The organism is Trichocoleus sp. FACHB-591 (assembly GCF_014695845.1).
Taxonomy (GTDB): Bacteria; Cyanobacteriota; Cyanobacteriia; order FACHB-46; family FACHB-46; genus Trichocoleus.
In genome coordinates, this window is record NZ_JACJPA010000018.1 from 57672 (window position 1) to 115342 (window position 57671).

The 57671-nt window shown below is 47.5% G+C and carries 44 protein-coding genes, 2 tRNA genes, 1 pseudogene and 1 riboswitch (2 of these 48 cut by a window edge); of the genes and pseudogenes, 22 read left to right on the plus strand and 25 right to left on the minus strand.

From position 1 onward, the window contains the following. From H6F90_RS02425 to surE, 3 genes are all read right to left on the minus strand, one after another. Positions 1-337, minus strand: the beginning of a protein-coding gene (locus tag H6F90_RS02425; RefSeq protein ID WP_190549912.1) for an NAD-dependent epimerase/dehydratase family protein. Its footprint begins 596 nt before the window's first position; the window shows 337 of its 933 coding nt (coding positions 1-337); it begins with the start codon at positions 335-337; the stop codon falls past the left edge of the window. Between the two features lie 178 nt (positions 338-515). Beyond that, a complete protein-coding gene (locus tag H6F90_RS02430) occupies positions 516-668 on the minus strand; it encodes a hypothetical protein (protein WP_190440076.1) in 153 nt (50 codons plus the stop codon). A gap of 145 nt (positions 669-813) precedes the next feature. Next, a complete protein-coding gene (gene surE / locus H6F90_RS02435; RefSeq protein WP_190549913.1) occupies positions 814-1491 on the minus strand; it encodes a 5'/3'-nucleotidase SurE in 678 nt (225 codons plus the stop codon). Between the two features lie 136 nt (positions 1492-1627). Between surE and H6F90_RS02440 the strand changes: the two genes are divergently transcribed. Further along, positions 1628-2815 carry a HAMP domain-containing sensor histidine kinase gene (locus tag H6F90_RS02440; protein ID WP_190549914.1) on the plus strand — a complete coding sequence of 396 codons (1188 nt, stop codon included), beginning with the start codon at positions 1628-1630 and terminating at the stop codon, positions 2813-2815. Between the two features lie 80 nt (positions 2816-2895). On the opposite strand, the gene H6F90_RS02445 is transcribed toward H6F90_RS02440, so the two are convergent. Both H6F90_RS02445 and H6F90_RS02450 read right to left on the minus strand, forming a co-directional pair. Next, entirely contained in the window at positions 2896-3309 is a 414-nt protein-coding gene (locus H6F90_RS02445) for a response regulator transcription factor (RefSeq protein WP_190549915.1), read from the minus strand. A gap of 698 nt (positions 3310-4007) precedes the next feature. Then, complete coding sequence (locus tag H6F90_RS02450; RefSeq protein WP_190440066.1) at positions 4008-4250, minus strand: KGG domain-containing protein; 243 nt, start codon at positions 4248-4250, stop codon at positions 4008-4010. Between the two features lie 540 nt (positions 4251-4790). On the opposite strand from H6F90_RS02450, the gene psb32 reads away from it, so the two are divergent. Further along, entirely contained in the window at positions 4791-5447 is a 657-nt protein-coding gene (gene psb32, locus H6F90_RS02455) for a photosystem II repair protein Psb32 (RefSeq protein WP_242024294.1), read from the plus strand. Between the two features lie 177 nt (positions 5448-5624). On the opposite strand, the gene H6F90_RS02460 is transcribed toward psb32, so the two are convergent. Beyond that, positions 5625-6008, minus strand: coding sequence for a DUF4346 domain-containing protein (locus H6F90_RS02460; protein ID WP_190549917.1), 384 nt, complete (start codon positions 6006-6008; stop codon positions 5625-5627). 110 nt (positions 6009-6118) lie between these two features. Next, a complete protein-coding gene (locus H6F90_RS02465) occupies positions 6119-6721 on the minus strand; it encodes a methyltransferase domain-containing protein (RefSeq protein ID WP_190549918.1) in 603 nt (200 codons plus the stop codon). A gap of 42 nt (positions 6722-6763) precedes the next feature. On the opposite strand from H6F90_RS02465, the gene H6F90_RS02470 reads away from it, so the two are divergent. The 4 genes from H6F90_RS02470 (at position 6764) to H6F90_RS02485 (ending at position 17494) form a co-directional block, all read left to right on the plus strand. Next, positions 6764-7456 carry a RibD family protein gene (locus H6F90_RS02470; RefSeq protein ID WP_190549919.1) on the plus strand — a complete coding sequence of 231 codons (693 nt, stop codon included), beginning with the start codon at positions 6764-6766 and terminating at the stop codon, positions 7454-7456. A gap of 26 nt (positions 7457-7482) precedes the next feature. After that, positions 7483-8712 carry a GNAT family N-acetyltransferase gene (locus H6F90_RS02475; RefSeq protein WP_370587926.1) on the plus strand — a complete coding sequence of 410 codons (1230 nt, stop codon included), beginning with the start codon at positions 7483-7485 and terminating at the stop codon, positions 8710-8712. Positions 8713-9046: 334 nt separating this feature from the next. Next, positions 9047-15091 (plus strand): hybrid sensor histidine kinase/response regulator, encoded by a 6045-nt coding sequence (locus H6F90_RS02480; protein WP_190549923.1) that lies wholly within the window; start codon positions 9047-9049, stop codon positions 15089-15091. A gap of 12 nt (positions 15092-15103) precedes the next feature. Beyond that, positions 15104-17494, plus strand: a complete 2391-nt coding sequence (locus tag H6F90_RS02485; protein ID WP_190549924.1) for a response regulator — start codon at positions 15104-15106, stop codon at positions 17492-17494. 101 nt (positions 17495-17595) lie between these two features. Here H6F90_RS02485 and H6F90_RS02490 read toward each other — a convergent pair. From H6F90_RS02490 to H6F90_RS02500, 3 genes are all read right to left on the minus strand, one after another. Continuing rightward, positions 17596-17668, minus strand: a tRNA-Ala gene (locus H6F90_RS02490). A 67-nt stretch (positions 17669-17735) separates the two neighbouring features. Next, positions 17736-18461, minus strand: coding sequence for an HAD family phosphatase (locus H6F90_RS02495; RefSeq protein WP_190549926.1), 726 nt, complete (start codon positions 18459-18461; stop codon positions 17736-17738). Between the two features lie 7 nt (positions 18462-18468). Next, the gene (locus tag H6F90_RS02500; RefSeq protein ID WP_190549928.1) at positions 18469-19365 is read right to left on the minus strand and encodes a class I SAM-dependent methyltransferase; all 897 of its coding nucleotides are present in this window, start codon (positions 19363-19365) and stop codon (positions 18469-18471) included. A gap of 326 nt (positions 19366-19691) precedes the next feature. On the opposite strand from H6F90_RS02500, the gene H6F90_RS02505 reads away from it, so the two are divergent. From H6F90_RS02505 to glgX, 3 genes are all read left to right on the plus strand, one after another. After that, the gene (locus tag H6F90_RS02505) at positions 19692-21323 is read left to right on the plus strand and encodes an ATP-binding protein (RefSeq protein ID WP_190549930.1); all 1632 of its coding nucleotides are present in this window, start codon (positions 19692-19694) and stop codon (positions 21321-21323) included. 18 nt (positions 21324-21341) lie between these two features. Then, entirely contained in the window at positions 21342-22439 is a 1098-nt protein-coding gene (locus tag H6F90_RS02510) for a response regulator (RefSeq protein ID WP_190549932.1), read from the plus strand. 679 nt (positions 22440-23118) lie between these two features. Next, positions 23119-25248: a glycogen debranching protein GlgX gene (gene glgX / locus H6F90_RS02515; protein ID WP_190549934.1), complete on the plus strand. Its 2130-nt coding sequence runs from the start codon at positions 23119-23121 to the stop codon at positions 25246-25248. A gap of 118 nt (positions 25249-25366) precedes the next feature. On the opposite strand, the gene H6F90_RS02520 is transcribed toward glgX, so the two are convergent. Beyond that, positions 25367-27466 (minus strand): tetratricopeptide repeat protein, encoded by a 2100-nt coding sequence (locus H6F90_RS02520; RefSeq protein WP_190549936.1) that lies wholly within the window; start codon positions 27464-27466, stop codon positions 25367-25369. A 126-nt stretch (positions 27467-27592) separates the two neighbouring features. Here H6F90_RS02520 and H6F90_RS02525 point away from each other — a divergent pair, with 126 nt between their 5' ends. Next, on the plus strand, positions 27593-28309 hold the full coding sequence (locus H6F90_RS02525; protein WP_190549938.1) for a hypothetical protein: 717 nt from the start codon (positions 27593-27595) through the stop codon (positions 28307-28309). 23 nt (positions 28310-28332) lie between these two features. Here H6F90_RS02525 and H6F90_RS02530 read toward each other — a convergent pair whose 3' ends face one another. Both H6F90_RS02530 and H6F90_RS02535 read right to left on the minus strand, forming a co-directional pair. After that, on the minus strand, positions 28333-29832 hold the full coding sequence (locus H6F90_RS02530; protein ID WP_190549940.1) for a Rieske 2Fe-2S domain-containing protein: 1500 nt from the start codon (positions 29830-29832) through the stop codon (positions 28333-28335). Positions 29833-30045: 213 nt separating this feature from the next. Next, on the minus strand, positions 30046-30912 hold the full coding sequence (locus tag H6F90_RS02535; RefSeq protein WP_190549942.1) for an MBL fold metallo-hydrolase: 867 nt from the start codon (positions 30910-30912) through the stop codon (positions 30046-30048). A 535-nt stretch (positions 30913-31447) separates the two neighbouring features. Here H6F90_RS02535 and hflX point away from each other — a divergent pair. Continuing rightward, positions 31448-33130: a GTPase HflX gene (hflX, locus tag H6F90_RS02540; RefSeq protein ID WP_370587927.1), complete on the plus strand. Its 1683-nt coding sequence runs from the start codon at positions 31448-31450 to the stop codon at positions 33128-33130. A 68-nt stretch (positions 33131-33198) separates the two neighbouring features. Here hflX and H6F90_RS02545 read toward each other — a convergent pair whose 3' ends face one another. After that, positions 33199-33477: a hypothetical protein gene (locus tag H6F90_RS02545; RefSeq protein ID WP_190549944.1), complete on the minus strand. Its 279-nt coding sequence runs from the start codon at positions 33475-33477 to the stop codon at positions 33199-33201. 161 nt (positions 33478-33638) lie between these two features. Further along, a complete protein-coding gene (locus tag H6F90_RS02550; protein WP_190549946.1) occupies positions 33639-34016 on the minus strand; it encodes a DUF6464 family protein in 378 nt (125 codons plus the stop codon). Positions 34017-34143: 127 nt separating this feature from the next. Between H6F90_RS02550 and H6F90_RS02555 the strand changes: the two genes are divergently transcribed. The 9 genes and pseudogenes from H6F90_RS02555 to H6F90_RS02590 all read left to right on the plus strand — a co-directional run bounded on the left by H6F90_RS02555 (position 34144) and on the right by H6F90_RS02590 (position 40847). Further along, positions 34144-35985, plus strand: coding sequence for an ABC transporter ATP-binding protein (locus tag H6F90_RS02555; RefSeq protein ID WP_190549948.1), 1842 nt, complete (start codon positions 34144-34146; stop codon positions 35983-35985). Between the two features lie 75 nt (positions 35986-36060). Further along, complete coding sequence (locus H6F90_RS02560) at positions 36061-36501, plus strand: hypothetical protein (RefSeq protein WP_190439996.1); 441 nt, start codon at positions 36061-36063, stop codon at positions 36499-36501. A gap of 92 nt (positions 36502-36593) precedes the next feature. Beyond that, positions 36594-37364, plus strand: coding sequence for a hypothetical protein (locus tag H6F90_RS02565; RefSeq protein WP_190549950.1), 771 nt, complete (start codon positions 36594-36596; stop codon positions 37362-37364). Between the two features lie 613 nt (positions 37365-37977). Then, the gene (locus tag H6F90_RS29955; RefSeq protein WP_199295669.1) at positions 37978-38235 is read left to right on the plus strand and encodes a hypothetical protein; all 258 of its coding nucleotides are present in this window, start codon (positions 37978-37980) and stop codon (positions 38233-38235) included. 20 nt (positions 38236-38255) lie between these two features. After that, positions 38256-38759, plus strand: a complete 504-nt coding sequence (locus tag H6F90_RS29960; protein ID WP_199295670.1) for an AraC family transcriptional regulator — start codon at positions 38256-38258, stop codon at positions 38757-38759. A 68-nt stretch (positions 38760-38827) separates the two neighbouring features. After that, positions 38828-39106, plus strand: a pseudogene (gene petD / locus H6F90_RS02575) (cytochrome b6-f complex subunit IV); the annotation flags it as partial. Positions 39107-39195: 89 nt separating this feature from the next. Further along, complete coding sequence (locus H6F90_RS02580) at positions 39196-39654, plus strand: HAD family acid phosphatase (protein WP_190549952.1); 459 nt, start codon at positions 39196-39198, stop codon at positions 39652-39654. A 140-nt stretch (positions 39655-39794) separates the two neighbouring features. Further along, positions 39795-40574 carry an EcsC family protein gene (locus H6F90_RS02585; protein WP_242024295.1) on the plus strand — a complete coding sequence of 260 codons (780 nt, stop codon included), beginning with the start codon at positions 39795-39797 and terminating at the stop codon, positions 40572-40574. 48 nt (positions 40575-40622) lie between these two features. Continuing rightward, a complete protein-coding gene (locus H6F90_RS02590; protein WP_190549954.1) occupies positions 40623-40847 on the plus strand; it encodes a hypothetical protein in 225 nt (74 codons plus the stop codon). Between the two features lie 55 nt (positions 40848-40902). Here the strand turns inward: H6F90_RS02590 and H6F90_RS02595 are convergent, their stop codons facing one another. The 6 genes from H6F90_RS02595 to H6F90_RS02620 form a co-directional block, all read right to left on the minus strand. Next, on the minus strand, positions 40903-42027 hold the full coding sequence (locus H6F90_RS02595; RefSeq protein ID WP_190549956.1) for a serpin family protein: 1125 nt from the start codon (positions 42025-42027) through the stop codon (positions 40903-40905). Positions 42028-42106: 79 nt separating this feature from the next. Further along, positions 42107-43087 carry a pentapeptide repeat-containing protein gene (locus H6F90_RS02600; protein ID WP_190549958.1) on the minus strand — a complete coding sequence of 327 codons (981 nt, stop codon included), beginning with the start codon at positions 43085-43087 and terminating at the stop codon, positions 42107-42109. Between the two features lie 166 nt (positions 43088-43253). Continuing rightward, complete coding sequence (locus H6F90_RS02605; protein ID WP_370587929.1) at positions 43254-44777, minus strand: FAD-dependent oxidoreductase; 1524 nt, start codon at positions 44775-44777, stop codon at positions 43254-43256. Between the two features lie 128 nt (positions 44778-44905). Further along, positions 44906-46168 carry a cytosine deaminase gene (gene codA / locus H6F90_RS02610; RefSeq protein ID WP_190549960.1) on the minus strand — a complete coding sequence of 421 codons (1263 nt, stop codon included), beginning with the start codon at positions 46166-46168 and terminating at the stop codon, positions 44906-44908. Positions 46169-46285: 117 nt separating this feature from the next. Then, on the minus strand, positions 46286-46744 hold the full coding sequence (locus tag H6F90_RS02615) for a DUF4278 domain-containing protein (RefSeq protein ID WP_190549963.1): 459 nt from the start codon (positions 46742-46744) through the stop codon (positions 46286-46288). A 35-nt stretch (positions 46745-46779) separates the two neighbouring features. Next, a riboswitch (Glutamine riboswitch) is annotated at positions 46780-46867 on the minus strand. A 102-nt stretch (positions 46868-46969) separates the two neighbouring features. After that, a complete protein-coding gene (locus tag H6F90_RS02620) occupies positions 46970-48064 on the minus strand; it encodes a RuBisCO accumulation factor 1 (protein ID WP_190549965.1) in 1095 nt (364 codons plus the stop codon). A gap of 200 nt (positions 48065-48264) precedes the next feature. Between H6F90_RS02620 and H6F90_RS02625 the strand changes: the two genes are divergently transcribed. Continuing rightward, positions 48265-48337, plus strand: a tRNA-Ala gene (locus H6F90_RS02625). 1026 nt (positions 48338-49363) lie between these two features. On the opposite strand, the gene cas12k is transcribed toward H6F90_RS02625, so the two are convergent. Next, the gene (gene cas12k, locus H6F90_RS02630) at positions 49364-51619 is read right to left on the minus strand and encodes a type V CRISPR-associated protein Cas12k (RefSeq protein WP_190549967.1); all 2256 of its coding nucleotides are present in this window, start codon (positions 51617-51619) and stop codon (positions 49364-49366) included. Positions 51620-52107: 488 nt separating this feature from the next. Between cas12k and H6F90_RS02635 the strand changes: the two genes are divergently transcribed. Further along, entirely contained in the window at positions 52108-53277 is a 1170-nt protein-coding gene (locus H6F90_RS02635) for a hypothetical protein (RefSeq protein ID WP_190549968.1), read from the plus strand. 26 nt (positions 53278-53303) lie between these two features. Here the strand turns inward: H6F90_RS02635 and H6F90_RS02640 are convergent, their stop codons facing one another. From H6F90_RS02640 to H6F90_RS02650, 3 genes are all read right to left on the minus strand, one after another. After that, on the minus strand, positions 53304-53678 hold the full coding sequence (locus H6F90_RS02640; RefSeq protein ID WP_190549970.1) for a hypothetical protein: 375 nt from the start codon (positions 53676-53678) through the stop codon (positions 53304-53306). A 384-nt stretch (positions 53679-54062) separates the two neighbouring features. Beyond that, complete coding sequence (locus H6F90_RS02645) at positions 54063-56300, minus strand: matrixin family metalloprotease (RefSeq protein WP_190549973.1); 2238 nt, start codon at positions 56298-56300, stop codon at positions 54063-54065. A 401-nt stretch (positions 56301-56701) separates the two neighbouring features. Continuing rightward, positions 56702-57671: the end of a phospholipase D-like domain-containing protein gene (locus tag H6F90_RS02650; RefSeq protein ID WP_190549975.1), read on the minus strand. 1052 nt of this gene lie beyond the right edge of the window; only the last 970 of its 2022 coding nucleotides appear in the window; its start codon lies beyond the right edge, outside the window; it ends in the stop codon at positions 56702-56704.

The window sequence follows — 57671 nt, forward strand, 5'->3', positions numbered from 1 at the left end:
CTCCTTCCACATGCGGCATCTGATCCGATTTCAGGTACACTCCCGCAGAACTCATGTAGACAAAATGTTGTACTTTGTCTCGGAACAGATCCGCTAACGGTTGAGTGTCGCTCAACTCTCGACCGTTGTTATCAAAGATGGCATCAAACGTCTCTGCGGCTAATTTATCTTTGAGTTGAGCAGGGTCTGTGCGATCGCCCTGAATTTGCTGCACACCCGCCACCGGAGCAGGTTTATTTCCCCGATTAAACAAAACTACTTCGTGCCCTTGCTCAACCAAAAATCGGGTCAGGTAAACCCCAACAAATCGGGTGCCACCCATAATCAGAATTCGCATACCCAAACTTCCTCACAACCCAGCTTTATTATCTCAGGACGTGAGAGGGAAGAGGTAAAAGTTAGGAGTCAGAAGCTAGGAGCCAGAAATCAAAAGTTAGTAAATAATAGTGAGGATTCAGGCTCAGGGCAATCACCGTGGAAAAGCGATCGCCCTGAGCCTGAATTTATAGCCTGCTCTATGCGTTTTGGAGTCTGCCTGTTTCAACCAGGCGATCGAGGGCAGCTTTGACATCTTGTTGGGGGTAATTGAGCTGGTAGGCAATCATTACGACACTCCAAACAGGACGCCGCCGGACTACATCAAAGACGCTTTGCTCTAAGTTAGTCATTGGAATTTCTCCTCTGCAAAACTTTGGGCTATCATTCTCCCTACGTTACCTTTGATGAGGCATTCAAAACTCCGTCAATGAGCGCAAATTTTGTCACCCAAAAAGCCTGATCACCAAGGTTAATCTACCTTAAGGAAGGAATAGGTCATAGATGGAGCTGCGTCACGGCAATTTTGCCAGAGAAACAGACATCGACATCACTACCTAGAGTGCGATCGCGTTTGGAATATTCTCCTTTGTAAATTAGGGAGTCTCCCTCAACAGCATAATCAATGGGTAGCGGTTGCTTACAGGAGCCGCAAAAAACCACTTCTGGATCAGGATCGTTAGGTTCTAAGTGAGGCAGATTGACATTCCAAAAGCTGCCGAGTTCTAGGGGGCGATCGCGCAGCTGGGTTAAAACCTGAGCAGTCCAACGAGCGGCTGTATCCCAATCCACATTACGTCGTCCTTTGCGGTAGTGAGATATAGCCACGCCTGGAATTCCATGTAATGCAGCTTCGCGCACGGCTGCTACGGTTCCAGAAATATATACATCTGCGCCCAAGTTGCCTCCAGCGTTGATCCCAGACAGGACAAATTGGACTTTGGGAAAGAGATGGCTGATCGCGACACGGACACAATCGGCAGGAGTGCCTCCGATCGCATACTCGGCGGGCGAGCGCTGCTCAATATGAATGGGAATGGTAGTTGTGACCCGATGCCCACAACCAGACCATTCTAGTTTGGGAGCGACCACGACCCCTATACCATTCACAGCTTTTTGCAAAGCTCGAATTCCAGGGGCATCAATACCATCATCATTGGTGAGAATTAGGGTCATACTGGGTTACTTGCTGAATCAGTGCAGACACAAAGGGAGCTCGCCTTATTCTAAGAGGGCGATCGCGTGATTAATCAAGCAGCTGCTCAATTAGAATGATGCTAGAGCCTGCTCCATCCTTTGAATCTGAGGCACGATGGATTTTAGTCAAGCCCTAGCTGCAAAACGAGACATCATTGTACAAACCTGGATTGAGACAGTTCGCCAGGATTTACAGATTCCGGCGGTTGACGATCTACCGCGATCGGCAATTCGGGATCATCTTCCTGATGTGCTTGTAGGCATGGTTAGCATTCTCTCCCAGACTCAAGATAATGATATTCAATCCATTGTTGAGAGAAGTTTAGAGCATGGGGTCTTACGGGCGGCTCAAGGTTTTGCACCCAATGAAATTGCTCGTGAGTATCACCTTCTACGTCGGGTCATCTTTGCTACTCTGGAAACCGATTTTCTCAAAGGAACGGTGTCGGACGTAATACGGGCATATAGCTTAATTGACACCATGATTGACGAAGCGATTACCCAGTGCTTCAACAGTTATGTGGAAGAGCGCTTGTGTGAGTTGCACCAACTCCAAAGCCAAGCAGAACTTACAAACCAGGAACTCACTCGCTTAGTGAAAGCGAATCAAGACAATCTATCCCAACTAGCTCATGAGCTAAAAAACCCCCTCAATTCCATTATTGGCTACTCAGAGTTGATGTTGCGAGCGTCTCGCAAGGTGCCAGAGACACGAGACACCACGCCCCATGTAGAGCATATTGAAACTGTCGTTCGTAATGGTAGACAGCTACTGCGACTGATCAATGATGCCCTCGAGATTTCCCGCTATGAGGCAGGCAAAATGGAGCTGCATCCAGAACCCACTGAAGTACGTTCTGTGATTAAGGATGTGGTGGAGATGCTCAGGCCTTTGGCAGATACCAAAGCTCTAGAGCTTGTGGTTGATTGCGATCGCGCCCCTGCAACGGTGTATACAGATTCTCTACGCTTACAGCAAATTGTTACCAATCTCCTGAGTAATGCAATTCGCTACACCAAATCAGGCACGATTCGGCTCTCCTGTGAGACTTTAGGCGATCGCCAATGGTTGTTGGCAGTTAAAGACACCGGAATCGGAATTACCCCAGAAGAGCAGTCATTGGTTTTTGATCCCTTTTACCGCGCTGAGAACAACGAGGTGCATGTGCCAGATAGTACTGGATTAGGCTTAGCGATCGTCTCCCAACTCGTCAATCTCATGCAAGGAAAAATTGAGCTGAAGTCTCAGCTGGGAGTAGGCTCTAGCTTTACAGTGACTTTGCCTCTAAAAATTCAAGCTTAGGGAGCATAAGGTCTATATTTAAGAATTGCTTTTTCCATGGAGCGCAAAAAAGCAACTCTCTACTAACCCTCGAAAAGTGGCTACTGCGAAGGACTCATTGTGTCTTTCAAACGTAAAAACGCATTAATCCTAGCCATTAACTCGTCATAGTCAATCGGTTTGCGGATGAAGTCATTGGCTCCCAAGTCTAATCCTGCCGGAGCACTGGCACTCTCAGACGCGGTAATCAAAATCACTGGGATGAACGGTAAGCTTTTATTTTGCCGGATGCGCCGGGTTAGTTCATAACCATCCATACCAGGCATCATGGCATCGATCAGGGCTAAGGCAGGAGGTGACGCTTCTAAAAGAGCTAGAGCAGATTTACCATTTCTGGCACTATCAACTTCAAATCCTTCTTCAATCAAAATTGCTTCTAAAAGAGACAAATTATCGGGCATGTCATCAACAATTAAAATGCGTTTGGCTGGGGGGTGAGCTTGAGTAGGAGACATAAAACTATTTTTTAGGTGGAGGTGTTATGGCCCTTCATATTAGTGATTGAAGGGTTAACTTACCTCCGTCTTAAGGTGATCCCAACTACTAAACACCTCAAACCAAAACCATTTTAGGCCGACACCAGATCTGTAGCGATCGCCCTCAGTTGACCTCGCTTGGCCCTTCATTCCAGCTACTCAGCTCGCTAAGGATAGAGAGGTAAGCTTAAACCTGAGGTAACTCGAAAGCTTAAGAAAGAGGATGCTGAAGGTATAGTTTCCAGCTCCCCTGCTCCTAGCCCTAGACTCAGCAAACCAGTGATGACCGCTGCTAGCAAGAGTTTTTCTGCCATTGCAGTAGCCCCTCAGCTCAATTTCATATCTTAAAGATACTCCTTTAAGTCGATGACAGAAATCCTCCAAGTAAATGACCCAACTGGGTGAGTCGAGAGCATTGAAGCGATCGCGCCTAACGAAACAAAAAAACACCCACCTTCTATGCCAAATTTAGGCCCAATGAATAGTTTTTTCTACTAAAAATAGCAGCCATTCGTTATAGAAATATTTGTAGGCAGGGAGCAGAGATGGAGAGCGATCGCCAGCAAAATTAGACTGCGATGAACCATAACTAATAAATTAGAGTTTTCTAACTATAAAAGCCCCAGTAATTCCCAGGGCTTTTATAGTTAGAACTTCAACAGATGCATGCTTCAAGCCTAACGGTTTTTATGGCTGTTCCGACCGCCTTCACGCCCAATTTCCGCCATGTGATCGCGGTCTTGGCTGACTGTTTCGCCACCTTTGCGCCCAGCTTCTCTAGCTTCTTCAGGGCTAAACTCATGAGCAGTGCCTTTCTCGTGTGCAGCCTTGCCACCCATGCTAGCAATCTCACGTTGCTTGCTTTCGTCCATGGAGGCAAAACCCTGTTTCCCTTTCTCTTCCTTCTTTTTATTTGCCATAGAAAGACTCCTTGCTTCAGCGACTATTAAACTTTGTTGAAACCCAAAATCATTACAAGTGATTCACTTGTTGTCTCTAGCCTAAAAAAACAGATGTACCGCTTCCTCCGACTAAGGATTGATAATTAAGAATTAAAAGAGAAAATTTTTCCTTCTAATGACGGAGAGCCATAATCTAGCCCTTTAGACATAGAATTTAGCGTAAATCTAGCTCATTCAAGGTTATAGTAGCCAAGCATGAAAAGCTCACAGAATAAATGTAGTAGCAGTTCTTAATAGATTTTTTAATCAAGAACTTCCAGAAATTTTGATTAAAAAGTTGCGATCGCTCTTGCTCCTCCAAATCGCTAATTTTCTGATTCACTCGCTCACGGATTCCGTCTGCATTCTTTAATCTCTGTAACAATTGTTCATAATTCGTCTAAGCGGTGTATCGTGAAAACATTGGTTTAGAGATACGTGCGTATGAGACACTTCCTCATTAACATTCGCTGTTGGAGTGGTTTGCTTCAACGCCTGGTCCTATGCCTAGCGGTAGTTATGTTGGCTGTGCAGTTGGTGGCCTCACCTGCTAGTGCCACTGGAATTTATGAGATGCCTAGCTCGCCGCCACAAACGCTGCTTTTGGACCAAGCTGATGTCATCAGTCGCCTCAACGAAGGCAAAATTACTAAAGAATTAGAAGATTTATCGCAGCAAACTGGGAACGAAGTTCATTTGGTCGTGATCCGTCGCCTTGACTACGATGAAAGCCCAGAAGGGTTTACCAATAAGCTGTTTGAGAAGTGGTTTCCTACCCCTGAGGCCCAAGCCAAGCAAACTCTTTTGGTGCTAGATAAAGTGACGAATCAGGCGGCAATCCGCACGGGTGACCAGGTAAAAGCGGTGATGTCGGATGCGATCGCGACTAGTGTGGCCCAGGAAACATTGCTGGTGCCGTTGGTGCAGGGTGACAACTATAACCAGGCGTTTTTGGATGTGAGCGATCGCTTGGTAGCGGTGCTTTCGGGTCGGCCTGATCCGGGTCCACCTCAAGTTGTGGACAATGTACGGGTGGAAGGAACATTCGCCACGGCGGAGAAAACCGAGCAGGAGCGAGGCAATTCTTTGGTTTGGGTGGTTGGTTTGTTGGTTGCTGCCACCGTGATTCCAATGGCGACTTACTATTTCTACTTATTTTTACAGTCTCGGGCATAGAACCGAGCCTTGGGGGCACTCGCCCCCAAACCCCCGCTGAGGGACGGTTGCGTTCCCCAGACCCCCTCCAAACGAGCCTAGCTGTTAGCGTTTCGAGTTCTTGGGTTGCTACTTCTTAATCTCTGGCTCCTAGTTCCTGGCTTCTAATTCCTCACCTTTCACTCCCTTCATCCTTCTCTAGTCCTGCACATATTCCTCTCCGGAGAGCATGGCGGTTTCAGCTCGGACGAATTCTCGGCCTAGGTAGGCGGCGTGATCGAGCTTGGTGACGAGGCTGGGTTCTTTGGACTCAAAGAGTTGGATGCAGAGTTCTTTGGCACTTCTGGCACTGTAGATTTTGGTGTGAGTGCGTTCTACTTTTCCCCGAACTGGGATGACTTCGCCTGTTTCTGGATCAACGGCTAACCCGCGATCGTTGATGGTGTTGGTGTAGTGCTTGGCGCAAATTTGGTTGGTTTCGCGATCGATGTAGATGATGAAGTAGCCGCCTGGATCGAGGTCGATATAGCGGTTGGATAATTTGTTGTCGAGGACGGTAACTGCTTCAACAATTGGATTCATGGGAATGCGATCTCTGGACAATTTCTCTGCACGTTGATTGTGACCTTGACTACATTCTACGAAGAGAGCAGCTCTCCTGCGAGTTGAGTTGTAAATGCTGGGTCTATCTTTCAATCCTGGCGCTGGAATCGGCCTAAGTGCTCTTCTCCTTGACGCTCTGGGATTGAGTTGGCGACAGGGGCTAGCTCTAGAATTTGGAAACTAGGTCGAAAATACTGCTGAATCTGGACGGGTGTGATGCCGAAGGGAGGGCCATCTGGACGGTTGTGGGTGAAGAACAGCGCTAGAAGTTGTCCTTGTGCTTTAAGCAAGGTGTGGACGAGTTGCACGTAGTCAGGTCGCTGTTCTGGGGCGATCGCGCAAAAGCAGGTATGCTCAAGCACGTAGTCAAAACTACCAGGAAATTCGGTGGCTAAATCAAAAATATTGCGCTGGAGGAACTGGGCTGGGTTCTGACTAGTTTGAGCTAGGACGGTGGCGGCAGCGATCGCGGCTGGCGCGAAGTCAAACCCCATCACTTCAAAACCATGAGCCGCAAATAAGAGCGCATCATACCCTCGTCCACAACCAAGTACGGCAGTTCGGCCTGGTTTAGGAGCAGGAGATGAGTTTAGCAACTTGGCAAATGGTGGTGCAGCTTGTCCAATATCCCAACGGTCTGTACCTTCGCGATACCGTTGCTGCCAATAATCTGCTTCTTGAACTGACACCATAAGTATGATTCTCTTCAACCTTACCTAGTTTAAACAAACTCTATGGTTGACTCGGCTTTGGCTCGACCCCATACGACAGTTGTGTTGGCAATGAGCGCAGATGGCAAAATTGCCGATGTAAGGCGATCGCCCGCTCGGTTTGGTTCTGCTGCAGACAAAGCTCATTTGGAAAAACAAGTGGCTCAAGCAGATGCAGTACTGTTTGGGGCGGGTACGTTGCGTGCTTATGGCACGACGCTGCGGGTATCTCATCCAGAACTCCTAGAGATGCGATCGCAGCAAGGCAAACCCGCCCAACCTGTACAAATAGTTTGCTCTCGCTCTGGTGAATTTGACCCCAACCTGCGCTTCTTTGCTCAACCTGTACCCCGCTGGTTGCTCACGATTACGCTTGGGGCGAAGGCTTGGCAGGAGAGAGCTGAATTCGAGCGCATTCTGGTGGCTGAGGCACCTGAGCAAACCTTGGACTGGAAGCAAGCTTTTCAGCAATTAACCACGTTAGGAATTCGGCGTTTAGCGGTGCTGGGAGGTGGCGAGTTAGTTGGTTCCTTGATGGCTCTGGATTTGATTGATGAACTGTGGTTGACGGTTTGCCCTCTAATTCTGGGTGGAGCGATCGCGCCTAGCCCAGTGCAAGGTTTAGGTTTTTCGGCAGAATCAGCGCCCCGCTTAGAATTGCTCTCGGCGGACACTAACGGCCCCGAAGTTTTTCTCCACTATCGCCTGCAACGCTGAAAAGATTGAATTACGCTAGAGAGCGGATGGCCCTAACTCCAGCAATCATGGTCGAACAACTCCAGCCCCGGTATTCCCTCGCTTGGATCAACAAAGTTTCTGAAGTGCCCCAGGCTGAATGGGACGCATTAGCCATGCCCTTGAACACTCCATTTTTTGAGTGGGACTGGCTCAACAACATGGAAACTTCGGGCAGCGCTACCGCCAAAGCGGGATGGTTGCCGAATCACCTCACCGTTTGGCGCGATCGCCACCTGATCGCTGCTGCTCCGCTCTACATCAAGGGCCACAGCTACGGCGAGTTTGTCTTCGACCAGCAGTGGGCCGATTTAGCCCAGCGCTTAGGCATCAGTTATTACCCCAAACTTCTAGGGATGTCGCCCTTCACCCCTGCTGAAGGCTATCGCTTTCTGATTGCCCCTGGCGAGGATGAAGACGAAATCGTGGAAATGATGCTGGATGAGATCGATCACTTCTGCGATCGCAACCGCATCTCCGGTTGTCATTTTCTCTATGTCGATCCGGAATGGCGACCTGTTTTAGAACGTCACGGCTTCACCCCTTGGCTGCACCATAGCTTCATCTGGAGCAACCTCGGCTTCCAAAGCTTTGATGACTACCTCAATGTTTTTAATGCCAACCAGCGCCGCAACATCAAGCGAGAACGCAAAGCTGTTGAGAAAGCAGGTCTGACGCTGAAAACGTTTACTGGAGATGACATCCCCAACTCCCTATTCCCACTGATGTATACCTACTATGCCGATACCTGCGACAAATTCGGCTGGTGGGGTAGCAAATATCTAACCCGGCGGTTCTTTGAGCAACTCCAGCCCCACTACCGTCACCGAGTCGTTTTCGTCGCTGCCTACAGTGAACAAGAACCCCACCAACCGATGGGCATGTCATTCTGTCTCACCAAAGGCGATCGGCTCTATGGACGCTACTGGGGCAGTCAGCAAGACATCGACTGTCTTCATTTCGATGCCTGCTACTACAGCCCAATTGAATGGGCGATCGCCCATGGTATTCAAACTTTCGACCCTGGCGCGGGTGGTCGTCACAAAAAACGCCGAGGCTTCCCTGCCACGCCCAACCATAGCCTGCACCGTTTCTACGACAAGCGCCTCAGCCAAATCCTGCGATCGTACATCCGGGAAGTGAATGAGCTAGAGCAGCAGGAAATGGATGGCATCAACGAAGCCCTTCCTTTCAAGCAAGCCAATGCCAATTTAGATCAAACAGATGGTGTCCTTTAAAGAATTATTTGTCAGAAAGTGTTTGTAAAAGAGCGTCAAGCAATGCTTGATTCCCATCTCCGCCAATTCTTAGTTAATGGTCGTAGCATCAGCCGGATCATGAACACATAACTAGAACTTTGGTAATCCTTTCGTAGAGCTCTAATACTCACAACAGCACCGCAGGGCCGCTTCGACAATAGTCTTTAAATCCTGTCATCTATTCTAGAGATAGACGTGATCATAAGGCTGCTAACTTTGTCGTGTCCAATCGCTCATTCAGTAACTCTTTCAAGAATTAGCCTAGATAACAGTCGAGCACTGAGCACCTACCCGTATTACCACAAAAAAGAAAATGAGTTCTACGATCGCTGGCTACAACTTGCTCGAAGTTCTCTATGAAGGGGCTACAACCTGCGTTTATCGAGCTAGAAGGGCATCTCTAAGTGAGCTGGGATCAACAGTCATTATCAAAACACTGAAAGCTGAATATCCAACGGTGAATCAGCTTAATCAGTTGAAGCATGAATATCAAATTCTGCAAGACTTGGAAATTGAAGAAATTGTTAAGCCTTTAGCATTAGAAAATTACGGCAATGGGCTAGCTCTAATTCTGTCTGATTTTGACGGAGAATCATTAGCAAAAGCGATCGCCACTCGACCTTTTGAGTTAAACAATTTTCTACAAACTGCGATTCATTTAGCTGCAATTTTGGCGCAGTTGCATCAACAAAATATTGTTCACAAAGATATTAAGCCTTACAACATTCTGGTGAACTCAGCAACGGGTGAAGTCAGGCTAATTGATTTTGGGATTGCTACCCGTCTATCCAGAGAAAATTCAGCGATTAGCAGCATTAATGGTTTGGAAGGAACGCTTTCCTATATGTCTCCCGAACAAACTGGGAGAATGAACCGCTCGATCGACTACCGCACTGACTTTTACTCTCTAGGCGTTACTTTTTACGAGATGCTGACTGGGCAGTTGCCGTTTCTAGGAACCGACGCGCTAGAAATCATTCACTGTCACATTGCCAAAACGCCCGTTCCACCTCATCTGGTCAATTCGGAAATTCCAGAAGCACTGTCTAACATTGTCATGAAGTTGCTGGCTAAGACGGCAGAGGAGCGTTATCAAAGTGCGTTGGGACTGAAAGCTGACTTGGAGCTGTGTTTGGAGATGCTGCAAACTGGCACAATTTCTCCTTTTCAGGTGGGAGAGTTCGATTTATTTAGCCAGTTTTCGATTCCAGAGAAGCTGTATGGGCGCGATCGCGAAGTTAGTTTATTGATGAGTACGTTCGCTCGCGTAGCGTGTCCGCAGGACAATCACGTCAATGCTGGCAAAACGGCAGCTTTGCTAGTGACGGGCTACTCTGGCATTGGTAAATCCTCGTTAGTCAATGAAGTTCACAAACCGATCGTTAGCGCGAGAGGATATTTCATCTCTGGCAAATTTGACCAGTTCCAGCGCAATGTCCCTTACTCTGCCCTCATCAGCGCCTTTCAGTCACTGGTAAAACAACTTCTGACGGGAAGCGAAACCCAACTAGCACAATGGAAGACTAAACTTCTAGCCGCTTTGGGTAACAATGCCTCAGTCATGATTGATGTGGTTCCGGATGTGGAGCGGATTATTGGCAAGCAATCTCCTGCTCCAGAGTTAGCGCCTACGGAAGCCCAAAACCGATTTAATCTAGTTTTCCAAAACTTTATCCGGGTGTTCTGTTCACCAGAGCATCCTTTAATTCTATTTCTCGATGATTTGCAATGGGCTGATGCCGCCACGCTGAAGCTGCTAGATGTAATCTTGACTGATGCAGAAATAGGCTATTTGTTTTTAATTGGAGCTTATCGAGATAACGAAGTGAGTTTGAGCCATCCCTTGACGATCGCTCTAGAGGCACTACGCGCTAAAGCCGTTGTCATTCATGAAATTACTCTGGCTCCCTTGGCTCTCGCAGATATTAGCCATCTGATTGCGGATACATTGCATAGTGATATCACGTCTGTCCTACCATTGGCTGAATTAGTGATTCGTAAAACATCGGGCAATCCCTTCTTTGTTAATCAATTTCTCAAAACGCTGTATCAGGAAGGTTTGTTGATCTTCAATGCTTCACCAAAGGTCAGCAAACCTTGTTGGCAGTGGGATATTACCCAAATCGAGTCGCTTGACATTACCGATAACGTAGTCGAATTGATGATTCAGAAACTGCGAAAACTACCTGAATCGACTCAAGAGGTGTTGCAGTTAGCGGCATGTGTGGGCAACTGCTTTGACTTGCAAACACTAGCAATTATCTATAAGCGATCACCAGTTGATACCTATCAGGATCTAGAATCGGCGATCGCAGAAGGATTAGTATTACCCGCCTCTGAGTTAACCCTTCCCCCAGATCTCACAGATACATATCTAACCAGCCTAGAATCTAGGTTTCTCCATGATCGGGTGCAGCAGGCGGCCTATGCCCTAATTGAGGATAGTTCTAAGCAAGCGACTCACTGGCAAATTGGTCGTTTACTTTGGCGAAACATATCCCCAGAAACATTATCAGAAAAGATATTTGAAATTGTCGATCACCTCAATTTAGGCATTGAGCTAGTTACAGATGAGGCGGAACAAATTGAGATTACCAAACTTAATTTAATTGCTGGCCAGAAAGCTAAAGCAGCAACGGCCTATGCAGCGGCGATCGCGTATTTGCAATTTGGGCTGAAGTTGTTAGCAGAAGATAGCTGGAACCATCAATACGATCTGACATTATCCCTACATACTGAAGCAGCAGAGGCCGCATTTCTGAGCGGTAACTTTGAAGAAATGCAGAGATTGGCTGCGATCGTGCAAAACTGCGCCAAAACGTTGTTGGACAGCGTCAAAGTGTACGAAGTCCAGATTCAAGCTGATATGGGGCAGCAACAGCTACTAGCAGCACTGAATGCAGGATTGCGGGTCTTAAAGCAGCTGGGGATCGAGTTTCCTGACGTGCCAAATCCAGCGGATATTGGGCAGGCTTTAGGAGAAACTGCCGCAATTTTGAGCGGAACGCCAACTGAGGCATTAATTGATCTCCCTGCAATGAGCGATCTTCATCAACTCGCTGCGATCAGGATTTTGTCCAGTATCTTTTCTGCTTGCTATTCTGGCATGCCCTCACTGGTGCCTCTGACCGTATGCAAACAGGTCAATTTATCTGTGCAATACGGCAACGCTGCTGTATCTCCCTTTGCCTATGCTGTCTACAGTCTGCTGCTTTGTGGAGCGGTAGGAGAGATTGAGCGGGGCTATGAGTTTGGTCAATTAGCGTTACGGCTCGTGCCGAAGTTGAATGCCAAAGAAATCGCAGCCAAGACTTGCCATTTGGTCTATGCTGGCGTTCAACACTGGAAAGACCATGTCCGGACTACGTTAGAACCATTTCTGTCAACCTTCTCTAGTGGGCTGGACACTGGAGATTTAGAATATGCTGGCTACGCCGTGATGGTGTGGAGTCATTACTCGTTTCTTGCGGGTCAGCCACTCATACAGCTCGAACGAGAAATAGTCACCTACACAGATGCGCTCCATAGCATCAGCCAGGAAACGGCGCTGAACAATACAAAGATCTGTTGGCAAGCCGTCTTAAATCTGATGGGAAACAGCCAAAATTTATGCCAGTTAGAGGGGGAAGCTTACGACGAAGTCAAAATGCTGCCATTGCATCAGCAAACCAACAATCAACTGGCAATTCACTACTTATACTTGCACAAACTTGTGCTTTGTTATGGATTTGAAAATTACCGAGAAGCCCTGGAGCATATCCCTCATATAGAAAGTTCTTTCGGGGCATCTACAGGCCAGCTCACGGTTGTAGTCTTCTACTTCTATGATTCCTTAGTACGACTAGCTATCTATTCTGAAGTTTCACAGATTGAGCAACAAGATATTCTTGAACGCATCCAAACCAATCAAGAAAAACTGCAAAGCTGGGCGCATCATGCCCCCATGAATCATTTACACAAATACTATTTAGTAGAGGCAGAACGGCATCGCGTTTTAGGCGAAAAAACAGAAGCAATGGAACTATATGACAAAGCCATTACTGCGGCCAAAGAAAATGAGTACATCAATGAAGAAGCTCTGGCTGATGAACTGGCTGCTAAGTTCTATTTAGCCTGGGGTAGAGACGCGATCGCCCAACTCTACTTTCAAAAAGCGCACTACGCCTATCAAATCTGGGGTGCTCAAGCTAAGGTGGAGCATTTAGAAGAAAAATATCCTCAATTTTTTACTAAAGCTGCCGCTAAAAGTGGCACACACACAACCAGCCCTCAAAGGACAACCAATCATCCTGGAACGGATCACAACCTGGATTTGGCCACGGTCATGAAAGCTGCACAAGCGCTTTCGGGTGAGATCGTTTTTAGTAAACTACTAACAACGTTGATGCAAATTTTGCTGGAAAATGCGGGTGCAGAAACAGGGATACTCATTTTAGAGAAAGATGCACAACTCTTTATTGAAGCGACTGGGCAGGCAAAGCAAAATGAGGTTATTGTTCAGCAATCGATCGCAGTAGAAACCAGCCAGCAAATCCCGTTATCCATCATCAATTATGTCCGACAAACTCAGGAGAATGTAGTTCTAAACGATGCAACTCGTGAGGGAATCTTCACCAGCGATCGCTACATTATAGATAACCAGCCAAAATCTGTTTTGGGTGCGCCCATCGTGCACCAAGGCAAGCTAATTGGCATTCTTTACCTAGAAAACAATTTAACCACAGGTGCTTTTACAGCCGAACGAGTTAAGGTTTTACAGCTTTTATCCTCACAGGCCGCGATCGCCATTGAAAATGCTCGTCTTTATCAAGATTTAGCCCTTGCAAACGCTGACTTAAAGCAATCCCATGAACAGTTAGAGAATTACAGCAGAACGTTAGAAGCAAAAGTTGAAGAACGGACGGTACAGCTACGCCAAGAGGCGCGCGATCGCCAAAGGGCAGAGGAAATTGCTCAGTCTGCCAACCAGGCTAAAAGTGAGTTTTTGGCCAACATGAGCCATGAACTGCGGACCCCGCTGAATGGCATTTTGGGATATACCCAGATTTTTCAAAAAGACCGAGAATTATCCCAACAGCAACAGAATCGCATTGCCATCATTCATCAATGTGGAGAGCACCTCCTCAACCTGATCAACGATGTTTTAGATCTATCTAAAATTGAAGCTCGCAAGATGGAACTGTATCCGAGGGAGTTTCATTTTGATGAGTTTTTACATAGCATTGCTGAGATTTGCAGAATTAAAGCTGAGCAAAAAGGGATTACGTTAAGCTACCAAACTTTATCTCCGCTCCCTAAAGTGATTCGAGCCGATGACAAGCGCTTGCGTCAAGTCTTGCTGAATCTGCTGGGCAACGCGGTTAAATTCACCGAAACTGGAGCGATCGCTTTTAAGGTGGGTTATCACGAGCAGAAAATTCGCTTTCAAATTGTAGACTCTGGCATTGGCATTGCCTCAGATGAACTAGAGGAGATTTTTCAGCCGTTTCAACAGGTCGGTGAAAACAGCCGCAAAACCGAAGGAACCGGATTAGGACTGGCGATCAGCGGTCAACTGGTAGAGATGATGGGCGGCAAGCTTCAGGTCCAGAGTACGTTGGGGGTAGGCAGCACCTTCTGGTTTGATCTAGAGCTACCAGAAACTCAGGCACCAATAGAGGCTACGACTACCTCAAAGGGAGCGATCGCTGGGATCAAAGGCGACAAACGGAAAATTTTAGTGGTAGACGACAAACCCACAAACCGCGCTATCCTCGTCAATCTCTTGGAACCGCTTGGATTTGAGATGTTAGAGGCGGTGGATGGTGAAGATGGACTGAATAAGGCGCAATCGTTTCAGCCCGATGCTATCTTGATTGACTTGGTGATGCCAAATTTGGATGGTTTTGAGGCAACCCGACGCCTGAGGTCAATGCCAGTCCTGCAAGGCACGATCGTGATTGCAGTTTCGGCTAGCGTTTTTGAATTCGATCAGCAACAGAGCCTCAAGGTTGGCTGCAACGATTTTCTACCGAAACCTATTCGAGAAGACGCGTTACTCCAGAAATTACAAGAACACTTGAAACTAGAATGGATTTACGAAAATGCCAACGAAACTGGGGCACCCTGGAAACAGGATCAGCCAGAAAATAACTTCATAATGTCCTCCTTAGCTGCGGCTGACTTCCCCACTCCGCCCGCTGAAGAACTGGCTATTTTCCTAGATTTAGTCATGCGAGGAGATTTACGAGCCATTGCCCGACGAGCGACCCAATTAGAAGAGTCAGACCCACAGTTGAGGCCGTTTACCACCCACTTGAAACAGTTAGCTAAAGAATTTAAGGGGCGGCAGATTTTGGAATTTTTAAACCAATTTTAATAAGAGGTATTCATGAATACAGGCATAACTGAAGAAGATGTCATTCTAATTGTGGACGATATGCCCACAAATTTAGATGTGCTGCTCGACTTACTAGAGGCGGCGGGTTTCAAAGTAGTGATCGCAGAAGACGGAGAGAGAGCGATCGCTCTGGCAGAGTACGCGCCTCCTGATCTGATTTTGCTCGACGTTCTCATGCCTGGAATCGATGGCTTTGAAACCTGCCGCCGCTTGAAGGCAAACCCCGCTACCCAAGAGATCCCAGTCATTTTTCTCACGGCAGTTAGCGATAACGTAGATAAAGTTAAAGGCTTAAATCTGGGCGCAGTTGATTACATCACGAAACCGCTGCATCATGAAGAAGTTTTGGCCCGAGTCAATACTCATGTGCGGCTGCAAAACCTCACCAAGCGCTTAACAGCACAAAATGAGCGACTAGAGAAGGAGATTCAACAACGCCAACACCTGGAGGTAGAACATGAGCAAGCATTTAGAGCCTTACAGCGCAGTGAAGCTCGATTTAGATATCTGATCGAATCCAATGTGATTGGCGTAATTTTTAGCAAGCTAGACGGCAGTATTACAGACGCAAATGCTGCCTTTTTGCAAATGGTAGGGTACGATCGCGCTGACTTAGAAGCGGATAATATCAATTGGCAAGTGCTCACCCCTCCAGAATATAACCATTTCAGTCAAGTCGCAGTGGCAGAACTCGCCAGTTCGGGAGCGTTTAACGCCTTTGAGAAGGAGTACTTCCATAAAGATGGCTACCGGATTCCAGTCATGGTCGGTGGCGCTTTGCTAGATGAATCTCAAGAGGCGATCGTGACTTTTGTGTTAGACCTGACACAACATAAGCAAGCAGCAGATAAAATCCGGGAACAGGCGGCTCTGCTCAACATCACCACGGATGCCATTCTCGTCCGAGATTTAGATAACAAAATTCAGTATTGGAACAAGGGCGCAGAGCAGGTCTACGGTTGGAGTGCGGAAGAGGCGATCGCCCAAGACGCGAATCAGCTATTGTATCCCCCAGACTCGCTCGATCAACTCGAAAGTGCTCAAAGCAGTTTAAGAGCATCTGGCACCTGGCAAGGTGAATTGTACCAAGTCGATCGCCAAGGTCAAGAAATCATTGTGGCGAGCCGCTGGACCTTAATGCATGATGCCCAAGGAGAACCGCAATCGATCTTGACCGTCAATACCAACATCACGGAAAAGAAACAGCTCGAAAGTCAGTTTCTGCGAACCCAACGGCTGGAAAGTTTGGGAACCCTGGCGGGTGGCATTGCTCATGATCTCAACAACATTCTGACCCCCGTTCTCAGCACAGCCCAATTGTTACAGTTCAAGTTTCCCCATGCCGATCAGCAGAGTCAGCATTTATTTGAAATTATTGAAACGAATACCAGACGGGGAGCGGCTCTGGTGAAGCAAGTGCTGCAATTTGCGCGTGGGGTCGAGGGTAAACAGGCGATCGTGCAAGTGAAACATTTGATCCATGAAGTGAAGCAGATTGCTGAAAAGACATTTCCTAAATCCATTGAGCTGCTCATCGACGTGGAACCAGGGCTTGGGCTGGTGTCTGGTGATGCCACGCACCTGCACCAAGTGCTCATGAACCTGGTCGTCAACGCTCGTGATGCCATGCCTCACGGCGGTACACTCACTATTTCTGCCAAAAACCTGTTTGTAGACGAACCCTATGCCCGCCTGCATCTGGATGCCTCGGTGGGCTCCTACATTGGACTGATTGTGAGAGACACCGGAACTGGCATGTCACCGGACACTGTAGATAGAATTTTTGAACCTTTTTTTACTACTAAAGAGCTGGGCAAAGGCACAGGATTAGGGCTTTCTACGGTGAGGGGCATTGTTAAAAGTCATAGGGGATTCATAGATGTGTCTAGCAAGGTGGGTCAAGGAACTGAGTTCAAAGTATTCTTGCCAGCAGTAGAAGCATCTGTTCCCATTCAAGTAGAGCCTGCTAATCCAGCCAATGGCAACGCTGAATGGATTCTGGTGGTCGATGATGAAACAAAGATTTTAGAAACAACCAAAATGGCGCTGGAAGCTTATAACTATCATGTGCTAACAGCCCACGATGGCATTGAAGCGATTTCACTCTGCGCTCGCCACAAACACCAGATTGCTGTCGCCCTAGTCGATATGATGATGCCATCGATGGATGGCCCCACCACCATTCAAACGCTGCAAAAAATTAATCCGCAGATTAAAGCGATCGCCGTCAGTGGTTTTGTCTCTAACGACAAATTGCAGGGGGCAAACGGCATCCAGAACTTTCTTGCCAAGCCCTACACCATTCAAGAGCTGCTACAAACGCTACAGGCTGTCCTCAGACAGCCCACCGAGAAACAAATGCAATATAATTTTATCGACTAACATTAATTCTTTAAACAGGAATTTTGAGGGGGTCAATTGCCTGCTAGAGGCTGAAATCCCCAAAACTCGTGAAATTGGACATTAATTCTTTAAAAGACAAATGGAGAATAGGGGATTCGAACCCCTGACCTCTGCGGTGCGATCGCAGCACTCTACCAACTGAGCTAATTCCCCAATAGCGCTCGGATATTATAACAAGAAACTTAAACAAGCTCTAGAGAGATTGCTGATGAAATCGGGGTTAGAGAGATGCGGCTTGACTCAAGTTTGGTTGAGCATACAATTCTTGCACTCGGTCCAGCTCTAAGTCAGATAGGTAGTCTACAGCCCAGTTGGCTTGCCGTTGCATCATATGAAACGGATAAGTATTAGCGACTCCTACAACAGACATTCCCGCTCGCTTCGCCGCCTGAATTCCTGCGGGAGTATCCTCGATCGCGAGACATTCAGAGGGTTGCAGATCCAGCTCCGGATATTGTTGATTGAGCCGATCCACGGCTAAAAGATAACCGTCGGGTTCGGGTTTGCTTGCCGTAATCTCATCACCTGCCACGATCGCGCTGAAGTATGGAGCCAGTTGGCTCTTCTGCAAAACCAACTCGATTTCAGCCTGTAAGGCTCCACTGACAACCGCAAGTTTGAGTTGCGCTGCTCGCAGGTTAAACATCAAGTCGGCTAAGCCTGGATAAAGCGGCAGTTTTTCTAGGGTTTCTAGGTGGCGTTGGTAGGCACGAGCTTTGCGAACCATTAAGTCCATTAAATACGGTTCTGTGACGACTCGGCCTCGACTGTTTAACAGCTCACTTAAACAAGCGCGATCGCTGCGTCCTAAGCAGACACGACTAAACTCTCCAGGGCCGAGCCGTAGATTTTCCTCAATCAGCAGTTGCTCAATCAGCTGCTCGTGAACTGCCTCATCGTTGATGATGACACCATTAAAATCAAATAGAACCGCCTTTAAAACCATACTTAGCTTACTCAAATGCGGGAGCTGGAAACCCTGCGTCAGGGACAGCAGAGTCATCAATCCTAACAGAGTTGGGATGGGGTCTAGCAGATTCAGGATCGTGCCCCGGAAGCGGCTTAATTCCCCAAGTGATTTGGTGTATCCACCACAGCTCTTGAGTTTGTACCGCACCAAACCCCGCCGCCCCCATCCAGGCATCCACACTTCCAGTGGCATAAGCTTGCATATAGGGTTCTTCAAAGATTTGAGTCAACCATTCAGTTTGCCGCAAGGTGTTTTGGCTGCCATCCAGAATCAGAACTTCTGCGCCAGGTTTGAGGAGCCGAGCCGCTTCCTGCAAAATGGCTCGTGAAATGGTCGGCGGAGTTTCATGAAACAGCAGAGAAGCGGTGACTAAATCAAAAGAGCCATCTAGCAAGCCTGTTTGCTCAGCGTTGGCATGAATAAACTTGATATTTAGCCCAGCCTGCTGCGCTTTATAGTCGGCCATGACTAGCATGTAGGGCGAAAAATCCAAGCCAATGACTTCAGCTTCTGGAAATGCTTGTTTGAGCAATAAAGTCGTTGAGCCTGTCCCACAACCTAAATCTAATATGCGTCTGGGTTTGCCTTGCACAGTGGCGATCGCCGCTTGCCGAATTAAGGTTTCGTTGGGCAGCAAGACATACTGAGTGATCGGGTCATAAGAGACCGCCGCCCGAGGATTTAAGTAGCCTTTTTCAACCCCATGAAAATTTTGAGTGCTGTAGTAAGCAGGATAAACCAGGGTGGGGTTGCGGAAGCGATCGCTTTCTGTTTCCCAATCGATGCTGCGATAAAACTGCTCTAAGCCGTCACGATCAATAAACAACTGTAGAACAGGCGACAAAAATCGCTCAAAAATTGTATCCTTCCGAACTGCCATAGGAAGCTACCTAATAGGGTTCTTGCCAGCCGCCACAACCAAAAGGTAGGACCGCCTTAGTAACATTCTACTTTTATGAAGTTTAATGAATTAACTCGCGTCATGCCACCGCTCACATCTCAACTTCTTACCAAGTGAGCAATAAACCTAACTCAGCCATAGCCCAGAACTGCTAAGGATGCCTCTAGGGAGCGATCCTGAAAAAAGCCTATTTTTGCTACGGTCTTGACGGTGCAGTTAGAGTGCGCCCCCAAACAGCACTACTAGACAGCAATTGGGCACTCTCTAACAAATGTGCAAGCTCCTAAAATTCCCAAGAACTAGCCATGCCTGCCCTCTTACCTGCCAACGAAGCAGAAAGGTTTGAAAGTCTGCTTCAGTACGCCATCCTAGATACTGAGGCTGAGGAATCCTTTGATGAACTCTGTCGCTTGGCTGCCTACATTTGTCAAACTCCTATCGCCTTGATCAGCCTGTCTGACAGTAACCGTCAATGGTTCAAAGCGAAGGTTGGTTTAGATGCTACAGAAGTCCCACGAGACGTTGCCTTTTGTAGCCATGCTGTTTTGCAATACGACATGTTTGTGGTGCCTGATACCCTCGCTGACGAACGCTTCGCCACCAATCCGCTGGTAGTCGCTGATCCTCATATCCGATTTTATGCTGGCTCTCCTTTGCTCACTGCCAAGGGACATGCCTTAGGCACTCTCTGCACCCTCGATCGCGTACCTAGGCAACTCAGCCCAGAGCAGTTGACAGCACTGCAATCGTTGGGCAATCAAGTCATGAGGCAACTGGAATTACGGCGCAATTTGGGGGCTTTAGCTCGAATTACACGCAAACGGCAAGAGGCAGAAGCGGCTCTATGGCAAAGTCGAGAGCAACTCCGAAATTTGGTTGAGCAAATCAATGATTGGGTTTGGGAAGCGGATATTAAGGCTGTTTTTTCTTACGTTAGTCCCAAAGTTTCTGCCATTTTAGGTTACGAACCCAATGAGGTGATTGGCAAAACCCTGGACCAGTTTATGCTTGAGGACGAAGCCAAGCGCTACACAACCTTAATCAGTTATTTCACAGCTCAACAAACGCCCTTTACTCAGCTAGAAACCACTCTAGTCCACAAAAATGGTCGGCTTGTGGTTTGCGAGAGTAGTGCTTCCCCAATCTTTGGTCAGCAAAGCCAATTGGAAGGTTACCGGGGTGTGACTCGCGACATTACCGAACGCAAGCAAGCAGAACAACAAATTCGTAAAGCCCTGACGAAAGAAAAAGAACTAAGTGAACTTAAATCCCGCTTTATTAACACAGCCTCGCACGAATTTCGGACCCCACTCACTACCATCTTGGCCTCTGCTGAAGGCTTAGAACACTACAGCCATAAATGGTCTGATGAAAAAAAGCTGACTTATCTCCACCGCATTCAATCAACGGTGCACCATCTCAGTGGGCTTTTAAATGATGTTTTACTGATTGGCAAATCTACCGCAGGCAAGCTGGAGTATCAGCCAACGCCTCTAGATTTAGAAAAATTTTGCTATGAATTGGTGGAGGAAGTTCAGCTCAGTAGTCCTAATCACTTGATCAACTTCGTCAGTGATGGTTTGTGTCATTCAGCCTGTATGGATGAGAAGTTAGTGCGGCACATCTTGCTCAACTTGCTATCAAACGCAGTTAAATATTCTCCCACAGGAGGTCAAGTCAATTTTCAGCTTTCTTGCCAAGATAGAATGGCTGCTTTCCAAGTTCAAGACTCAGGAATAGGAATTCCCCAGCAAGACCAAAAATGTTTGTTTGAATCTTTTCACCGAGCCACAAACGTAGGCAATATTCCAGGAACTGGCTTAGGGCTATCCATCGTCAAGCAAGCTGTAGAAACGCACAGGGGCACTGTTTCGGTTAATAGTACGGTTGGGCTAGGTACCACATTTACAGTGCTGCTACCACTTACTAAAGAGTAATAAAAAGGATAACAAACTATGAAAAAGATTTTAGTAATTGAAGATGAGCGAGATGTGCGAGATGTCATTCTGGACATCTTGGATGCAGAAGAATTTGATGCACTTGGAGCAGAAAATGGTTTAGTCGGAGTGCAATTGGCCCAAGAAAAAGCCCCGGATCTGATCATTTGTGATGTGATGATGCCTGAACTGGATGGATTGGGTGTTTTGGCGGCATTGCGAAAGCACCCTGAAACAGCAGCGATCCCATTTGTGTTTTTGACGGCTAAAGCTAGTAAAGATGATTTTCGCCAAGGGATGGAACTGGGGGCCGATGATTATCTGACCAAGCCGTTCACACGATCGCAACTTCTCAAGACGATCTCTACTCGCCTGGAAAAGCAAGCAGTGGTAGATGAGAGAGTGCAGCAAAAACTTGAGGATGTACGTAGCACGATTACTCTAGCTCTACCTCATGAATTAATTACTCCTTTGAATGCGATCGCAGGCTTGTCGAGTGTGTTAATGAACGAGTGCAGCTTGATGGAGCAAGCTGAAATTGTGGAGGTGGCAGAAGACATTCACAACTCCACGCAAACTCTGCATCGGTTGGTGCAAAACTTTCTTTTATATGCTCAGTTGGAGCTATTAGTTAAAAGTCCAGAACGAATCAAGGCTCTCCGTAAAGGCATCACTCATTCTGTCAGTATGCTAGTTAGCGATTGGGTGACGCAAAAGGCCCAAGAGATGAATCGAGCCACTGATTTACAGTTAGAGCTGAAGGACGCAGTGGTTCAGGTTCCACAAGCCAAACTGAAAAAAATAGTAGATGAACTGGTTGACAATGCTTGTAAGTTCTCGCCCTCAGGGACTCCCATACGAATTCTTAGTAGATGCAATGAGCATACATTTATTCTCTATGTAATTGATCAGGGTCGAGGGATGACTCCAGAACAAATTGAGAATGTTGGTGCTTACGTACAGTTTGAGCGCAAACTGTATGAGCAACAAGGTTCAGGGCTAGGGCTAGCCATTGCCAAACGCCTAGCAGAATTGCAGGGTGGAGAACTGGGGATCGAGAGTATTCCCGGTAAGCAAACGACTGTGCGAGTCGTTCTACCTTTGGCACAAGACTAGGGCCAGTGTCTAGGCAACTTTTCGATAGATAACAGCCAAAGTCGGGGTCCTTCCTTAGCTAGACGATATTTAATCCCCTACTTGACTACAGTAAAAGAACTAAAACTAGTAACCTTTTTTACTGAAATATTAAGCGTTTTATGATTACCCAAGATATTATTCTACTATTGCAAACCACGGCCACCCACTTACTTCATCAGCGCTCCGAAATAAGCTGCTCAAACCTCCCCTGCCATTGTGATCACCCAGGGCAAAAACTTCGGTGTGAGGAATGCCCTTATCTAGAAGCCTGCTTATCGCGCTCTAAACTTAGAGGCAGAAGCTAGTCGTCTGCACTACATCAAGCCACGCACCGAGACTGTCCTTGGGGTAGATGCCATCGGGCAGCTTACTCAGTTACTTTCTTCAATAACTTCAAAAACTGTTGACCTTGTTTGAAGGCGAAGAGGAGCAGAGTGGATGTAGCAAAAGCCAAATTAACTTTCGGGAAGTTTGGTTGTAAGAACTGGCATTGAATTGGCATTGAAATCGACTTCAAAATTGAGTTATTAAGTTAAAGACGGGCTTCAATTTGTTTTAGCAAACACAACAGTCTTGCTTAGTTGTATCTAAAATCATTAGATGCAATTTAGCTATTTTTGCCTCCACTAATTTTTACCCCCACTAAAATTTTCAGTTTATGTATCTAGCGCTTTGGCCGGGAAAAGTTTATCCCCTCGGTTCTTATTGGGATGGAAAAGGTACCAACTTTGCCTTGTTCTCAGAAAACGCCACAGGAGTGGAGTTGTGCTTATTCGATCGCGATGACAAGGAAACTCGAATACACCTGACAGAAGTAAGCAACTTCGTTTGGCATGGGTATATCCCTGGCATTGGTCCTGGTCAGCGTTATGGCTTCCGAGTTCATGGCCCTTATTCTCCTCATGAAGGGCACCGCTTTAACCCCAACAAACTGTTGCTCGACCCTTATGCTAAAGCGATCGATGGTGACATCGGTAACGGACCCGAATTATTTGGCTACTCTTGGGAGTCTCCAGAAGCTGATCTCTCTTTCTCTGAGTTAGACAGCGCCCATTTAATCCCCAAATCAGTCGTTGTTGATGAATCTTTTGACTGGGAAGGCGATCGCCTGCTCCGGACTCCCTGGCATGAAACCATTATTTATGAAACACATGTCAAGGGTTTTACGAAACTGCATCCCGATATCCCAGAAGAGTTGCGTGGTACCTATGCTGGCATGGCTCACCCAGCCGCGATCGAGCATTTGCAGCGATTGGGCATTAGTGCAGTTGAGTTGATGCCTGTGCATCATTTTCTGTCGTATCCCGGTCACTTAGCAGATAAGGGTCTCAAGAACTACTGGGGCTACGACTCAGTCAACTACTTCGCTCCCCACTCTGGCTACAGCGCTGGTGGCAGTACAGGCCAGCAACTAAATGAGTTTAAGGAGATGGTGAAAGCGCTGCACCGCGCTGGGATTGAGGTAATTTTGGATGTGGTTTACAACCACACCGGAGAAGGAAATCATCTTGGTCCAACCCTATCCTTGCGTGGCATTGATAACAGCGTCTACTACCGCTTAGTAGATGATGATAAGCGCTACTACATGGACTTCACAGGTTGCGGTAACTCCCTGCATGTAGGTCAACCCCAAGTGCTGAAGCTGATCATGGATAGCTTGCGCTACTGGGTGTTGGAGATGCATGTGGACGGTTTCCGCTTTGATCTAGCATCTGCTTTGGCGAGAGAACTGTATGAAGTGAATAGCCTAGCTGCCTTCTTCGATATTATTCACCAAGATCCAGTCTTAGCTGATGTGAAGCTGATTGCAGAGCCTTGGGATATTGGGGATGGTGGCTATCAAGTGGGGAACTTCCCCGTCCTTTGGTCTGAGTGGAATGGAAAATATCGTGATACGGTGCGGGATTTCTGGCGCGGAGAAGACAGTATTTTAGGGGAATTCGCCTACCGCTTAACTGGCAGCCCTGATCTCTATTTTCAGTTCAATGGCCGCCGTCCCAATGCCAGCATCAACTTTATCACTGCTCATGACGGTTTTTCGCTCAACGATTTGGTGAGCTACAACGAAAAGCACAATGAAGCCAACGGCGAGAACAGCCAAGACGGGGAGAGCCATAACCGTTCTTGGAACTGTGGCGCGGAGGGAGAAACAGATGATCCTGAAGTATTGCAGTTACGAGAGCAACAACGGCGGAATTTCTTGTTGACGCTGATGCTCTCCCAAGGCATTCCGATGATGTTGGCAGGAGATGAGTTAGGCCGAACCCAGCAAGGAAACAACAATGCCTATTGCCAAGACAGCGAAATTTCTTGGATCAACTGGGACTTGCAAGAAAAGAACGAAAATCTTTTGGACTTTGCTCGCGAGTTAATCTATTTCCGACGACAGCATCCAGTCTTCCGGCGACGCAAGTGGTTCCAAGGACAGGCCATTCACGGAACTGGCGTAAGTGATATCGTCTGGTTCAACCCGGATGGTACTGAGACAAGTGATGAGCAATGGGAGATTGGTTACGCTAAGGCGATCGGAGTATTCTTAGATGGTCGCCAGATTCCCAGTCCAGGCCCGCAAGGACAACGAATCAGTGATGACAGTTTCATCCTGTTCTTCAATGCTCACTACGAAATGATTGAGTTTGCCTTGCCTGAGGCCTTTAGGCAAAAACAGTGGCAGTTGACCATTGACACCAAGGAACCACGCTTCATTCAAGAGGAAATTATCTTTAATGGAGAGCAGATGATCCCCGTCAATGCGCGCTCCAGTGTCGTTCTCCGCCTCTTGGGATAGCCCTTAGTCGCTGAACTGGAAAGTAACCTCCAAAACAACCAACGAAGCGATCGCCTATGTAGATTACTAGCGATCGCTTTTTTGTGGTTTGATCAAGAATTGCGATCGCTGCTTGAGGCTACTTCTGTTTTAGACGTTGCTCAGCGGCTTGCAAATGTCTTTGAATCTCACTCGATCCAGGGAAGATCTGCAAGGCTTGCTGGAACTGCCGAATAGCTGCGGTTAAGTTACCTTGCTGCTCGAAGATCAGCCCCAAGCCATCATGGGCGATCGCTTTGGAGTAAGAGTCTTTAGCGACCTTCAGGGCTTCTTCATACACTGCGATCGCTTCTGTAAACTGCTGCTCTAAACGTAGGATTTCCCCTAACCACAGACGCGGTAAAATTTCTGTGGGTGCAAGCGCAATCATCTGGCGATAAGTGGCAACTGCTTCGCTCCGACGATTCTGGGATTTTTGTAGTTCCGCGAAATGATGAAGTACTTGAAAGTTGCTCGGATCAAGTTGAATGGCCTCCTGATAAAGAGCAAAAGCTGCATCGACTTGATCCTGTAGAACGAGTATTCTATCTAGCTTTTCGTAACTGGAAGCAATTTGATCAGGAGATGCTTGAGTCGTTCGCTGTAACTCGATCAAACGGCGGTAAAGTGGCGTGGCTGCGGCGAATTGCTTCTGCTCAACTAAAACATCACCTAAGTAGCGATGCAGGGGCATACTCTCCGGATAGCGCTTTAGTAGTTCTCGATAGAAAGCGATCGCAGTTTCTAATTTGTTTTGGCGTCTTAAGCTCTCTTCAAAGCCGTTAATAGCAACATCAAAGTAATCAGAATCAGCTTCTAGCGTGATGGCTTGGCGATAAGCAGCTTCTGCCTCTGACCAGCGCTGCAAATCCATGCTCAGAAGGTTGGCTAGCTCCAAGTGAGCTTCTGCGTAGTTCTGATTCAGCTCAATAGCACGGCGGTACTGCTTGATTGCGATCTCTAGCTTTCCCTGCTGCCGATAGGTGCGCCCCAAACCGACATAGGTGGCTGGGTCGTCGGGAACCATTTGCAGCAACAGTTGGTAAACAGCGATCGCAGCTTGATCATTGCCAAAATCTTGAAATTGATTGGCGATGGCGCTCAGGTCAGTATAGAAAGGACGATAGTTAGGTGCTAGGGTTACAGCTTGGCGATAAGCCACGACTGCTTCTTCTGTAGATTTAAGTGCAGTAGGCCCGTTTTGCAAAAGTGCATCGCCTAATGACTTATAGGCAAGCGCTAGTTTGGGATTGAGGGCAATGGCGCGACGATAAGCTGCGATTGCTTGCGTAGTTTTTCCTTCCCGAGACAGCAGCAGACCTAAGCCATAATAATCTGCGGCATTGCTAGGACTTTTCTCGCTGTCTTGCAAAGCATTGCCGAGTTCTTCATAAGGTCTGATCAGTAATGGATCAAGGGCGATCGCTTTGCGGTAGTTGACAATAGCTTCCTCTAATTTGCCTTGGTCATGAAGGATGATACCAATACCGTAATGACCAGTTGCTTCCTGGGGCTCTACTTCTACACTTTTACGGAAAGCTGCCATCGCCTCATTTAGCTGCTTTTGCCTGTAGAACAAATTGGCTAAGTTGTTGTAAGCTGTCCCATTCTTGGGGTTAAGTTGAATCGCTTGGCGATAACTGGCGATTGCCGCATCTATTTGTTTGTCAGCTTCAAGAGTATCCGCTAAATTTGTATGCACAATGGCATCTTTAGGATTCAGCTTGAGCGACTGGTGGAAGGCGGCGATCGCCTCTTCTGTCTGGTTTTGGTCGGCTAAGGCCACTCCCAGGTTGTTGTAAGCTGTGGCGTTTTGTGGATCGATCTTCAAGACTTGGCGGTGAGTTGCGATCGCCTCCGCCAATCTGCCCTGATCACGTAAGACTGTTCCCAAGCCAGTGTAAGCATTTATCAGCTGAGGGTTGAGCTGAATTGCTTGACGATAAGCGGCAACTGCCTGGTTAAACTGTTTTTGGTCATAAAGTGCATCACCCAAATTCAGGTGAGCATCAGCATCACTGGGTTGCTGCTGAATCACTTGCCGCCAAATCCGTTCTGCTTCAGAGTACTGCTTGGCTTCCTGGGCTGCTTCTCCTTGCTTAAACAGTTGCTCCAGCGAAGGAGCCGCGATCGCCACATGAGGCGTAGCGGTTAGCAACAAAGACAACAGCAATCCGCTGAGCTTGGGCAGTCTGTTCATGAATCTCAAATTTCGTCACGGTGTCAGAATAGCTACATCCGTAACCTCGGCAATTTTGGAGACTGACAAGTTAAATTTTCAGAAAATTGCTGAATTTCCCCTGAAGATACTTAATGAGGGACATCAGTGGATTTGGTGGAAAATGGCTCAATTCGCCCTCATGGAGAAGATGTGATGAATAAGGAACTTCTGAGTTGGCTGGCTCCCACGGTAGCCCTCTTGTTGAGTTGTGGCGCAGCGATCGCAGTGGCTGAACCGCTATATGAATGCTCACCCGTATCCCCGACTTCACTGACTCAAAGCTCTATACCTCGGATTGAGTTTCGCTTGCAAAAGCCAGGTACAGAAGTACAACTGCAAGTCCAGCAACAAACGCTCGCTCGCCTGCTACTCCAGAAAACACAAATCAGCCAAACTGAAAAATCTATCGCTTTATACGAAAATCGGGCTGCCATAGAAAAAACCTACCAAGCGATCGCAGCTTTGTACGAACCGACCCGCCTCACTAGCAGCCATATTAAATCTGCTGACACTGCGTCCACTTTCACCCCGCCTTCGCCGTGGCAATCTTTCACCGCTTTAGACATTAGCGTTGAATTTGACGATTCAGGTAGCGAAACCCTTTCTACATTGACAAAAGCGATCGCGGGAACGGGACGCACCTTGGGCATTTTCTTGAATGACCGATTGATCAGTGCGCCCCTCGTTGATGCGGTCTATGCCTCCAAGGGGATTACAGGTGGGCAAGCCATGATTAGCGGCAACTTTACCAACGCAGAAGTGCAGGAACTCGCGCCTTGGTTGGGGTTATCCTTAGAGCCAAAAGCCTCTAAACGTAAGTAATGAGCTACTTTTTGCAACTCAAATCATTTTTTTTGAGACCGCTTCTTCTCTGGTAAATTGCGAAGCGGAGTTTCTCGCCCTCGGTAAAACTGCTGCTCTAGCCTACCTAATCCCAGCCAAGCTGCTCCACTCACCAAGCTGGCGATCGCTGCTGCTACCACACCAAACCCCGCCTCATTTCCTAGCGAAACGGCCAGCAATGGGGCGACGGTCCAGGCGATCGCTGCCAAGATGAGACAAGCTAACCTAATTCGTTGTAGTCGGGTCAGGGCCGCACTGCAACTAGCGCACTTGATGGTGTGTGAATAGTAGCGATCGAGCAATTGCTCTTTGGGCAGTGCGGGGGGCAACGTCGCGCCTGAAAACGGATCAGCACTGTATCGGTTCACCCATTGCCGCAGCGCTGAGACAAAGCGATCGGCTCTTGTGGGCAAATAAAATGCTTTGGCAAAGTTGACGCTCCCGCCTGCCTGCTCCAGATAGCGCTCTTGGTGATGCAAAAAGATTTGGTCATCTTCTAGCACGTTGTTCTGTCCCAAGTGAGAATACCAACGGGGTGTCAGGCGAATAAAGAAACCGGGCAGTTTAGCAGAGAACTTGAAAGGGAATATCGCAAACAGCCGACATTCTCCTTTGCGGATTGGAGTGGCGTAAACCACGGTCAGCGTTCTGCCGAACTGCTTGGAAGTCAGGTCGTGCCACATCAACCCTGGGGCAATAAAGGTGGTGTCTTGGCGACCGAGTGTTCCCTTGCGTGGTCCTTCCTCCCACAACCCCTGAAAGCCTTGCTTGCCAGACTCCACAAGCTCCAAATCCACCGGAGCAGCGTTAGCGCGGTTGCCCACGGAGCGATGGTGAGTATAAGGTACGTGGCTGGCATCTAAGACATTTTCCAACAAGGTCAGCGCGTCGTAGGGCAAATCTCTAAAGGTATTGAGGCAAACCCAGCCGTCTGATTCTTCTATTGGAGTTACGATCGGCACTGCGGTTTTGGTGGCATTGTTTAGGTTGCCAGGATAAACAAACAACAACCCCTGACGGATTGTAGCGGGGAATGCCGTCACACAAGCCCGTTCCGAAGTTTCTGCGGTACCTCCGATCGCCTGTTGCGGAATGCGATCGCAGTGGCCCGCTCCAGAGAAAGCCCAACCGTGATAGGGGCACTCTAGCAAACCATCCTCAGCAATTCTGCCTTCGGAAAGCGGCGCTAAGCGGTGAGGACATTTATCTTCTAAAACTCGCCAAGCCTCTGTCGCCTGCTCCCACCAAATGACTAAATCGATTCCCAGCAACGTAAATCTAGCCGGCTTGGTCTTATCTAAGTCTTCTGCATAAAACACCGGATACCAAGCTTCTTTGGCATCAAACCGAGATGGGTCAGGGCCACCCGCAGGCAATTCATGCGTTTCGCTATCTTGTTCTAGTACTCCGCTCTGGAGAGTGGCCACAGTTGCCCTACCTACAGTGGTTTCCAGCTCTGTGTCTGCGATCGCCTGCGCTTGAGTTAAAGACGCATCAGACATCACTCTTGGGGTTATCTCCATTTCTTTCCTTTCCGCAGGGTTCCCTAGCACTTAACTCCTATGTTAAGAAGTTTTGAGCGTTACTGGGAACAACTATTTGGCAGATGGAAGAAACCTAACCCCCAGCCCCTTCCCTCAAGGGAAAGGGAGAATTCAAAGCTCCTCTCCGCCTCGGAGAGGGGTTTGGGGAGAGGTTTGCCAGGACTTCAGGGTTCAACTTTGTAAACGGTTGGCAGGGACTTGAAATTGGTAAGTGTCGCCGTGGCTGAGGTATTCGATTTGGGTGTCGAGTCCTGCGGCGGCGATCGCCTGTTTAAATTCTTCTAAGGGAGACTTAAAGACGGTGTAATCGTTGTAGTGGATGGGGATGGCGGTTTTAGGGGCGATTAATCGCACCATTTCTACACCTTGCTTACCGTCCATTGTGACTAACACGCCAAACGCTCTAGTACCACCTAAATGCAGCAATGCCAAATCAATCTGAGAGTGTCGCTGGGGAATTTCCTTGATTTCCTCATAGATCAATGTATCGCCCGTGATATAGAGGCGAAAAAGAGCCTGTCCAGTACTATTTTGAAATTCTAATAAGCTACCCATCACCGGAGGCAGTAAAGCGGCTAAAGCTCCAGGTCCATGTCTTCCTGGCATGGCACTGATGCGGAGCTGCACCCCTCCTTTCTGAATGGTTATGGTTTCCCAAGTGTCTAAAGCATAGGTTGCTTGGAAGCCCTTCTTCTGCAACTTCTCAGTTGCATGTTTGGTCGTGACAATAGGGACAGTTTTGTTCAGCTTTTGCTCAGCAATGTGATCGAAGTGATCTTCGTGCATGTGGGAGAGTACGACCAGATCCAGCGGCGGCAACTCCTCAATCTCGATCGCAGGATTGGTGACTCGTTCGGAACGCAATCCGTATCCTAAGTGAACGTGATCTCCCTGGTGCAAGAAGTTAGGGTCGGTCAGGATGGTGAACCCAGCATACCGAAGAATGACAGTCGCAGTACCAACAAAGAAAATGGAACCAGTCGCAATATCAGGGGTGTGGTTTTCGGCTGGCAAAACTAAGGTACTTGAGTCAGTCATACATCACCTGAGAGATAACCCAACGCTTCCAGTCGGCCTACTGGAATAGCATCAAGAAGATTAATTCGACAGTCGCGGAAGTTAGCGGTAGCGGAGACGAAAAAGCTTGGTGCTAAAGCTTGGCTTGGTAGCCAGCCTAAGGTTAGAGAGCGATCGCAATTAGGTAGACAAAAGAAATAGGAGGTTCTACTTATTCAGCAGATTAGAAGCGATCGCTGAAGCTAACGTCTATCTAAAGAAAGCTTGGGTATATATCTAAAGAGCTGTAAAACAATCAAGCTGGTTTGTAGCTAAAGTCACAAAGTAGTCTTGGTTTTTGTAGAGGGGGCTTTAGCAAGCAACTGTATCGCTCTACACACATTTCTGGCCTATGTGCTGAGCCATCAGTTCGCCCTCAAGAGAGATTCAGTCAACGCTAAAGCAGATTAAACATAGATTAGCGAATTCAGAAACCAGCTTTCTGGTTAGACCCATCGAAACGATTTACGGTAATACCCAAGGCATCAAATCCAGCCAGCTCAAGCAGCTTCAGCGATTGTACGAACAGCGGCAACCGAGCGATCGCTTTTGTACTCCGGAGTTGGCTCAAGAATTAGCGGCTGTTAGCACAGCGATTCATCATCCTGTCTGTATGTACCTAAATCGCCGGGGACAGGTGTTGCGGGTGGCCGTGGGTACGCCAGCCCAAACTCAGCTATCCGAGCAGGAACTACCTCGACATAGTGCCGAGCGCTTGAGCGGAGTTCGGTGTCTGGCAACCCAGCTTAAAGCAACTCCTCCGGATGGCGCTAACCTAACAGCGATCGCTCGACAGCGCTTAGATGCCTTGGTTACCCTAGTTTGTGCTCCCAGTGATTCCAAGTCGAATTCCAAGTCGAAAGGTGCGGTCGCGAAAAATGGAACTTCAAGCGAAATTCAATCTACTTATTTAGTGCATCTCGTTCCGGATCTGGATCAACCTTGGGAAATTTCTCCCCTTCCCCTCGCAGAGCTGACAGAGGAAGACTTTAGCGATCTAGTCGATGACTGGGAAAAAGAGTTTCACGCCGCTGGGTATGGAGCTTTTCAGTTTGAGGAAAAAGGAGATGACCAAGACAAGATTTTGCTCGTGGGGTTGATGACCGATGATCTGTCGCCTCAACGCTTCCAGGATGGCTTGGAAGAACTGGTTCGTCTAGCCGAGAGTGCTGGAGGAACGGTTCTGGAAACCATGATTCAGAAGCGATCGCAACCGCATCCCCAAACGGTCGTAGGTCAGGGGAAAGTAGATGAAATTGCCCAACAAGCTCAAGCGATTGGAGCCAACTTAGTAGTGTTCGATCGCGATATTTCGGCTTCCCAGATTCGGAATTTGGAAGCCCAAATGAACCTACGAGTCGTAGACCGTACCGAATTGATTCTGGACATCTTTGCCCAACGCGCCCAGTCGCAAGCAGGTAAATTGCAGGTCGAACTCGCCCAGTTGGAATATATGTTGCCGCGACTGCGTGGTCGAGGGCAGGCGATGTCCAGACTGGGCGGTGGTATCGGCACCAGAGGCCCAGGGGAGACTAAGCTAGAAACCGAACGGCGGACGATTCAGCGGCGGATTAATCAACTGCAACAGGAAGTGAACCAGTTGCAAGCCCATCGTTCTCGCCTGCGTCAACAGCGCCAACATAACGAAATTCCGACCGTTGCCTTAGCAGGTTACACCAATGCCGGAAAGTCTACTCTGCTTAACACCTTGACTCACGCAGAAGTTTATACGGCTGACCAACTATTTGCCACTCTTGACCCCACCACGCGACGGCTGACCATCACCGATGCTGAGACCCAATCTCAGCGATCGCTCCTGCTCACAGATACAGTGGGTTTTATCCATGAACTGCCGCCTCCCTTGATGGATGCCTTCCGAGCCACTTTGGAAGAAGTCACAGAAGCCGATGCGGTGCTGCATGTGGTCGATCTCTCCCATCCTGCTTGGGAAAGCCATATACAGTCAGTCCAAGAGGTTTTGGCAGACCTCCCAACCATTTCTGGTCCCACATTGTTGGTGTTTAACAAAGTAGATCAAGTGGAAAGTGAGGCTCTAGCGGCTGCTCAACAAACTTATCCGGATGCTGTCTTTATCTCAGCGACGCAAGGACTGGGTTTAGAAACACTCAAGCAACGCTTGGTGCACATCGCCACGCCTGCCGCGGATGCCAAGATGAACACGGAGTTCAGCGCCCCTTAATTTATCCGGTTTATGGCAGCGATCGCACCTCGATCGCGCCCTGGTTCAAACAGCCCAACCCAAGGAGTCTAACCTGCATCTTCAGCGGTGCTGTCTTCGGATGATGCTTCTACTAGTTGCCGACTCAACCAATGCAGGTTGAGAAACATTAGACTGCCTAGGACCAGAAACATCACTCCTAGCACCGTGCCATATCCTTTGGTATGCCACCAAAGCCGCTTCACGAGCGCCGAACTTAACTGGTGTGCTTGCCCTAAAGGGGAAAAAGGGCTCCGAATAGAATTAACCGTCTGATTCGTCAATCTTTTTTGACCCAGACGAGTGTGACTATCAAATGCGATCGCCATGCTAAGTACTCCTGTTAGCCCTACTGTCGGGCCAGCAATTTCGTATCACTTAATCTACGGTAAGTCGGTAGACTTGTGTGTATTTGGCAGTATTGCAGGCCAGAATCAGGAAAACAAGTTCAAATGTTACTTTTTCAGAATTTGCTTAGAAGTATTGGGCTTTAGCTACGAGGCTCAAAGTCTAAGCAGCCTTCGCAGGGTCCGTAGGGACGCACCGCACATCTAATATGCAGCGATCGCGCTGAGTAAATACAGTGAGGATTGCCTAGAGGTTTTTGCTTTGCGGCGGCAAGTCGCGCCCGGAATTGAGCATTTAACTCATCCGTGCGGGCTTTATGCTGCTGCCACTGCCACCAGAGATTTAGCAGGCTCAGCGGTAAATAAAGAAGGGAGCTACCGACGACGATGCCCGTAAGCAATCCGGGTGAGCCTGCTTGCAGGGCCAAACAGAGATTGGCAAACATGATGCTGATCAAGCAGTAGTTGCTGTGCCGCATCAGGGTGCGAGTTGATTGTTGAAACAGAGACATGAAAGCCATGACCGTGGCCTGGGTAGAGCTTGGCCCTGATTCAGAATAGCGCTTCTCTTAATAGTGATGGCAGTTTTGCTAGCCAGCCCAAGGGAGGCAATGTCATCAATCAGGAGTGCGGGCTATTGTGGAGAATATGAAGTATCGTAACCTTTACTCTGGCCTGCAACGGCGCTTGCAGGAACTCTCCCAATCGCTGAATCTATTTCAATATGGTGGCCGCGCTGTGGAGTTGGTCTGGTCAACCAATCACCGCTTGACCCTGGCTTTGGCCCTTTTTACCTTAGTTGCAGGGCTGCTCCCTGGCGCGATCGCTTATGTCGGCAAGCTAATTATCGATAGTGTGGTTGCAGCGTCTCAATCGCAAGCTGTAGGCGATCGCTGGGATGCACTAGGATACCTAGCTTTAGAGGCGATCGCCGTAGCGCTTTTAGCGGGTAGTAAGCAAGGTCTAACGCTCTGCCAATCTCTGCTGCGCGTGCTTCTAGGGCAGAAAGTAAATGTGCTGATTCTGAAGAAAGCACTGACGCTGGATTTGGCGCATTTCGAGGATTCCGAGTTTTACGACAAAATGACCCGCGCTCGCCGGGAAGCGTCCAGTCGCCCGTTAAGCTTGGTGGGGCAAACCTTTGGACTCGTGCAAGACAGTTTAGCCCTGATTACCTATGGCGGTTTGCTGCTGAACTTCTCCATCGGGGCTGTCTTTGTCTTGATGTTAGCCGCTGTGCCTGCCTTTATTGCGGAGACGCGCTTTGCGGGACAAGCGTTTCGGCTGTTTCGTTGGCGAGCCCCAGAAACGCGCGAACAAACCTATTTAGAAACTTTAATCGCTCGTGAAGACTTTGCCATGGAGGTGAAGCTGTTTCAGTTGGGGCCGCTGCTCTTGACCCGCTACCAAGAGATTTTCCATCGCCTTTATGACGAAGATCGCAGTTTAACGATTCGACGCGGGCTTTGGGGCTACTTGCTCGGCTTACTCAGTACGGCGGCTTTTTATGCGGCTTATACCTGGATCCTGATTGAGGCGATCGCAGGCCGTATCTCTCTGGGTGACTTAACCATGTATTTGGTGGTATTTCGCCAAGGTCAGACAACCTTTTCCTCAGCTCTTAGCTCCATCGGTGGGATGTTCGAGGATTCGCTTTATCTCTCTAATCTATATGAATTCTTAGAGCAAGAAATCCCTCAACCCTTTGGAGCCGCGACAAAAGGGCCAACTCCAGGCGATGGCATCCGCTTTGAAAATGTCTCCTTTATGTATCCGGGCAATGCTCAACCTGCTTTAACCAATATCTCTTTTCACCTTAAACCGGGGGAAAAGATGGCGATCGTGGGGGAAAATGGCTCTGGCAAAACCACGCTAATCAAGCTGCTCACTCGCCTCTATAGCCCTACCTCAGGTCGCATTCTCCTCGATGGCCTTGACCTAGAAGCTTGGGATATGGAAGTACTGCAACGTCGGATTGGCGTCATCTTTCAGAACTTTGTGCGTTATCAATTCACCGTGGGGGAAAATGTTGGGGTTGGGGATGTGGAACATATTACCGAATCGCCCCGCTGGGAAGAAGCCGCAAATAAGGGGATGGCGTTGTCCTTTATTGAAGAGATGACAGACGGGTTCCAAACTCAGTTGGGCAAGTGGTTTAAAGGTGGGCGAGAGTTGTCAGGGGGGCAATGGCAAAAAATTGCCTTGTCGCGCGCCTTTATGCGAACAGGGGCCGATATTCTCGTTCTAGACGAACCCACTTCAGCGATGGATGCGGAAGCAGAAGTGCAAATTTTTAATCACTTTCGGACCGTGACGCAGCACCAAATGGCGATCTTGATTTCCCACCGTTTCTCTACAGTACGGATGGCGGATTGGATTGTGGTGCTATCAGCTGGTGAGCTAATTGAGCAAGGCACCCATGAAGACTTAGTCCGAGCAGGGAAGCGTTATGCTCACTTGTTCTCTCTGCAAGCAGCGGGTTATCAGTAATGCTTTAGGGTCGCTATAGTGGTAGTAGCATCCTGGCCTTATTTTGGGCCTTGGTGTGGTATAACTTCATTTTTTATGAATACCGAACTTCTCACTCGAAAGCCTTGGCTCGCTCTTAGTCTGCTCGGATTGGCCTACACAGTGCTGGGATGGCACCTATCTACTCACCACATCTTTTGGTTGGTGGGTACTTTTGTCATTGGTGTCACACTAATTGCAGCTTGGAAGAACAATCCAATCTTGGAGTCCTTGGTTTGGCTGGGGACTCAGAAGTTGTTTGCCGTGGTTGGCATTACCCTGCTCGTGAGTGTGATAGTCGCTTTGGCATTGACTCAACCCATGTTATTAAACCTGATTTTTCTACCACTGGCGACGCTGGTATATTCTGAACTGGAAATGAAAGCGATCGGCTTGAAGGCCACTGATATCTTTTTGTGTTCGGTTACAACAGCTAGTCTAGGTTTGATCATCGGGGAAGCAATAGACCTGTGGATTATCCCGAGCATGCGATATTAAAGACATCACCTTAAAGAAGTGTATTAAGTTACAACCTATTTCAGGGATCATGAGATCTTTGTAGCAAGTAGCATCAGAGGGGCGCTGAGCTAATGTCTCCTACCGAACCTATAGTGGCTGCACCGTTTAATCTCACCCTGGTATCAGGTCTGTCGGCTGTAGCACTGGTTCTGGTGCATCTTTTCTCTAGCAACCTACGTTTTCTTCAGGCTGTTCCTCGTAGCCGTTGGTTGTCGTTTGGCAGTGGTGTGTCGGTGGCTTATGTCTTTGTCCATGTGCTGCCAGATCTGAGTGCAGCTCAAGAAACTCTCCGCGAAACCTGGGGTAAAGGATGGACGTTTCTGGAGCATCATGTCTATTTGGTAGCGTTGGTAGGGTTAGCAGTTTTCTATGGATTAGAGCGAACTGCAAAAATTTCACGACGGCGCAATCGCGAATCAGGCCAAGGAGATGTGACGGAAACAGGTGTCTTCTGGCTGCATATGGGGTCATTTGCCCTTTACAATGCCTTGATTGGTTATCTTTTGCTGCATCGAGAAGAACCTGGGTTCGCCAGCTTGCTGCTTTTCGCAGTGGCTATGGCCTTGCATTTTGTGGTTAATGACTATGGCCTGCGTGAGCATCACAAGAAGTACTATGACCAAGTGGGCCGTTGGATATTGGCCGCCTCTGTGATGGCTGGGTGGGTGATTGGCAGCGGTACTCAAGTTCCTCAAGCGGCGATCGCGGTTCTGTTTGCCTTCTTAGCAGGTGGCATTGTGCTGAATGTGTTGAAGGAAGAACTGCCAGACGACAGAGAAAGTCGGTTTTGGGCTTTTTTAGTTGGGGCCGCAGGTTATTCAGCTCTACTGTTGGCCTTATAGCTCGCTAGACCCGCTAAATGCTTACAGATGGGGATTGTGGACTTCCTAGTAAGTGTATTTTTAGCATGTTTAATGTCTGTCGTTGACCTTAAGGAAGAGATTTGCGAATTCAGACAATTTTTTAAGCTACTTTTAAGAAACTCTGGCAAATAACAAGATTAGAACAAGGTCTAGACAAAAATTGCATCCGTCTGAAAAAGGCTAAGCATAATTACGGGTGGAGTTCAGGATAACCATCAAATTTTATGCCTAGACAAGGAATTTCATGGGGTCCTATCGTCTTTGTGGTAGCTACCCTTTTTGCCAGCGCAGGTTTAATTACTTGGGGATTGTCGTCTTCCCCGGACGTTCCTACCTCAAGTATTCGCAACCCTGCCGTACAGTCCGACGGTTAGGCAGGGTTGCGACTTGCTGCCATTCATCACCTATGTTTATCACCTATTAGATAGGTTGCTACAACTCAGTAAACTAGGAACTGCGATCCAAACTTGATACTGAGATGTTAGATGCCCAACTGCCTCATGTAGATTTAACCCAATCAGGAGTGTGGCAGCAATTGCTCGTCAGCGCCCCGCTTTGTTCTAGCGTGGTCGCTGGTTAGCAAGGCATTCACTTGGCACACCATCACCTGTCGGCCCATGAACTGCCTGATTGCTATTTTGCCCAGCACGTCATTACGATTTGCATGGGGCAGTTTGAGGTAGAGCTGAAGCGCGGGAGTTGTTGGCAACTAGAGCGATATAGACCTGGTGATATCGGTATCTTTCCAGCGAATCAGTCTCATCCTCAAGCTCGCTGCGATCGCGGAGCTGAGTTTATTCAGCTTTATCAGAACCTCACTTTGTTGCTCAGGTCGCTGCTACATCCTTAGAGACAGGCTCAGTTGCCATCATGCCCCAACATAAAATTCGCGACCCTTTGATTCAACAAATTGGCCTCACACTCAAAACCGAGTTGGAATCTAGTGGCACAGATAGCCGCCTCTATGCCGATGCTATGGCGACAGCACTCTCAGCCCATCTGTTCCAGCGATACTCTACCCAGCGATCGCTCCTGAGAGAATATACAGGTGGCTTACCGCCCTATAAGCTGAACCAAGCGATCAGCTATATCCACGACCATTTAGACCAAGACTTACGATTAGCGGAAATCGCTGCGATCGTGCAAATGAGTCCGCATTACTTCGCCACTTTATTCAAGCAATCCACGGGCTTGGCTCCGCATCAGTTCGTGACACAATGCCGGATTGAACGTGCCAAATGGTTGTTAGCCAAGCAGGAACTAACAATTTCAGAAATCTTGCTACAGCTTGGTTTCAAGAGCCAAAGTCACTTTACTAAAGTATTCCGGGAGCAAACTGGGTTGACCCCCACAGCTTATCGGAGCGATAGCTAAAAGTCTTCGGAAGATTAGAACAGTTTTGGAAGAATCAGCCAGACAGAACGACAAGGCGATCGCTAAACTTCGCCACTCCTTTAGAAATTTTGCCAGAGTGGTATCTCTATCCCACGTTTCAAATTTTCCGCATTGTCCCCAACAAACTCCTGGGTATACTGCTCAATGCCTCAATTCCTCTGGGACTCATGTTGATTCCCTTTATTGAGAACGTCAACAAGTTCCAAAACCCCTTCCGCCGCCCTGTAGCGACTACTATCTTCCTGCTTGGGACACTGATCACGCTCTGGCTAGGCATTGGAGCCGCGCTGCCAATCGATCAGTCCATAACCTTGGGCTTGTTTTGAGAGTCTATCTGACGCTAGGCGCAATTTAAAGAAGTCGTTATGTAAGGTGACATATTTACAAGCTGTGCTCCAGCCCAGCTATTTGTGCCATGACCTCCGACAAACCTCTGCCTAAAGCACTCATCTGTGACTTAGATGGCACGCTGTGCAATATCTACCATCGACAACAATACATGCGCTCCAGACCCAAGAACTGGAAAGCTTTTTATCGAGCTTTAGGGAAAGACTTAGCTCATGAGTTTTGTCGAGATATTGTTCAGATGTACAAAGAGAGAGGATTTGCCATTCTGTTGGTTTCTGGGCGGCCTGCTGAATACAAACCAGAAACCGAAGCCTGGCTAGCCGATCATGAAGTGGAATATGATGCGCTCTGGATGAGAAGAACGGAAGATTCCAGACCAGACTTTATTGTTAAAAAGGAGATCTACGAACAATTCATTCAAGGTCGCTATAATGTCTTCTTTGTGCTTGACGATCGCGATCAGGTAGTGAAGATGTGGAGAAGCCAAGGACTCACTTGTCTGCAAGTTGCGGAAGGGAATTTTTAATCAATTGCTTCATTGCCGCTTGCTCTACAAATCAGCCCATAACAGGGCACAATCACTATCAGGAGATAGAGGCCATCAAGCTGTGGCGATCGCTACCGTAGAACTTAGTCAGTAGTAGAACAGTATAGTTCCGGGTACCTATGGCAGTAGCAGATAAAGAGAGTTCCAAACGGGCAGACTCCACCTCTGATCCGATGCAGGACGCGATCGCCACAGCCACTCGGATGGCGCAAGCAGCAACCGAAGTCTTGCAAGCCACAACAGGTAATGTCAGCACGACTACGGCAGCGATTGGTGAAACGATTGGTCCATCTGTGCAGCGATCGCTAGAGCAAACCACCGAAACTGTGGGCAAGTTCGTCACCCCTATTGCCGAAAACCCCTTGGTGAAATTTGCGGCCAAGGTTCCCGGAATTAATTTATTGATGGCGGCGCTCGGTCAAGTAGATGTTCAAAAGGCGCAGCGGGAAGTAGACCAACTGCGGCAAACCTATCCCTTAGAAACGCCAGAGCAATTGGCTCAGCGGATTATTTCGGATACTTCGCTGAAGGCAGGCGGCATTGGCTTACTGACCAATTTTATCCCTCCCTTGGCGCTAGCTCTGTTTGCGGTGGATATAGCGGCAGTCACCGCCCTTCAAGCTGAGATGATTTATCGCATCGCAGCAGTTTATGGCTTTCCGCTCACCGATCCGACTCGACGCGGCGAAGTGCTGGCGATTTTTGGTTTGTCAGTAGGTGGCTCTGGTGTTCTAAAGCTAGGTCTGAGCTTTGTGGAAATCTTGCCTCTGATTGGGCCTGTAGTGGGAGCATCGAGTGATGCTGCTTTGCTCTACACTTTAGGACAGCTCGCTTGCCGCTTCTATGAAGTCAAGCGTCAAGCGGCAACTCAGCCAGAAATGACTGTTGCGAATCGTTAGCGCGATCCCTAAAGTCAACGTAGTATTCTACTGACCGCCAAGAATTTTATGCCTATCTCTAAGCCAGAAGCCAAACAGCTCTTAGAACAGCTCATTTTTGAGGATACCTTGCCTCAAGACTGGGTGCAGGATGTTTGGGGGTTGAGTCCGCTTCTGGGGGATAGCGCGGCTAAGTTGTTAGAAGCATTTGAAGCGTTGATTGAGTATTGCCCAGAAGAGAAATTAGATAGTTTATTACAAACCTTGGCTCCAGAGCAGCTTGAGTCAAGGTAAGGGGTGTTCTCAGGCGGTAGAGGAGGCTCGCTGCCATACACCGCTACTCCTGGGCCTACCCAGGATCGACAATGACACCCATAAATAAAATTGCTCCAGTTTGCTGATCTCGAATAGCACAGAAGAACGAGCGATCGATGATCAAAGTAGGAGGTAAACCTCTTTCCATCTCGATCGCAGTTACAGCCGCCGCTTCCGCTCCTGCTTCGTTGACCTCAAAAAAAGTTTTGTGAGTAATTTGGCTAATAGCAGCGCTGTCACAGCAGAGTTGTGAGAAATTAGCTGCTTCATCGAAGGCTTGCTTCATACCTAAGCTCACTAGAGCCTGCTTCAGTGCGGATTTCGTTTCATACTCTAGCTGAAAGCTAGGCATCGTAAGGTTGATCAAACGTTGAGTAATAGACTTTGGCGGAAACTGATTGAGCCATTTAGGCCCGCTCCCCGACCTCAAGCTCTCATAAAAACTGTTCACCTGGGCTAGAGGAGGTAAAAAGATATCCAGACTGAGGCGTTTGTCTTTAAAGGGAATTCTGACTGCTTGAAAATCTTCACCTTGGTAACAGCAGTATTCATTAAACTGCCTCATCATGGGAACTTGCTTTTGACTGCTATCTAGAAGAGTAAACGTCCCCGGCTGGGTCTGCGTTGGGTCAAAACGATCGCTCCAGTTACCTTTGAAGTAGATGGCGTTAAGCAAAACTAGAATCGTGCCTGGGCTGAGCTGCTGCACAATCTGCTGAATCTTGCCATGGGTTTGATCACTTGCCCACTGATTAATGATTGCTGCTGCGTTAGGACTACTAAAGTCCAAATTCTGCACTTCTGCTTGATAAAACTCTTGAACTCGCTGTAGAAATTCAGACCGAAAGCGTAGATTTGGTGCCGCCCAGAGTGAATTTGCGATTGCCACTTGCACATCTGCCAAGCTTTCCAACTGCTTAATAAGCTCAGCATTGGCTTGATTCACCTCCTGGACGCTCATATTTTGCAAGCCCAAGGCGATCGCCATTTCTGCTTGGGTTTGCCCAACAGCACCGTTGTAGAGCATAGAAAGCGCGATCGAAATGCTGAGTGGAGAGACAAAAATATTTTGGTTAGGCTGTTGCTTGAGCAGTTCCAAAAAAAGCTTGAAACCGAATCGATTATTAGCGGCGATCAATTTATCGGTAGCGGTTTTCATGGAATGTCGTGATTAAACAAATTAGGGACGCGATCGCTGCTCAGCTCGCCCTGCCAAACATTTCTGCCTCCTAGACAAACTATGAGTGAATAGTGCCATCGGGCATGATAGTCCCGGATAGATTAGCTCCCGTCAGCTTAACCATCAAACGATTATTGATCCCAACCCGGGCACCAGTGAGATCAGCGCCACTCAAATTAGCCCCACTCAAATCAGCCCCCATTAAGTTGGCTTCTCTCAGGTCGGCATAACTTAAATCAGCTTGCAATAAATTGGCGCGGAATAGTTTGGCGCGGAATAGTTTGGCGTGGCTGAGGTTGACGTTGTGCAGAAAAGCGTCGCTGAGGTCAGCGTTGCTTAAATTGGCATCGCTTAAGTTGCGATTGGCATAGTCTTTTTCTTTGAGGTTTGCCCCCTGGAAATCACTGCCACTCAGGTCAGGGCCTCGATATTTAGGAACTTGAGGCGTTTGATATTTGGGGACTTGATGGGTGGGTGTTTGGGTTGGGTAGGCAGGATAGTCAGATGCTTGAGGCTGAGGGTAGGGAGATTTAGGTTCTGGTGCAGGAGAAGTTTGAGTTTCGTAAGCCGCGTAGTAGGACGATCGCAAGTAAGGGTGCAGCGGGTAAGCAGCAGGCTTTGGTGGCTGAGCCGCAGCAGGCTTAGGGGGTTGAGCCGCAGTGGGGGTTTGGTAATTAGCCCTAGGGGGGTGATAATTAGCCTTAGGTGGGGTGGCTTTTGGTGGTGGAGGTGGGGCAGGTGGTGGAGTGGGGGGAGTACTTTTGCTGGCGGTACTTTTACTGGCAGTACTTTTACTGGCAGTTTGGTTTCGTTTGGCTCCGGCTTTGGCATGGCAAGACCGTAACAGGTCTCGCGCCTCATTAATTTCTTTCAGTTTTTCGTGGGCTTCGTGCTGCCGTTCAGAATCGTCTTGGGGCACGCGATCGGGATGCCACTGTCGAGCCAAGTCTTTGTAAGCTTGGTTGATTTCATCCAGAGATGCGCCTGGTTTTAGTCCCAGGACTCTGTAGCATCGGTTGAGCTCGTTGATCCGTACCATCCACTACCTCAGGCAACCAATTGTGCCGCCTACCCAAATGGGCAATGACCTTCAGACTGTGGCAGGCTGCACGGTTTTGTCTGTCCATTCTATCGCGGAGGAATTGCCCACTCCCTGCTTCGACGAGGGTGATTTAACAATGTTGGGGTTTTGTAGTGTCAGTTACTTAGGGCAACCAGAAGTTAGGCAAGATACTTTGTCCCCAATTCCGGAGAGATTGATTTAGCGATCGCATGGTCTGAATATGAGGTTCATCGGGTTCAACAGGCAAAATTGTGGCGGGTGTGCCTCGTCCGAGTTGGGCGATCGCTAAGTTGGCTGCTTCTAATCCCGTCACAAAGGCCTTCTCTTGAGACCAGGAGCCGTGGCGGGTTACCACCCAGTCACCGCTCATAAACAGGTTGCTGATACTGGTTTCTGCTGGCAACAGGTAGCGGTAACTGCCAGGGGCAAAGTGAGTCACCGCTCTAGGCAGCCGTACCACCCCGCTGTCAATCACTTTGGCTTCGTGGAAGGCGGGAATGCAGGTGGCTAAGTCGCGCTGTACTAAGGGCACAATTTCTGTGTCACTCAAGGGCAGGAATTGGTTGGCGTGGTAAAAATCTGCTTCCACCACGGTTCCTGGCTCGTCTCGGAACTCATCGTGGAGCGCATTCAGGTCAAAGAACGTCCAGCCCGTGGTGGCTTGGAAGCCGAAGCAAGCATTGGAGGGTCGAGGAATCTCAATTTTGCGATCGAACCACAAGCGAGTGGCCATGACATCAATCGCGCTCAGGTTCATCAAATCGCGGAACTCTCGACGGTTGCGGAGCGTGGGGCTACCACTGACAATTTTCTGCATTCCCGTCACCCCCACGGCAAAGATCACCGCATCAGCATCAAATATTTCATCTCCGCAAACTACACCTGTGGCTTGGCCTCGACTATCTAAGCGCACATCGCTCACTCGTCGCTGGGTCAGCACTTTGCCGCCCGCTTGCTCAATCTGCTGCACCCAAGGTCGGAAGATCATCTCACCCACAGTGCCCCGACACCAAACCACATCGAAATCGGGTTGGTGGGCCAAGATGAAGTAATAAAGCATGCCCAACGCTGCCGCTGCCGAACATTGTTCTCCCGGCGCAAATAGGCCCACCAGCAACATCGGTTCAAAGGATTCCCGGTAGAGTCGAGCAGAAACCCCAAAATCCTTGAAGAGTTCTCGCGCTGTCACAGAGTCGTAGCGTCGCCATGCAGCATCGGAGTTGTCAAAATCTATCAACGCATACAGTAGCGGCAAGGCTGAGAGGCGATCGCGCAAGGGTAAGCGCTTGAACTGCGTGTAGAGAAACGTACCAAGCGGCGTCGGCAGACGCGGCAGATCTTGAAAAATCGGTGACTCCACCTCTAGCCCCACGGGGGAATATTGCGAAGACCGAGTCCAGGGAGTGAAAGGCTTTAGTCCCAGTTGATCTACCAAAGAAAAAATATTGCGATAAGGATACCAGAAGCCATGAATTCCAGCCTCGATGGAGCGACCACCCGGCGTTTTCCAGCCTGCTACCAACCCACCTGGATAAGCACCTGCCTCCAACAGCGTTACATCATAGCCTTGCTTCGCCAAATGGTGAGCTGCCCCTAAACCAGCCCAACCAGCCCCCACAATGACTATCCGTGGCGATCGCTCGTCCATCACTTTTACATTCTTCACAACATCTTTTTTCAGGATGGCATCTTTTCGCTGGCTTTACTTTGCCCCAGGGGAAGAAGCGAGCCAAATTGACGCCAGAGAACTCACAACCTCTGGCTTGTAAGGTACACAAACAAAAAACAAAGATGTTATCTATGCCAAATCATCTGGGTGGGCTCCATCTCTGCCAACAACTGTCCCCGCGAAATCACATACCGTACCGAGGCTCGACGGCGAATTGCATCATAGCGATCGCTGGCCACCAATACAATTAGATTCGCAGGCTTTCCCACCTCCACTCCATACTGATCTCCCAAACCCAGCGTTTTGGCTCCCTGCCAAGTCACCATGTCATAGCAGGCATCAATCTCTCCCATCCCTGTCATTTGGCAGACATGCACTGCCATAAACGCCACATCCAGCATGTTACCTGTGCCTAAGCTATACCAAGGGTCTTGCACGCAATCATGGCCCAAACTCACATTTAATCCTTGCTGCCACAACTCCTTCACCCTAGTGACCCCACGTCGTTTCGGGTAACTATCTGTCCTGCCTTGCAGCGTGATGTTAATCAACGGATTGGCAATAAAATTAAGCTGTGCCCGCTGAAGAAACCCCATCAGCTTGTAAGCATAGGCATTGTTATAAGACCCAAAGGCTGTGGTATGGCTCGCTGTTACCCGTGGCCCCAACCCAGTGCGAATCGCATATGCTGCCACAACTTCCAAAAACCGTGACTGATCATCATCAATCTCATCACAATGTATGTCAATCAAGCGATCGTACTGCTGTGCCCACTCAAACACCTGTTGTACCGATCGCACTCCATCTTCTCGCGTCAGTTCATAATGGGGAATCCCGCCCACTACATCTACACCGAGTTTCAGGGCTTCCTCCATCAACGCCTGATTCTGAGGGTTGCCGTAAATGCCATCCTGCGGAAACGCCACGACTTGCAGCGTGATCCAATCCTGCACTTCCTCCCGCACTGCCAGCAAAGCTTGCAGCGCCGTTAAATTCGTTTCGCTGACATCGGCATGACTACGAACAAACAACACACCTTGCATTGCTTGTTGCTTTAGGGTAGCGATCGCGCGCTGTTTCACATCCTCTAAGGTCAAACTTTGCTTGCGATCGCGCCAAATTTCAATTCCCTCAAACAAGGTGCCACTTTCATTCCAGCGGGGGTCTCCTGCCGTCAGAGCTGAATCTAGATGGATATGGGATTCTACAAAAGGAGGACTCACCAACTGTCCCTGCACATCTAGTTCTTGCGGGGCTGTAGCCTCCAAGTGAGGTGCGATCGCCATAATCTTGCCTGCTTGGATGCCAACATCTACAGACTCTAAAACATCTGGCGATCGCAATAGACGACAATGACGCAGAATTAAATCGTAAGGCTGTGAGGACATAAAGCAATCTGCCTAAGTAGAAGCAGTTCCTCACTGTACTAGCAGAAATTAACCCAAAAAAATACCCCCGCATTGCAGGGGTATTGAGATTAAGTTGTGCCGATTAATCGGGATTAATTAGCTGAGAGCAACATGACTGCGCTCGTAATTGCGCCGAAATGTCGGATGAATGTCACCTTGAATGTGATTCCAATAATCACTTAGATGCGTGAACCCCGCTTCAGCCGCAGAGCGACTCAATAGAGTTTGCTGGCGATTCTTGATCAGATGATGTTGCTGCGTCATTCGGGTGCGGGCTCTGTTCTCAGTCGATAAGCCAGTCGCTTTAACAGATTCAGCCAGAGGTGCTGCGACCACAGCCGTTTCATTGGCTACTGCGTCGTTCACATCTGGGCGATCGCTTGTGCGATAAGCCACACCACGGTATTTCAAGTCTAAGCTCGCTTGTTGAACGGGTGCTTTTTTGAAGTTACGAAAGCGCCAATCCAAACCCCGATACTTTCCGGTCTCTCCAGCAGTAGTTTCAACAGTAGGAGTGTTGGATTCGTATTTGCTGCCACGATAGGTCAATTGCATGATTTTCGCCTCAAATTAGAACTGTAGTGATATGAGGCGCGTTCCTTCGGGATCACTCCCTACTTCCGTTTCTTGGCTGCTTTTAGTCGTCAATTACTAAACTCATCCAAAGAAATGAACGATTTCGTTTTCACTTCTGTATCTATTTTGACACTTTTAAGCGAAATTTGCTCCAACTAGAGGCGGATATTTTTTCAGGGTTTTCTGACAACTATTGCATTCAAGCTATTCATCAATCTGCCAAGCATCCTTCGTCAAGTCTTCATCGATAATTCGCTTCGGACGCACTACTAGAATCACTTGACCTAAGAGGGACAAGCTAGGAGACTCGTCGAACCATTGCAACTCTAGCTGCTGGTCTGGAGCCACTACGAAATAGCTGTTGGCATTCCATTGACGCTGGGCTCGGTCTACCACCAATAAAATCTCTTCTGGCTGACCCGGCAGCGGAGCAGGTAAATGATTGCTGTCACAGAGCAAGACCACTGGATCTTCTGCACCTAAGAGCACTTTCCAGCCTGGAACCGGAACCCAAGCCCCAGTCCCAGAAAATTGCACCATACGAAAGGCTCCAACCTCCTCGGTTAGCGGCACTGCTTGCAAATCGGCTAGGGTCAAGGGCAATTTACCCACAACAGGCAGTACCCGTGGCAGTTCTTCTTCGTTTTCTAACCGATAAATCGGTAAGCGAGGAGCAGAACGAGAGGAAGTGATGCTGAAATCGGTCAATAACTGTTCTAGTTTTTGCCGCGCTGTGACGCTGCTGACAAACCGCAATCCCTTGGCAATCAGGCGCGAACGGTCTTGCAAGTCGCTGTGTTGTCGAGCTAACTTCCAGCATTGGTAGGCGATCGCATCTCCTGGATGCTTGGTAAAACCCTCCGGTGGAGTGCTCCGAGGAGACAAATCCTTCATCGCTTTGGCTAAATCATGCGAGTCATCAAGATCAATATTTTTCTCAACTACAAAGTCTGCTGCTGCAGCTCGCTCTGCCTGGTTCAGAATGCGAAACTCATACAATATATCGCTGCCTTTACGCTCAAAGTGTTGTCGGGTTGCCTCCGAGACTCCCGCATTCACCATTGAGGCGAAAACCTGCGACCCTACAATGACTTGATTTTGCTGAATTGGCTCAAATCCTGTTTCCTCAAAAATCTTTTGGGGGTTGAAACCTGCTTTTTGCAACTGCTGACAAGCTTGACCCCACTTTACCCAAGATCCTTCTTTGCGACGCAGCGATCGTAATAAGGTGTCTGTATCCAGAGCAGCTTGGGGATCTTGAAAGTTTGGGTTGAAAGCATTTGAGGAAGTTTCAGTCATGGTTGAGGTAGGCAGCAGATCACTAAAGGACAGCAAGCAGTCTTTAATTCTAAGCCCTTCACGATTTCTATACTACTAGGGCATCTTGCCTTAGAAATCTATCTCTGCCGTGCCTCGCAAGCATTAGGGTTTCAAAAAGTTTTTAGATTGACTTGACGAATCTCTACAATCTAAGGCATGATTGTAAACGCGAAATATAAGGGGCTATAGCGCAGTTGGTAGCGCACTTCAATGGCATTGAAGGGGTCAGCGGTTCGAATCCGCTTAGCTCCATAGGTTGTTCTAAATCTGTCCGTTAAAGAGCTATTTGTCAGTTTTAAATAGCTCTTGTCGGATAATTTTAGTAAATTACAGTTTCTCAGGGTTTCTAGCTGCTGCCCTAAACATCTACCCATAATATCAAGTAGAAAAAGCAGTTTTAAATAGCTCTTGCCACAAAATATTATGAGCAATAGTCGATAGCATTGCTGAAATGCCATTGAAGTGCGCCTTTCAACCCAACCTACTTGTAAATCTTTCAGATCATTCAAGTACGAGAATACAGATGCAGCTTTTGCTATAGCTAAGTGAAAACTGACTCCTGAATTCTCTCAACCTACCTAGACATTGAAATTTAGGTGCAACCAGCTAGCCCACCAATACCAAGCAGGTAGCATTGCAGCTTTCAACCCACCTAGGCGTTGGAGTTCAGATGCAACCCTGCCCGATCCATTCCCTTCGGGGAGTCCTACGCTTTCAACCCACCTAGGTGCTGGAGTTCAGATGCAACCCCGGCTGCTTAAACCCTTATCTAGATTGAGTTGATTAAGGTGTTTTGGCAAACCTCAACAAGTGCTAGAAAAAGAGGCGGTTGCTTCTTCAGCAAGAAATATCACAAAACTCACAAAATCTAGACTCTGCAAGAGATATAGGATTTTGGCAAACATCCTACGGATTTTACCCCTGCTTGGGTTTGCCAAAAGAGTAAGTAGGAGGGTTCAACCCTTGTTCGGGGCGATTCATCCAATACAGAGTATCAGATGTGGTAATTAACTGCCCATATCAACATATTGTTGTACTCTAAAATAGGTTTGGCTAAGTCAGAGTTACCTCAGATGCTAGGAAGCGCACCCGCATCGCGTCTTGAAGCTTACTACCTAAAAAGGTACTCACTTGTAGACAAGGTGGACAGCATACCTGGGCCGGAAAGCAATTAAACTGACCCACATTTAAACAGTACAGCGGCTCCAAGGAGCATGAACTGCGCGCTAATTAGTTTGCTGACTTCGCCTATAGCGAAGCTCAGCTATTTTTATGTGTTTAACGAGCGTAATAAGCGGAAAGAGCTAGCTCATAAGCTTTATGCTGCAATGTACCTTGAGCAGGTTGGTAGCCCACTTCAATTGGAATACCTAAGCGAGAGGCACAGCCTTGGATGCTTTGAGCTAACCTGCCATAACTCCAACGATGGAAGCTAACACGAAATTGTTTTGCATATCTATTCTGGCTAGTTTTATCACCAGGGTATTTGTGTTCTGCAATAGCTCGAATTTCACTTTCTATACTTTCTCTAACATCTCCTATCTTGGGTAAAACAATACTGCCAGCCTTCCACTCTAAAGCAAGTTCTACAATCCTGGCTGCCATCAGCCGATCTAGATATTGACCTAGATTAGACCAAGACTGCTGGGAAATTTGCTGGTTTTTCTCTTTGTTGCAAGTTTTCTTATGTTGTTCGCGTAAGCGATTTAGCAATCTGTACTCCTTCATTCGTAGTTGTTTAATAGTCTGCTGACCTTTAGGAGCCTGCACGCTGCGATCTGTTAAAAGTTGCCGTACACTTTGGTATCTGATCACTTCTCCCCTACTTGCGTCAACAATTGCGACCGCGACAGGTAGGCGACGGCTGAAGCTCACACCCACTAAGATATTGGATTGCCCTTGATATACAGGTTTACTAGGACGAGGTGGAGAAGCTCTGGATAACCGCTCTAATTCTGTTTGATTAGCCTTTAGTCGGCTTTCTGACTGCTTTGTTAGCTCAGTTTTGTTTCTTGAATGTTCTAGTTTTTGCCGCGCACCAACTATTTTCTCTTGTCTTACCTCCTCAGTTCCTTCGCTACTTAGTAATCGAGTCTCAATGGAGCAGTGTAAAAATAGCCGATGAGTATTCCACGGTTTTTCTGCTTCACGGGATACTCGTTTACCGAATTTCCGTTTGTCTTCTTTCCACATAAGAGAGGCGGAACGCAAGGGAGACAGCCCCGCTGAATATTTCTCGGTGTCTGGTAGAGCTTTATTGATCTGATACTCTTGAGCAACCTGCCGCAACAATGGTAGCTGACGGCGATCACAGTGAATTTCAAGTTTACATCTGCCCAAGCCGTTAAAGCCTACAAATATCCGCTCACTCTGCTTCACAACCTTCTTTCGTTTTCTCCGTTTCTTAGAACGGCGAAGCGGCGTGGATACCATTGGACTCATGCCACTTTGATCAACAGGTTGTGGAATGGCTTTATTCTCTTTAGCCTTGAATAACCAAGTAAGATCATCACCACTTCCAAAAATAATTGGATAGGGCAATGATTTTGGAATTTTTGCAAGATTGCTTAGCCGAGGTATTAATTCTTGTCGCCAAGTCTCAAACTCAACTTCTCCTCTTTGGATCTCGATATAGCAGCCCCTTATTAAGAGAATACCTAAATCAACCGACTCTGTCCTGTGCTGAGTATTTCTTGCCATGTCATAGCAATTTCTGATGAACGCACAAAGCAGGAGTCGAAGACTAGTAAGATTCTTATGTTTAGGAAGCTCTTTTGCTTCCTCCAAGCTTTTTAGTGTCTCAACACCTGTTGGATCTCGCGGTTGTGGCAGCTTGCCCTGAAGTTGCCTTTCAAGGCGCTCCACTTCTATTTGTTTCTTCCTAAGATAGAGAGCAGAGGATTCTGGATCTTCCTCCTGTTCATTGACCTGACAACCATTCCTCAGCAAATGAATGATAGCTCGACGGTCTAGGCAATCTTCGGTTGCCTCATATAACTTGAACAGGGTATCCAGCAGATTTTTATCAATCTTTGGTCTCTTTCGAGATTTAGCTCTTTTGCCTGCCGCCTCACCCTGTGCCTTATTCCCTGCAAGCTGAGAGAGTGCTTGGGCTAGAATTTCACTAGCTTTTATGCAGACTGTATTCAGGCTGAAATCGCTTATCTTGGCTAGTTCTACATCTTCCTCTATAAGACCTAACCAGTGCTTCTTTCCAGCTAGCTTCGTGAAGCGTATTTTCTGTAGAGCTAGCCAAGACTCATAAATGTATGTTGTCATTAAGCAAGCTGACGTAATGAATCGGCCTGGTTGTCCTGTAAATCGTGGATCGCTCTTAAGAAGCTTACATATCTCCTCAACCTTTTTTTGAGTGATGTTCCCTGTATGCTGCCATGTCTCAAACTCAGGACATTCTCCCACCTGCTTATTGAGTTCATTGACCAAAGGAGTATTCTTTTCAACCATTAACTCCCACAAGGGACGGCGTGTTTCCTCATCGGTGTTGAGACGACATTGAATTGTTACTATACTCATGAGCTGATACCCAAGCCTGTAACATCGTCGAACAATTAGAGTGGCTGCAATGAAGCAATCACAAAAGAAAAATACTGAAGAGTGTCAAAAGCAGAACCAGAAAAGCCGTCTTATGAATCGGGACGATTTGTTTAGCTAATTGATAGCAGAGATTTCATGGCCTTGCAATAGTTTTTGCTGAGCTTAATTTTTCTTAAAATTAAAGCTTTAGTGGCTGTAAATCCTACTCTAAGCGGCTTACGCTTAATCCTAATCCAAAGTAAAACTCTATATTTTTCAAAAGAAGGCATTAGGAAAAAGCTTTGATCAAAGGCAGTAAAAATTAAGAAACTTCTTTGTGATAGCCAGTCTTAAAAATTTAAACTCGTGTATTTTTTGTGAATTCTTTTCAAGAAAATGAGTTTTTTGCTAGATTACACTTTTACTATGAGTGTTTAAGTTGAATTAGTAAGCATATATTCAAAGCTCTCAAGCAATGAATCATAGACATGGAAAAAGTTGATTCTGGGAAAGTCATTAGTACCATCCTGAAGCATGATGCAAAGGTCACAAGCTACAAAATTGCGCTGCTGAGGGCGATCAATGATGTCGTGCTGTCTTTTCCAGACTTAAGGAACTACAACCAAGATGTTGCAGTTCCGCTCAAGGTTTTAGCAGAGTACTGGGTAGCTTACTACTGGCCGTTCGTTGATCCCAACAAGCCAATCTTTCAAGGACAGCGGGCAAAGCTGAATGGTGAAACAAGAAACGATATGGCGTTTCGATCAGCCCTAGCTGCGCTTCGCTTGCGATGGGAACAAGAATTAGAAACCGCTTCCCGCCCCTCAGATGGCTTTTTCGTCATCAATGAGATGCGAGTTGCCCGTAAGCGGGCTTTATATTCTCAGGATTTCTTAAAAGCCTACCAGCAGGCTATTAGAGGAATTAGCAAAACCTTAGAAATGCCAATCCGCTACGCTGGCCCTGGCAATTGGACAGTGTTTTCACAGCCTGTTAGGTACGAGGAACTTAATGGGCTAGCTGTTTCTGTACCTGGAACGCAGAGCAGCGACAAGTGCCTAGTCATCCAGGCTGAGCTATGGCAGGCGTTTCAGACCTTATCGTTATGGGTTGAGGCACTCTGCATTCATGAGTGGTGCCTATTTTCAGAGGGTGTGGAGCAGGGGAGCACTCAACAAGTTGATCGTGGTGACATTTATCGTCTGCTAACTGATCGCCCTGACAACCGCCGACCTCTGACTTGGGAACGCAACAATATTGATTTACTGCTAGTAGAGGGGTACGAGTTTGTTTGCCCTTGGACAGAGCGGCGAATCCGAAGTGGCGTGAGCTACGACCTAGACCATTTGGTGCCAGTCTCGATTTATCCGATCAACGAACTTTGGAATTTGGTGCCTGCTGATCCCGACTTCAACTCGCGGGTCAAACGTCATTACTTGCCGTCGTCTGAGAAGTTGCAACAAGCAAGGCAGTATTTGGAGCTGACGTATGAGCAATACGGTGTTTCTAAGGCTTTAGCAAAAGCGTTACGGGAAGATGTAGCCATCCGGTTTCTAACGGTGGGTCACAACGTAACGAATTTTCCGATGCTAGTAACTGGAGCAGTGGTGAAACTAATTGATCAAGTAGCTGAGTCACGCAACATAGCCCGTTTTTGAGAGAACCGAAGGCACAGTGAGCCGTTTTAGCTCAGTAGTTCACATTCTAAAACCTTCACTAATCGGCAGAGATCGCTCCGATAAGTAATCAGTCTCGCATTGACACAAAAACGGTGGAGTCTACCATCCATGAAGGGAGTTATATAGCGAAACTCGTTGAGCGTACGTTCCTTGTGGAGAGCGTTAATATAGCGCAAAAGCTCTTCTGGAATGTGGTAGAGCTGCATGTTTTTGCATACCCAATCATTAGGCTTAGCTCCACTTGTCTCTTCAACTTGGTCGTTACAGAACAGCCCTACGTTATCTGCCATTCTGATAATCGAATCACTTGAACCACTTAAAACTTCCTGAATGATTTGAGAGTCAGGCAAGATCAGATTTGAGCTTGATACTTCTGTCATTACCTTTCATCACAAAGCTAGGATAAGCAAACTCACAATACCAATGGGATCTAGTTCAATTCATACCACTCGAAGTAATATCCAGCTAATGTATTAAGTCTATAAAAGACTAGCTTCACAATGCCCTCAAAAAGTCTTCACTCTAATGTGCTGCCAATAATAATTACTATAATTTCTAGGTAATACAGTCAGAGCAGTATTGAGCTAATGGGAGAAATCTCAACCAAAGCGCTTAAGCCTAGCCTAAGCGCTATCCGAAAATCATGAGAGGCCTCTGGCCGTATTAATACTACACGATTAAAACATTGTTGGAAACAATGGCATCGGTGCTGTTTCTCGTCTATGTTCTCTGGAAAACTTATTTCGTGTTTTCACTTCTCTAATCTATACAAATTCTAGGCTCACTCCATGCAGATTTGCAGGGCCTGACCCTATTAGATTCATACTCTTCGTTACTATATCTACATTGTAGAAGTCACTTGTATTCATAGTATCTACTTGACCCAGAATATTACCGTTATTGGAAAATGTCATAGAAACAAGCGCAGTGTTCTTGATTCCTTGAAAGGAGCTACTTCCTGTATTGGTATCAATTGTAGCCAAACCATTCTGCATATCCCAAGCATATAGAATTCCGTCTGGAGAAAATGCAATATTTCTAACGATCCCAAGATGAGTGTTGCCAATAGTTCTAACTGCCCCTGTGCTAGGTGTAATTTCTATCAAATAGTCATCGCCAGTCGAGTATTGACCAGTGTTATACGTGGCAAATAGCTGACCAGAGCTAGAAAAAGCTAATCCAGTAAGGTGAGAATTAATTGATATATTTGTCACCTTCCGCCCTTTACCTGTCAGTGGATCTAATTCTATTAGTGATGTTTCTAAGTTGGAGTTGACGGCAACTTGGGTCTTTGAGTAGAGGAAACCAGAGGGTGACTCAGCCAGCAATTTCAAACCAGGAAATCCTGAATCTCCTACCACATTGTAGTTACCAGTTAATGGATCAATCTTTAAAAGATTTCCGTTTAAATTAACTCCGAAAAGAGTTTGAAGGCGCTGATCAGTACGTCTTTCTTTGTAGCCATATTCAACGTAATGTTTGATGGCTGCATCTAGATTGCTTCCAAAGGCTGTCTGTAAATCCTTATAGTTACTAAGATATTGCTCTGCATTGAATGAAGTGGTGGAACGCCCTTCTTTGTAACCATATTGGATGTAGTGCTGTGTAGCAGCGCCTAGGTTGTAGCCAAATGCTTTGACTAGATCAGCATGAGATGCGATGTATTCTCCTGCATTAAATGAAGTGGTGGAACGTCCCTCCTTGTAACCGTACTGAATGTAATGCTGTGTAACTGCACCTAGGTTGTAACCAAACGCTTGAATCAAGTCACCATGCGATGCAAGATACTGAGCTGGGTTAAAGGAAGTAGTAGAACGCCCTTCTTTGTAACCGTATTGGATGTAGTGCTGTCGTGCGGCATCTAGGTTGTAGCCGAACGCTTGAATCAGATCAGCATTAGACGCTAGGTACTGACCTGCATTAAATGAAGTGGTAGAGCGACCTTCTCTGTAACCATGTTGAATATAGTGCTGTCGTGCGGCGTCTAAGTTGTAGCCGAACGCTTGAATCAGATCAGCATTAGACGCTAGGTACTGACCTGCATTAAATGAAGTGGTAGAGCGGCCTTCTCTGTAACCGTATTGGATGTAGTGTTGTCTTGCAGCCTCTAAGTTGTAGCCAAACGCTTGAATTAGATCAGCATTAGACGCTAGGTACTGACCTGCATTGAATGAGGTAGTAGAACGCCCCTCCCAATAACCGTACTCAGTGTAGTGTTGTGTAGCTGCGCCTGTGTTATTGCCAAATGCTTGAATTAAATCAATATTGGATGCAATATAAGTGCTTGCTGAAAACGCAGCCATTGGAACTACTTGATAACCAATGTCCGCGAGAATTGCTAGGTCTAACCGAGTAGGCAGACGACGCTGACCAGCTTCACCTATGGGGTCCAACAGAGACTGTGTCGTTAATCCTGCTGGAATAAATCCATCTTGAATATGTGATAGTCCCGGTGCCAGAGGAATAGCTTGTCCTGCATTTACAATTTTGGCTTTGGAGCCTATAAAGTATTGACCGCTAACTAGATTATCGAAGGCTCTGCTAGTTCCTACTCCTAGAACATGACCAATTTCATGTAGTGCTGTTGCAATAAAGTCGTAACTATTCCAACGAATATCACTATCTGTAGAAGGGGTGGAATCAAAAAACCAGTTGTCATTGGTATCAAAGGTTATTGAACCCACAGCAGGTTGAAAGTCAGAACCTGTGTAGCGCGATCCTGAACCAGCTCCAGGCCCACCCTCACCAAGGTTTCCATCAAGGTCTTTGGCCCCAACGAATATTGTCAAATCATCTATAGGAGCACTTGTCTTAAAGCTTATGAATTCCTCTGTTACTGGTTGTCTAACTGAAATTTGTGTTCCAGTAGGAATATCGGTAAATTCATCATTGATTATATTTTTCCATATAGAAGCTGCTGCTTCTAGTGCATTTCGACGTTCTGTAGTAAACCAATTGTTAGTGTCGAATCGGTAGTCGAATTGAATGTTAAAGTTGCTCATTTACTGATTTCGTGAAATGCTATTTCAATCAAATCAAATACTTGATGTAAAACAGCTCACAAAAATCACGGTTTGTTTTGTGAAGCTTCTATAATAAATTGAATTTTCAAATATTTTTTATCTAAAGCATAGACTTTTCTTTCGGCGTGCTATGCAATTCAGCCATACCTAGTGAAAGTGCTTAGAACAAGTAAGGTTTTCGCCCGGTAGTCTAATTTTCTGATTTTGTATAGCCGCACTGAAGCATTAGTAACTACATAGACTCTTGATTTCAGTAGTACCTAAAAGAGTAATTGGGTACTGTTATTTCAGTAAAATTTCAGGGTAAGCAAGTTGTGGCTCCTGTGAAACTGGCCTCAGTCTAATAGTCAATACATAAGTATCTTCGTAGGAACCATAGCCTACGCAGTAATCTTCCACATCTTCTGCTGTTCTAGATCTTTGGCACTCTCAAAACGCTTGACTAGCTCATTGATGATGCGTGGGTCTGTTGTATATAGGCCCACTTCACGCTCTTTTCGAGCATAATCGCTGGAGGAAAGAAAGTTATGACTGCCCAGCATAGCGAATTGGCGATCACAAACTAGAAACTTTTCATGAGTCCCTAGAAGCTTTAATCTAAGCTGCTTCGGATATTGTCTTTCGAGGTCTTCTAAGTCTTCCAAGGCACTGTACATATCTGAGTAGGCTCTGAGCCGCTCCCTCAGGAGTCCTGAAGCACGACGAACCTTGTCACTATTGATGTCCTGCCAGTGCCCCCAACCAATTTCAATCTGACTATTTGGAACGCTCAAAAAGGTTTTGAAGTAATCGACTAGTTCTCGCTCATTCCACTGAATACCTTTATAGAGCCAAGGGCAAACAAGAATCAGACGCTCTTGAGCTTGCTTGACAGCCTTGAAAAGAATTTCTCGGCTTTGATGGCGGTCGTATATCAGCTTGTACTCATAACTAGGCTGCATTTGCTGAAGGAGCTGGTTAATCCCAACGATCCGCTGGTCTACAACTTCATCAACTTGGCCTGCGAGTCCCTGAGATAGCTCAGCTAGAGTAGTTTCTAATTCACTAACCTTACCTGCACCTCTAATTAACTGTTCTAGCTGCTGTTGCATCACATCCAGGTTTCGGGTGCGATCATGCAACACCTCAAAGCTAGTATCTAGGCTCTTGAGCCAAGCTTCTAAATCCTGAATCTGCTGCTGTAACTCTTCTGATCGCTGAGCTAAGGACTGTTCAGGGCGTTCAGCAAAAGCTTGGTTCAACATCTCAAGCTCAATCTTCAAGCTTGTAACCCCGTGATCGACGCGATCAACAACGGTCTGTTGCCAAGGTGCCAGCTCTTGCTTGGTTAGAAACACTTGTGACTTTTGC

Coding starts and splice junctions, on each gene's coding strand:
- H6F90_RS02430 (WP_190440076.1), bottom strand. CDS start 668: ATGACTAACTTAGAGCAAAGCGTCTTTGATGTAGTCCGGCGGCGTCCT.
- surE (WP_190549913.1), bottom strand. CDS start 1,491: ATGACCCTAATTCTCACCAATGATGATGGTATTGATGCCCCTGGAATT.
- H6F90_RS02440 (WP_190549914.1), top strand. CDS start 1,628: ATGGATTTTAGTCAAGCCCTAGCTGCAAAACGAGACATCATTGTACAA.
- H6F90_RS02445 (WP_190549915.1), bottom strand. CDS start 3,309: ATGTCTCCTACTCAAGCTCACCCCCCAGCCAAACGCATTTTAATTGTT.
- H6F90_RS02450 (WP_190440066.1), bottom strand. CDS start 4,250: ATGGCAAATAAAAAGAAGGAAGAGAAAGGGAAACAGGGTTTTGCCTCC.
- psb32 (WP_242024294.1), top strand. CDS start 4,791: ATGTTGGCTGTGCAGTTGGTGGCCTCACCTGCTAGTGCCACTGGAATT.
- H6F90_RS02460 (WP_190549917.1), bottom strand. CDS start 6,008: ATGAATCCAATTGTTGAAGCAGTTACCGTCCTCGACAACAAATTATCC.
- H6F90_RS02465 (WP_190549918.1), bottom strand. CDS start 6,721: ATGGTGTCAGTTCAAGAAGCAGATTATTGGCAGCAACGGTATCGCGAA.
- H6F90_RS02470 (WP_190549919.1), top strand. CDS start 6,764: ATGGTTGACTCGGCTTTGGCTCGACCCCATACGACAGTTGTGTTGGCA.
- H6F90_RS02475 (WP_370587926.1), top strand. CDS start 7,483: ATGGCCCTAACTCCAGCAATCATGGTCGAACAACTCCAGCCCCGGTAT.
- H6F90_RS02480 (WP_190549923.1), top strand. CDS start 9,047: ATGAGTTCTACGATCGCTGGCTACAACTTGCTCGAAGTTCTCTATGAA.
- H6F90_RS02485 (WP_190549924.1), top strand. CDS start 15,104: ATGAATACAGGCATAACTGAAGAAGATGTCATTCTAATTGTGGACGAT.
- H6F90_RS02495 (WP_190549926.1), bottom strand. CDS start 18,461: ATGGTTTTAAAGGCGGTTCTATTTGATTTTAATGGTGTCATCATCAAC.
- H6F90_RS02500 (WP_190549928.1), bottom strand. CDS start 19,365: ATGGCAGTTCGGAAGGATACAATTTTTGAGCGATTTTTGTCGCCTGTT.
- H6F90_RS02505 (WP_190549930.1), top strand. CDS start 19,692: ATGCCTGCCCTCTTACCTGCCAACGAAGCAGAAAGGTTTGAAAGTCTG.
- H6F90_RS02510 (WP_190549932.1), top strand. CDS start 21,342: ATGAAAAAGATTTTAGTAATTGAAGATGAGCGAGATGTGCGAGATGTC.
- glgX (WP_190549934.1), top strand. CDS start 23,119: ATGTATCTAGCGCTTTGGCCGGGAAAAGTTTATCCCCTCGGTTCTTAT.
- H6F90_RS02520 (WP_190549936.1), bottom strand. CDS start 27,466: ATGAACAGACTGCCCAAGCTCAGCGGATTGCTGTTGTCTTTGTTGCTA.
- H6F90_RS02530 (WP_190549940.1), bottom strand. CDS start 29,832: ATGTCTGATGCGTCTTTAACTCAAGCGCAGGCGATCGCAGACACAGAG.
- H6F90_RS02535 (WP_190549942.1), bottom strand. CDS start 30,912: ATGACTGACTCAAGTACCTTAGTTTTGCCAGCCGAAAACCACACCCCT.
- H6F90_RS02545 (WP_190549944.1), bottom strand. CDS start 33,477: ATGGCGATCGCATTTGATAGTCACACTCGTCTGGGTCAAAAAAGATTG.
- H6F90_RS02550 (WP_190549946.1), bottom strand. CDS start 34,016: ATGGCTTTCATGTCTCTGTTTCAACAATCAACTCGCACCCTGATGCGG.
- H6F90_RS02555 (WP_190549948.1), top strand. CDS start 34,144: ATGAAGTATCGTAACCTTTACTCTGGCCTGCAACGGCGCTTGCAGGAA.
- H6F90_RS02560 (WP_190439996.1), top strand. CDS start 36,061: ATGAATACCGAACTTCTCACTCGAAAGCCTTGGCTCGCTCTTAGTCTG.
- H6F90_RS02565 (WP_190549950.1), top strand. CDS start 36,594: ATGTCTCCTACCGAACCTATAGTGGCTGCACCGTTTAATCTCACCCTG.
- H6F90_RS29960 (WP_199295670.1), top strand. CDS start 38,256: ATGCCCCAACATAAAATTCGCGACCCTTTGATTCAACAAATTGGCCTC.
- H6F90_RS02580 (WP_190549952.1), top strand. CDS start 39,196: ATGACCTCCGACAAACCTCTGCCTAAAGCACTCATCTGTGACTTAGAT.
- H6F90_RS02585 (WP_242024295.1), top strand. CDS start 39,795: ATGGCAGTAGCAGATAAAGAGAGTTCCAAACGGGCAGACTCCACCTCT.
- H6F90_RS02590 (WP_190549954.1), top strand. CDS start 40,623: ATGCCTATCTCTAAGCCAGAAGCCAAACAGCTCTTAGAACAGCTCATT.
- H6F90_RS02595 (WP_190549956.1), bottom strand. CDS start 42,027: ATGAAAACCGCTACCGATAAATTGATCGCCGCTAATAATCGATTCGGT.
- H6F90_RS02600 (WP_190549958.1), bottom strand. CDS start 43,087: ATGGTACGGATCAACGAGCTCAACCGATGCTACAGAGTCCTGGGACTA.
- codA (WP_190549960.1), bottom strand. CDS start 46,168: ATGTCCTCACAGCCTTACGATTTAATTCTGCGTCATTGTCGTCTATTG.
- H6F90_RS02615 (WP_190549963.1), bottom strand. CDS start 46,744: ATGCAATTGACCTATCGTGGCAGCAAATACGAATCCAACACTCCTACT.
- H6F90_RS02620 (WP_190549965.1), bottom strand. CDS start 48,064: ATGACTGAAACTTCCTCAAATGCTTTCAACCCAAACTTTCAAGATCCC.
- cas12k (WP_190549967.1), bottom strand. CDS start 51,619: ATGAGTATAGTAACAATTCAATGTCGTCTCAACACCGATGAGGAAACA.
- H6F90_RS02635 (WP_190549968.1), top strand. CDS start 52,108: ATGGAAAAAGTTGATTCTGGGAAAGTCATTAGTACCATCCTGAAGCAT.
- H6F90_RS02640 (WP_190549970.1), bottom strand. CDS start 53,678: ATGACAGAAGTATCAAGCTCAAATCTGATCTTGCCTGACTCTCAAATC.
- H6F90_RS02645 (WP_190549973.1), bottom strand. CDS start 56,300: ATGAGCAACTTTAACATTCAATTCGACTACCGATTCGACACTAACAAT.